The sequence below is a fragment of the Qipengyuania sp. HL-TH1 genome (genome assembly GCF_036365825.1).
In the GTDB taxonomy this organism is placed as follows: Bacteria; Pseudomonadota; Alphaproteobacteria; order Sphingomonadales; family Sphingomonadaceae; genus Qipengyuania; species Qipengyuania profunda.
The window spans coordinates 2,218,259-2,275,929 of sequence record NZ_CP142675.1 but is presented as its reverse complement, the minus strand read 5'-3'; the positions used below and the strand labels follow the sequence as shown (position 1 = coordinate 2,275,929).

The 57,671-nt window shown below is 61.1% G+C and carries 48 protein-coding genes and 1 pseudogene (2 of these 49 running past the window's edge); 31 read left to right on the top strand and 18 right to left on the bottom strand.

What is annotated here, in order from left to right:
• Positions 1 to 62, top strand: the end of a protein-coding gene (locus tag VWN43_RS11720; protein ID WP_253522059.1) for a hypothetical protein. It extends 289 nt beyond the left edge of the window; 62 of the gene's 351 nt are visible here — the last part of the coding sequence; its start codon lies beyond the left edge, outside the window; the stop codon is at positions 60 to 62.
• A 3-nt stretch (positions 63 to 65) separates the two neighbouring features.
• Here the strand turns inward: VWN43_RS11720 and VWN43_RS11715 are convergent.
• The 6 genes and pseudogenes from VWN43_RS11715 to VWN43_RS11690 form a co-directional block, all read right to left on the bottom strand.
• Positions 66 to 962 (bottom strand): annotated as a pseudogene (locus tag VWN43_RS11715) (YifB family Mg chelatase-like AAA ATPase); the annotation flags it as partial.
• 239 nt (positions 963 to 1,201) lie between these two features.
• Complete coding sequence (locus VWN43_RS11710; protein ID WP_330767391.1) at positions 1,202 to 1,852, bottom strand: peptidylprolyl isomerase; 651 nt, start codon at positions 1,850 to 1,852, stop codon at positions 1,202 to 1,204.
• A complete protein-coding gene (locus tag VWN43_RS11705) occupies positions 1,849 to 4,323 on the bottom strand; it encodes a S9 family peptidase (protein WP_219150312.1) in 2,475 nt (824 codons plus the stop codon). Before VWN43_RS11705 ends, VWN43_RS11710 begins: the two co-directional genes overlap by 4 nt.
• 44 nt (positions 4,324 to 4,367) lie before the next feature.
• Positions 4,368 to 6,794 (bottom strand): TonB-dependent receptor, encoded by a 2,427-nt coding sequence (locus VWN43_RS11700; protein WP_219150310.1) that lies wholly within the window; start codon positions 6,792 to 6,794, stop codon positions 4,368 to 4,370.
• 60 nt (positions 6,795 to 6,854) lie between these two features.
• Positions 6,855 to 7,919 (bottom strand): FecR family protein, encoded by a 1,065-nt coding sequence (locus VWN43_RS11695; RefSeq protein ID WP_103025098.1) that lies wholly within the window; start codon positions 7,917 to 7,919, stop codon positions 6,855 to 6,857.
• Positions 7,916 to 8,425 (bottom strand): RNA polymerase sigma factor, encoded by a 510-nt coding sequence (locus VWN43_RS11690; RefSeq protein ID WP_158246677.1) that lies wholly within the window; start codon positions 8,423 to 8,425, stop codon positions 7,916 to 7,918. Before VWN43_RS11690 ends, VWN43_RS11695 begins: the two co-directional genes overlap by 4 nt.
• Positions 8,426 to 9,202: 777 nt before the next feature.
• Between VWN43_RS11690 and VWN43_RS11685 the strand changes: the two genes are divergently transcribed.
• Positions 9,203 to 9,766, top strand: coding sequence for a DJ-1/PfpI family protein (locus tag VWN43_RS11685; protein ID WP_219150309.1), 564 nt, complete (start codon positions 9,203 to 9,205; stop codon positions 9,764 to 9,766).
• A gap of 269 nt (positions 9,767 to 10,035) precedes the next feature.
• Here the strand turns inward: VWN43_RS11685 and VWN43_RS11680 are convergent, their stop codons facing one another.
• Together VWN43_RS11680 and VWN43_RS11675 are read right to left on the bottom strand one after the other, a co-directional pair.
• Positions 10,036 to 10,452 (bottom strand): SRPBCC family protein, encoded by a 417-nt coding sequence (locus tag VWN43_RS11680; RefSeq protein WP_219150307.1) that lies wholly within the window; start codon positions 10,450 to 10,452, stop codon positions 10,036 to 10,038.
• A complete protein-coding gene (locus VWN43_RS11675; protein WP_225982191.1) occupies positions 10,439 to 10,825 on the bottom strand; it encodes an ArsR/SmtB family transcription factor in 387 nt (128 codons plus the stop codon). The genes VWN43_RS11680 and VWN43_RS11675 overlap by 14 nt, the downstream gene beginning before the upstream one ends.
• Between VWN43_RS11675 and VWN43_RS11670 the strand changes: the two genes are divergently transcribed.
• On the top strand, positions 10,769 to 11,215 hold the full coding sequence (locus VWN43_RS11670; protein WP_233457398.1) for a TetR-like C-terminal domain-containing protein: 447 nt from the start codon (positions 10,769 to 10,771) through the stop codon (positions 11,213 to 11,215). The two genes, VWN43_RS11675 and VWN43_RS11670, sit on opposite strands and share 57 nt — an antisense overlap.
• 283 nt (positions 11,216 to 11,498) lie before the next feature.
• Here the strand turns inward: VWN43_RS11670 and VWN43_RS11665 are convergent, their stop codons facing one another.
• On the bottom strand, positions 11,499 to 12,116 hold the full coding sequence (locus VWN43_RS11665; protein ID WP_054526861.1) for a TetR/AcrR family transcriptional regulator: 618 nt from the start codon (positions 12,114 to 12,116) through the stop codon (positions 11,499 to 11,501).
• A 137-nt stretch (positions 12,117 to 12,253) separates the two neighbouring features.
• Here VWN43_RS11665 and VWN43_RS11660 point away from each other — a divergent pair, with 137 nt between their 5' ends.
• The 7 genes from VWN43_RS11660 to VWN43_RS11630 all read left to right on the top strand — a co-directional run bounded on the left by VWN43_RS11660 (position 12,254) and on the right by VWN43_RS11630 (position 19,644).
• Positions 12,254 to 13,339: a catalase family protein gene (locus VWN43_RS11660; RefSeq protein WP_054526860.1), complete on the top strand. Its 1,086-nt coding sequence runs from the start codon at positions 12,254 to 12,256 to the stop codon at positions 13,337 to 13,339.
• A 25-nt stretch (positions 13,340 to 13,364) separates the two neighbouring features.
• Complete coding sequence (locus tag VWN43_RS11655; protein WP_050599578.1) at positions 13,365 to 14,060, top strand: hypothetical protein; 696 nt, start codon at positions 13,365 to 13,367, stop codon at positions 14,058 to 14,060.
• 1 nt (position 14,061) lies between these two features.
• Entirely contained in the window at positions 14,062 to 15,450 is a 1,389-nt protein-coding gene (locus VWN43_RS11650) for a Dyp-type peroxidase (protein ID WP_320181610.1), read from the top strand.
• The gene (locus VWN43_RS11645; RefSeq protein WP_054526858.1) at positions 15,447 to 15,866 is read left to right on the top strand and encodes an acyl-CoA thioesterase; all 420 of its coding nucleotides are present in this window, start codon (positions 15,447 to 15,449) and stop codon (positions 15,864 to 15,866) included. The genes VWN43_RS11650 and VWN43_RS11645 overlap by 4 nt, the downstream gene beginning before the upstream one ends.
• A 767-nt stretch (positions 15,867 to 16,633) precedes the next feature.
• A complete protein-coding gene (locus tag VWN43_RS11640) occupies positions 16,634 to 17,215 on the top strand; it encodes an ANTAR domain-containing response regulator (protein ID WP_067674905.1) in 582 nt (193 codons plus the stop codon).
• Positions 17,212 to 18,420 carry a CmpA/NrtA family ABC transporter substrate-binding protein gene (locus VWN43_RS11635; protein ID WP_067674908.1) on the top strand — a complete coding sequence of 403 codons (1,209 nt, stop codon included), beginning with the start codon at positions 17,212 to 17,214 and terminating at the stop codon, positions 18,418 to 18,420. The genes VWN43_RS11640 and VWN43_RS11635 overlap by 4 nt, the downstream gene beginning before the upstream one ends.
• A 39-nt stretch (positions 18,421 to 18,459) precedes the next feature.
• Positions 18,460 to 19,644: a molybdopterin molybdotransferase MoeA gene (locus tag VWN43_RS11630; RefSeq protein ID WP_067674911.1), complete on the top strand. Its 1,185-nt coding sequence runs from the start codon at positions 18,460 to 18,462 to the stop codon at positions 19,642 to 19,644.
• Here the strand turns inward: VWN43_RS11630 and mobA are convergent.
• The gene (mobA, locus tag VWN43_RS11625) at positions 19,631 to 20,215 is read right to left on the bottom strand and encodes a molybdenum cofactor guanylyltransferase (protein ID WP_067674914.1); all 585 of its coding nucleotides are present in this window, start codon (positions 20,213 to 20,215) and stop codon (positions 19,631 to 19,633) included. The genes VWN43_RS11630 and mobA overlap by 14 nt on opposite strands.
• A gap of 191 nt (positions 20,216 to 20,406) precedes the next feature.
• Between mobA and VWN43_RS11620 the strand changes: the two genes are divergently transcribed.
• Genes VWN43_RS11620 through VWN43_RS11610 form a run of 3 tightly spaced genes read left to right on the top strand, consistent with a single transcriptional unit; the run spans position 20,407 to position 25,060 of the window.
• Positions 20,407 to 21,756: an alginate export family protein gene (locus tag VWN43_RS11620; RefSeq protein WP_320181611.1), complete on the top strand. Its 1,350-nt coding sequence runs from the start codon at positions 20,407 to 20,409 to the stop codon at positions 21,754 to 21,756.
• A gap of 17 nt (positions 21,757 to 21,773) precedes the next feature.
• Positions 21,774 to 23,249: a NarK family nitrate/nitrite MFS transporter gene (locus VWN43_RS11615; RefSeq protein WP_219150303.1), complete on the top strand. Its 1,476-nt coding sequence runs from the start codon at positions 21,774 to 21,776 to the stop codon at positions 23,247 to 23,249.
• Positions 23,250 to 23,299: 50 nt separating this feature from the next.
• Complete coding sequence (locus VWN43_RS11610) at positions 23,300 to 25,060, top strand: bifunctional protein-serine/threonine kinase/phosphatase (RefSeq protein ID WP_156492857.1); 1,761 nt, start codon at positions 23,300 to 23,302, stop codon at positions 25,058 to 25,060.
• Here VWN43_RS11610 and VWN43_RS11605 read toward each other — a convergent pair.
• The 5 genes from VWN43_RS11605 to cobA are packed head-to-tail and all read right to left on the bottom strand — an operon-like array spanning position 25,040 to position 32,218.
• Complete coding sequence (locus VWN43_RS11605; protein WP_233457397.1) at positions 25,040 to 27,679, bottom strand: nitrate reductase; 2,640 nt, start codon at positions 27,677 to 27,679, stop codon at positions 25,040 to 25,042. The genes VWN43_RS11610 and VWN43_RS11605 overlap by 21 nt on opposite strands.
• A complete protein-coding gene (gene nirD, locus VWN43_RS11600) occupies positions 27,676 to 28,008 on the bottom strand; it encodes a nitrite reductase small subunit NirD (RefSeq protein WP_067674920.1) in 333 nt (110 codons plus the stop codon). Before nirD ends, VWN43_RS11605 begins: the two co-directional genes overlap by 4 nt.
• The gene (gene nirB, locus VWN43_RS11595) at positions 28,005 to 30,440 is read right to left on the bottom strand and encodes a nitrite reductase large subunit NirB (RefSeq protein WP_067674923.1); all 2,436 of its coding nucleotides are present in this window, start codon (positions 30,438 to 30,440) and stop codon (positions 28,005 to 28,007) included. The genes nirD and nirB overlap by 4 nt, the downstream gene beginning before the upstream one ends.
• 13 nt (positions 30,441 to 30,453) lie before the next feature.
• Positions 30,454 to 31,392 carry a GAF domain-containing protein gene (locus VWN43_RS11590; RefSeq protein ID WP_067674926.1) on the bottom strand — a complete coding sequence of 313 codons (939 nt, stop codon included), beginning with the start codon at positions 31,390 to 31,392 and terminating at the stop codon, positions 30,454 to 30,456.
• Positions 31,379 to 32,218 carry a uroporphyrinogen-III C-methyltransferase gene (cobA, locus tag VWN43_RS11585; RefSeq protein ID WP_082834741.1) on the bottom strand — a complete coding sequence of 280 codons (840 nt, stop codon included), beginning with the start codon at positions 32,216 to 32,218 and terminating at the stop codon, positions 31,379 to 31,381. Before cobA ends, VWN43_RS11590 begins: the two co-directional genes overlap by 14 nt.
• 551 nt (positions 32,219 to 32,769) lie before the next feature.
• Here cobA and VWN43_RS11580 point away from each other — a divergent pair.
• Positions 32,770 to 33,660 (top strand): hypothetical protein, encoded by an 891-nt coding sequence (locus VWN43_RS11580; protein WP_161940294.1) that lies wholly within the window; start codon positions 32,770 to 32,772, stop codon positions 33,658 to 33,660.
• A gap of 226 nt (positions 33,661 to 33,886) precedes the next feature.
• On the opposite strand, the gene VWN43_RS11575 is transcribed toward VWN43_RS11580, so the two are convergent.
• Positions 33,887 to 34,768 (bottom strand): WYL domain-containing protein, encoded by an 882-nt coding sequence (locus VWN43_RS11575; RefSeq protein WP_067468599.1) that lies wholly within the window; start codon positions 34,766 to 34,768, stop codon positions 33,887 to 33,889.
• Between the two features lie 142 nt (positions 34,769 to 34,910).
• On the opposite strand from VWN43_RS11575, the gene VWN43_RS11570 reads away from it, so the two are divergent.
• From VWN43_RS11570 to VWN43_RS11545, 6 genes are all read left to right on the top strand, one after another.
• Positions 34,911 to 37,565 carry a PD-(D/E)XK nuclease family protein gene (locus tag VWN43_RS11570; protein ID WP_320181612.1) on the top strand — a complete coding sequence of 885 codons (2,655 nt, stop codon included), beginning with the start codon at positions 34,911 to 34,913 and terminating at the stop codon, positions 37,563 to 37,565.
• The gene (locus VWN43_RS11565; protein WP_067468904.1) at positions 37,565 to 40,960 is read left to right on the top strand and encodes a UvrD-helicase domain-containing protein; all 3,396 of its coding nucleotides are present in this window, start codon (positions 37,565 to 37,567) and stop codon (positions 40,958 to 40,960) included. The genes VWN43_RS11570 and VWN43_RS11565 overlap by 1 nt, the downstream gene beginning before the upstream one ends.
• 351 nt (positions 40,961 to 41,311) lie before the next feature.
• The gene (locus tag VWN43_RS11560; RefSeq protein WP_067468604.1) at positions 41,312 to 41,830 is read left to right on the top strand and encodes a hypothetical protein; all 519 of its coding nucleotides are present in this window, start codon (positions 41,312 to 41,314) and stop codon (positions 41,828 to 41,830) included.
• Between the two features lie 774 nt (positions 41,831 to 42,604).
• Positions 42,605 to 43,216: a hypothetical protein gene (locus tag VWN43_RS11555; protein ID WP_067468607.1), complete on the top strand. Its 612-nt coding sequence runs from the start codon at positions 42,605 to 42,607 to the stop codon at positions 43,214 to 43,216.
• A 91-nt stretch (positions 43,217 to 43,307) separates the two neighbouring features.
• Positions 43,308 to 43,643 (top strand): hypothetical protein, encoded by a 336-nt coding sequence (locus tag VWN43_RS11550; protein ID WP_320181615.1) that lies wholly within the window; start codon positions 43,308 to 43,310, stop codon positions 43,641 to 43,643.
• A 44-nt stretch (positions 43,644 to 43,687) separates the two neighbouring features.
• The gene (locus tag VWN43_RS11545) at positions 43,688 to 44,548 is read left to right on the top strand and encodes a hypothetical protein (protein WP_320181616.1); all 861 of its coding nucleotides are present in this window, start codon (positions 43,688 to 43,690) and stop codon (positions 44,546 to 44,548) included.
• 83 nt (positions 44,549 to 44,631) lie between these two features.
• Here VWN43_RS11545 and VWN43_RS11540 read toward each other — a convergent pair whose 3' ends face one another.
• On the bottom strand, positions 44,632 to 45,705 hold the full coding sequence (locus tag VWN43_RS11540; RefSeq protein WP_320181617.1) for a hypothetical protein: 1,074 nt from the start codon (positions 45,703 to 45,705) through the stop codon (positions 44,632 to 44,634).
• Positions 45,706 to 46,057: 352 nt separating this feature from the next.
• Between VWN43_RS11540 and VWN43_RS11535 the strand changes: the two genes are divergently transcribed.
• From VWN43_RS11535 to VWN43_RS11520, 4 genes are all read left to right on the top strand, one after another.
• Complete coding sequence (locus VWN43_RS11535) at positions 46,058 to 47,431, top strand: hypothetical protein (protein ID WP_320181618.1); 1,374 nt, start codon at positions 46,058 to 46,060, stop codon at positions 47,429 to 47,431.
• 518 nt (positions 47,432 to 47,949) lie between these two features.
• Entirely contained in the window at positions 47,950 to 48,306 is a 357-nt protein-coding gene (locus VWN43_RS11530; RefSeq protein ID WP_320181619.1) for a thermonuclease family protein, read from the top strand.
• Between the two features lie 582 nt (positions 48,307 to 48,888).
• On the top strand, positions 48,889 to 49,413 hold the full coding sequence (locus VWN43_RS11525; protein ID WP_320181620.1) for a hypothetical protein: 525 nt from the start codon (positions 48,889 to 48,891) through the stop codon (positions 49,411 to 49,413).
• Positions 49,414 to 49,415: 2 nt separating this feature from the next.
• Positions 49,416 to 50,033, top strand: a complete 618-nt coding sequence (locus tag VWN43_RS11520; protein WP_320181621.1) for a hypothetical protein — start codon at positions 49,416 to 49,418, stop codon at positions 50,031 to 50,033.
• A 1,110-nt stretch (positions 50,034 to 51,143) separates the two neighbouring features.
• Here VWN43_RS11520 and VWN43_RS11515 read toward each other — a convergent pair.
• Positions 51,144 to 51,278: a hypothetical protein gene (locus VWN43_RS11515; RefSeq protein ID WP_320181622.1), complete on the bottom strand. Its 135-nt coding sequence runs from the start codon at positions 51,276 to 51,278 to the stop codon at positions 51,144 to 51,146.
• A 162-nt stretch (positions 51,279 to 51,440) separates the two neighbouring features.
• Here VWN43_RS11515 and VWN43_RS11510 point away from each other — a divergent pair, with 162 nt between their 5' ends.
• From VWN43_RS11510 to VWN43_RS11480, 7 genes are all read left to right on the top strand, one after another.
• The gene (locus VWN43_RS11510; RefSeq protein WP_330767352.1) at positions 51,441 to 51,566 is read left to right on the top strand and encodes a hypothetical protein; all 126 of its coding nucleotides are present in this window, start codon (positions 51,441 to 51,443) and stop codon (positions 51,564 to 51,566) included.
• 503 nt (positions 51,567 to 52,069) lie between these two features.
• A complete protein-coding gene (locus VWN43_RS11505) occupies positions 52,070 to 53,026 on the top strand; it encodes a DUF6895 family protein (protein ID WP_320181624.1) in 957 nt (318 codons plus the stop codon).
• A gap of 110 nt (positions 53,027 to 53,136) precedes the next feature.
• Positions 53,137 to 53,874 (top strand): hypothetical protein, encoded by a 738-nt coding sequence (locus VWN43_RS11500; RefSeq protein ID WP_330767350.1) that lies wholly within the window; start codon positions 53,137 to 53,139, stop codon positions 53,872 to 53,874.
• Positions 53,871 to 54,716 carry a hypothetical protein gene (locus tag VWN43_RS11495; protein ID WP_320181626.1) on the top strand — a complete coding sequence of 282 codons (846 nt, stop codon included), beginning with the start codon at positions 53,871 to 53,873 and terminating at the stop codon, positions 54,714 to 54,716. Before VWN43_RS11500 ends, VWN43_RS11495 begins: the two co-directional genes overlap by 4 nt.
• Positions 54,713 to 56,389 carry an ABC transporter ATP-binding protein gene (locus VWN43_RS11490; RefSeq protein WP_320181627.1) on the top strand — a complete coding sequence of 559 codons (1,677 nt, stop codon included), beginning with the start codon at positions 54,713 to 54,715 and terminating at the stop codon, positions 56,387 to 56,389. The genes VWN43_RS11495 and VWN43_RS11490 overlap by 4 nt, the downstream gene beginning before the upstream one ends.
• A complete protein-coding gene (locus VWN43_RS11485) occupies positions 56,386 to 57,051 on the top strand; it encodes an ABC transporter ATP-binding protein (protein ID WP_320181628.1) in 666 nt (221 codons plus the stop codon). The genes VWN43_RS11490 and VWN43_RS11485 overlap by 4 nt, the downstream gene beginning before the upstream one ends.
• Positions 57,017 to 57,671: the 5' portion of a hypothetical protein gene (locus tag VWN43_RS11480; protein WP_320181629.1), read on the top strand. Its footprint extends 875 nt past the window's final position; 655 of the gene's 1,530 nt are visible here — the first part of the coding sequence; its start codon is at positions 57,017 to 57,019; the stop codon falls past the right edge of the window. Before VWN43_RS11485 ends, VWN43_RS11480 begins: the two co-directional genes overlap by 35 nt.

The window sequence follows — 57,671 nt, the reverse complement described above, 5'->3', positions numbered from 1 at the left end:
TCGAAGGCGACCACGAGCACGAAACGGTCAAGCTCAACCTCGACATGAGCGAAGACGTCTGAGCTTCAGGCGCGCGGCGGCTGTCGCCGATAGCTGAGCGCTTCGGCGACATGGATGCGCCCGACCCGCTCGGTCCCCGCCAGATCCGCAATCGTCCGCGCAACGCGCAACATCCGCGTATAGCTGCGCGCCGATAGCCGCATTGCGGTCGCGGCCTGCAACAACAGCTGCCGTCCGGCCTCGTCGGGTTCGGCGAACTCCTCCAGTGCGCTGCCCTCGAGCTCGGCATTGGTCCGCGCCTGGCTTGCCTCTGCGCGCGCCGACTGGCGCTGGCGTGCGGCCGCGACTCGCGCGGCTACCTCTGTGCTGCCTTCCGCAGGTGGTGGCAGCGCAAGATCGGCGGCGCTGACCGGATCGACCTCGACATGCAGATCGATGCGGTCGAGCATGGGGCCCGAAACCTTACCCTGGTAATCGGCGGCGCAGCGCGGGGCGCGGCTGCAGGCCAGCGCAGGGTCGCCCAGATGGCCGCAGCGGCACGGGTTCATCGCCGCGATCAGCTGGACATTTGCGGGAAAGGTGACGTGCGCATTGGCGCGCGCGACATCGACCTTGCCCGTTTCGAGCGGCTGGCGCAGCGAATCGAGCACCGCGCGCTGGAACTCGGGCAGTTCGTCGAGGAACAGCACCCCCAGATGCGCGAGACTGACCTCGCCCGGCTTGACCCGCAGGCCGCCCCCGGTGAGCGCCGCCATGCTCGCCGAGTGATGCGGCGCACGGAACGGGCGCGCGCGGCTGATGCGCCCCTCGGCCAGCGTCCCGGCGACCGATTGCACCATCGACACTTCGAGCGCCTCGGCAGGCGCAAGCGGCGGCAGGATGCCCGGCAGGCAGCTCGCCAGTAGCGATTTCCCCGCGCCCGGCGGGCCGATCATCAGCAGGTTGTGTCCGGCTACACTCGCACGGATAAATGCTGTGGAAAGCGGTCGAGAATGGCGGGAAGTGGGCCGTTAGCGGTCTGTCCGGTTTGCGAATTGATCAGAGTAATTGCTGACATTCAGAGCACCTCTATTCAGCAGATATGCCGCTCCTCTCGACCACCGGCGGATGGCTACGCGATTAAGTGGCCAAGGCAAAAAACCTTTGATGGGAGCGCCGACAGGATATCAATCGGTTCGGAAAATAACGAACGACCAGCCGATTAAGCGCCTGAGCAGTTAGGCTGAACAACGCGGGCGCGTAAAATCCGCACCGGCTGCTCAAGGATTTGTTCTGCCATGGCAGCCAAGGGGCTGTCCGAGCTTACAGGCTGCTTGTGAATCTCGCGGACCACATCCATTCCGCAGATGACCTGCCCAAATACTGCAAAACCCTGTCCATCGGGATTGCGTTTACCGCCATGGTCGAGCGCGGGCTGAGGGCCGATCGATACGAAGAAAGACGTGGCGGTGGTGGTGCCGATATCCCCGCGCGGCAACGACACCGCGCCGTCGATATGCTTCAGTCCGGTCTGGTTCGTGCCCTCGTGAGGAATGGGATCCTGATCGAGCGGTGGAGCGTGCTCACCAACAGCCGCCTGGACAACCTCGATCGGATTTTCCGTCCTGTCGTTATCCGGGCGCACCGCGCGGAAGAAACTGCCGCCATCATACTGTTGCGCGTTCACTTGTCCCAAAAAGGCGTCGCTCGAAGCTGGCGCCTCCTTCGAATGGATCAGAATGGTAATGACCCCGGCGTCCGTCTGTAGTTCGACAGCGGGATCCCCGTGCTCGCAGTCACGGCTTTCGACGACCGAAGGCAGCAGCACCCCCCACGCAGTCATCAGGCCAAGGATCGCGGCCCGCCGTATCACTCTGGCTTGCTCTCGGGTTGGCCATCCTTCCCGGCCTTAGATGCGCCGCCCTTCCGGCGCTTCATCTCGGCAATGGTATAGTCATAGCCGTTGATCAGCTCGAACTCCTTGGGCGGCGTTTTGCCTGCCAGATGTTCGACGAAATAGTCCCACCCCCGGCGTTGCGCGTAGCCCGTGTAAGAGTGGCCAGCACGCGGAGCGATCACCAGGTCGAAGTCCTTGTTCTCGTCCTCCAGCTTCTGGACCAGATTGAACAATGTGCCAGGCTGGACGCCCGTATCCATGAGGCCCTGATAAAGCAGCAGTTTGCCCTCCAGGTTCTTGGCATAGGTGAGATTGGCCTGCGCTAGGTAATTGTCGCCATCCAATTCGCCCTGATAACGCTCCCCCCAGCTATGCCAGAAGTCCCGCTGATCGTGATTGCCTGCACCGGAAACCGCGACTTTGTAGAAATCGGGGTAACGCAGAATCGCGCTGGTGCTCATGTAACCGCCACCTGAAAAGCCGGTGATACCAACCCGGTCGAGGTCCATATAGGGGTAGCGCTGCGCGAGCTGCCGGATGGCTGCGATATGATCCTCGACCTCGCTCGCCTTTTCGACGGCACCGTAGGAATGCTCATGGAATTCCCGGTCGCGGCCGGTCGTCCCGCGTCCGTCGATGATGACGGTGACGAAGCCTAGCTCAGCCAGCGGCATCGCCATATTGGCAAGTCCGTCCAGCGCGACCGGCACGACCGCCGCCTGCGGACCGCCGTAGATCAGGTCGATGACCGGGTATATCTTGCTTGGATCGAAATCGCTCGGCCGAAAAATCGCACCTTGTAGTATGGTCTTGCCGTTTGCGGCCTTCACCAGCACCGGTTCGGGCCGGCGGAAGCCCTCGGGCACATGGTTCAGGCTTGCGGTTTCGAGCGTCGCAACCTCCCGCCTGGATCGCGTCCTGATCACGCTGACCGCCGGCCGGTCGATCCGCTGGCGCGTTTCCACCCAGTAATCGCCGCTTGGCGAAACGCCGCTGCCGCGCGGCGCGCCGCCCAGCAGAAGCGCGAAGGACACGCCGTTGCGCCCGTCCGGCGCAATAAATCGGTGATCGTCGCCCTGGCTGAGAATTTCGCCGTTCCCGGTATCGAGATCGATGCGAAGAATCTCCTCGTAGTAGGGGTTCTTGGTCGGATCCCGGCCGGAAATGGAGATGAGCACCTCGCCACGGCTTTCATCCGCGCTCACGATGCGACGGACACCATAGGCATCGTCGGTCAGTTTGCGCACGAGCTGGCCGGTGGCAAGATCGTACAGATAGAGCTGTGGCCTGCCGGTTCGCTCGGAATACCAGATCACCTGGTTTCGTTCGGGCAAAGGAACGATCGAAGCCGCTTCATAGACGTTGTCGGACAGCTCGACGTAGCCGTCCGGATTGGTTTCGCTAAACAGCTCGGTCGTATCGCCCGTGCTTGCATCGGCGGAGATCAGATGAGCGGCTTTCTCTCCGCGCTCGACATCGACGAAGAACACGCGTTTGCCATCGCCGCCCCACCACGCTCGGCCGCCGTTGAAGGGCGCGTCGAGCATGCGACCCGCTGGCAGGTCGCGGTATTTGATGGGCACCTGTTTGCCGTCTTCGACGTCGACCACCAGCATGCGATACATCGGGATGTGCAGATCGCCTGGGAAGGCATAGGGCATGCTGAATGCCACCGGCCTTACGCCATCTTCGGGCGCATATTGAATGAAGGGGACGTCTTTTACCTGCCGATCGTCGGTCTGCACGGTGAAGACGCGCTTCGAATCCGGGGCCCAGCGCAACTCGCTGCCCCAAGTGAACCCTCTCGATGCGCCCGGTTTGGTGGCATAGGCATAGCGTTCCTGGCCATCGGTCGTAATGGGCTTTTCTTCGCCGGATTCGAGGTCTCGAACCCAGATATTCCAGTCCTTCACATAGGCTTCCAGCTTCCCGTCGGGGGAAACCACCGGCGCGGAAAGCAACGCATCCCCTAACTCTTTCAACACTCCATTGCTGTCGTAGGAATACCGCTTCTGAAATGCGGAAAAGGTGATCGTTCCATCGCCATCGACATATAGGTCGGTGATGCCCAGGTCGTCGGGCGGGAAGATATTGCCGCTTTTCTTTGTAAGCTTGGCCGCGAGGTCGCTGTGATCGAACAATAGCCGTGAATTGCCGGTGCGCGCGTCGACCAGGGTATAGGTACAGCCCGCTTCGGTCTGCTTGCAATACCAGAAGCGGTCTTCGCCGCCGATCCAGGTCGGGATGACCTGATTGTTCAGCGAAACGGGGCTTCCCCCCCGTGCGAGCATAGCCGCCCGCTCGTAACGCGCTTCCATTTCAGCGGTGGCTGCCGGCTCTTCTACCGACGTGTGCTGCTGCTCCGCCGTCTGGGCAAGTGCAGGGGCGGACGTAAGCGCGATCGCACACATGCCTGCAAGCAGGCCGTAATGGCGTTTGGTATTCATGAGTTTCTCACCTGAATTGCTACGGGCGGCCTGAACTTGCTCTCTCAGAAGCTGGCCCTGACCTGGGCGCCAAACGAACGCGGTATCGGGCGGCCGGGATAGGGAAGCGAGCCAAAGGCGGGATAGGTAACGCCGTATTCGTTGAGGATGTTCTTCGCGAACAACTGAATGGAAAACCCCGAAATTTCGGTGCCGACGTTGAGGTTCAGAAGGTGCTGCGTTTCCGACAGCGCCGGAACCGCCTGGAAACTGCGGAACCAGACCTGAATTCCATCGGCAAACTGATAGTCGAGACGTGCAAATGACGGCGCATCGCCCAGATCGAACCGGTATTCTGCAGACGCCGATCCCGAGTAACGCGGTGCGTAATCGGCGCGGTCGCCGGCAAAATGCTCCACGGTCGTCGTCTTGTATTCCATGTTGTTCCAACCGCCCGTCAAAGACAGCGTCAGCGAAGGAACCGGGCGATAGGTCAGCTGGGCGTCGATGCCGTTGCCGGCCATCTTGGCACCATTCACGGTATAGGTGTTCAACCCGTTGGGCGCGGTCGCGACGGACTGGATGTCGCTCCAGACATTGCGGAACACTGCGACTTCGCCGGTGAGACGCCTGTCGAACGATTCGTATTTGGCACCCAACTCGTAAGTCCAGACGGAGTCGGGATCATAAGAGGGCGGTATGACGACCGTTCCCCCGCCGACCGAGGTCGTGTTGAAGCCGCCGCTCCGGAAGCCCTTGGATGCGGTCGCATAAAGGTTGAGCGAGTCGCTGACCAGGTAAGATATGTTCAACTTGGGCGTAAAGGCACTGAAGGTATCTGCGCCTTGATCGAGCGATGGAGTGCCAAAAATCCTGGTGGCCGAGTTGGTCGTCCGCTTGTCTTCGAAATAACGACCACCGAGGTTCAAATCCAGTCCGGAGAGCAGTTCATAGGTAAGGTCGCCGAAAACTGCCCACGATTCAGAGGTTCCTTCGGTGTCGCCGAAATAGTAGTCGGCCGGGACTGCGGTGACCGGGTCGCTTTCCCCGGATACGAGACTCGTGCTTCTCGAGTTGCGATAGAAAGCCCCGATGAGAGCGCGCAGTCCGGTCGAGCTATCATACTGAGCGCGAACCTCTTGCGAAAAGGCGCGAAAACTCGAAGCTCCGTTGAAGACATAGGAGTTCAATGTCCCCGGCTGAAGTCCCTGCAAAAGCTCGACGGTTGGTGCCAGGATATCGGTGATATCGGTGACGTTGCTCCCATTGCGCTCCTGCCAGCTTGTCGCGCTCACCAATGATACCGCGCCCAGGTCGTAGTCGAGAACGGCGCTGAAAAGATTGATCCGATTCTTGATCGGGGTCGGAACCGCATAATAGACCTGACGATCCTCGTCTGCGGTATTGTTGCCTCCCGTGTCGATCTCCTGGTGCGACGCGAGAAGGGTCGCGATGAGATCCTCGCCAAGCCTGGCCAACAGTTTTCCGCGCACGAAGTAAGAACTGCCACCATTCAGGTTCTCTTCGCCGGTGCGGGGATTGTCGATCCAGCCAGCGATACTGGTATAGCCGCCGGCTACCCGCAGCCCGAGCTGATCCTCCACCAGAGGCAGATTGAACACGCCTTCGCCACGCCAAGCCAGTTCGCCGCCTTCTACGACGCTGAGTTCGCCTAGCGCCGATCCGCTGACAGCCGAGAGCTCGGGATCATTGGTGATGTAGCGGATGGTGCCGCCCATCGCACCTTGGCCGTAGAGGGTCCCCTGCGGACCGCGCAACAGTTCCACTCGTGCAATATCGACGAGCCGAATATCGGGCCCTTGGTCGGGCGCTTCGGTGTTGAGCGGAATTTCATCGAGATACTGCCCGATCTGGGCAAGACCGCTGAACGAAGACACGCCACGGAACTGGATGCGCTGCTGGCCCGGTCCGAACTCCGAAATGGAAAGGCCAGGAACCGTGTACTGCAGATCGGTGATTGTCTCTGCATTTCGGTTGCGGATTTCCCGCTGGCTTTTGACGCTGATGGATATCGGCACGTCGAATGCGGTCTCGGTGACTTTCTGCGCAGTCACCACGATCTCGTTGCTATAGTCGTCGGCGGACTGGACCTGTGACCGCGCAGCCTGAGGGCCCTGCGCGCGCGGCACTTTCGGGCTGGATTTTACTACGTAAACGCCCTGCGCGGTCGGTTGGGCCACCAAGCCGGTGCCACGCAGTGCCAGATCCAGTGCATCCTCGGTCGAATAGCTACCTTTGACCGCACGGCTGCGCTTGCCGCGAACTTCGTCTCCATCGAATATCACCTGGGACTTCGTGATCGAGGCGATCGCGCGAAGCGCCGACCCGATATCCTGCGTGCGCAGTTCGAAATTGTAGGTTTGTTGCTCAGCCTGCGCGGGTGTGGCGCTAGCCGCAACCACGATTGTAGCCAGACCGCAAAATAGGCCAGTACGCATGGACATGATTTCCCCCCGGATTGTGGTCTTCATGGTACGATCGGTGGATCGCCCTCACACCATCTGACGCACGAGGTCGGGATTCACGCCCGATTATTTTTCGGGCAGTTTCAACTTTGCACTCGAAATCACAATCTTCTTCTCGTCCGCGCTGACCCTGACGGGGTACAGAGAGGCGACACCGCTGACGAAGGCGGCAGTATCGCCTGCATCGAACTCGCCATTGATGATCAGTCGTCCGGCAGCCGCATCACCCAGCACTATCGGAGTGTCCGAGGTCCGGTTCACCCGTTCGATCGCGAGCGATAGAGGTTCATCGATAAAGCTCAATCGACCGCCCTCCCAGCTAAGGGAACGCTCCACATCGCCGGGCGCAATCGTGGCCGTGCGAGCCTTTGTGGACAAGATCAGCTCCTGGCCGGGCATGAAGACCCGATCGCTCAAGGAGCCGTCTGCCAACAGCTTGGACGCATCCGCCAGATCGGTTGCCTCGGCCTCGTCGAGCACCGCGACATGCCCTTCGTAGAGAAATACTCTGATCTGTTGAGGCAGAAGTTCGACACTGAAGGCGGTGCCGATTGCGACAACGGTCTTGTCGCCCGCGGTTACAATGAACGGACGCAGCGGATCACTGGCGACGTCGAACTTGGCCCGTCCGCGTTCGATCGAAAGGGCGCGTCGCTCACGAGAATAAGTAACCTCGACACTGCTCGCAGCATCGAGCGAGAGCTTCGAGCCGTCTTCGAGACTGACGACCCTGCGCTCTCCGATACCGGTCGTATAGATTTCGGACTGGTTCCCAATGAACACCAGGCCGGTCAGCACGGCGAGAAGCATGACAGCGGCCGCAAAACCCGCGCCCATGTATACAAAACGCTTGGGCATTGGCTCATGCCAATCCGGCTGCCCCTCTTCCATCGCTGTTAACGCCTGCGCGCGCAGCGAGAGGAAGCCAGGCATTTCCGCTATCGCATCGGCCCCTTGCCAAACCAGAACCATTTTCTCGAACGCTTCTTCGTGGCGGGGGTCGGCACAGATCCAGGCGTCGAATTCCCTTTGTTCGGAGAGATCCAGTGCGTCTTCGGCAAGCAGGCAGCACCACTTCGCTGCCTGCTCTTCGAAGGGGGTCACACCCTCATCTTGGGTGGGAAAACTCATGGTCTTTTCTCTATCCGGCGTGCGAGCGCGACCATGGCGCGGGTAATGTGCTTCTCGACCGTGCGCACGTGGAGGGCGAAACTGTCGGCGATCGTCTGTTTGTCGATTCCCTCGACACGGTAGAGAACGAAAATCTGGCGAGTGGGCTCGGGCAGGGCCTGAATGCCTGACCACAGCGCTCCCAGTGTTTCGCGCGCTACAAGGGAGCGGTGCGGATCAAGCGGGTCGATACCCAGGCTTGTGTCCTGAAGAACCCGCGAACGATAGGCGTGACGCACACGTTGGCGGCGTGCGTGATCCCGCAAAATATTTGCGGCTATGCGAAAAATGAAGGGCTCGCTTACCTCCAGATTATCCTCGCCCTTGCGGGCGAGACGAATGAAAACCTCCTGCGTCATATCTTCGGCTTCGGCATGACTCGACACCCTGCGGCGAAAGTACGCGAGCAGTGCTGGTCGATACTGACGGCTAACCCTTTCAAGTTCGGCTGGGGCTCGCTCTGTCACGCACTCTCCTTGCCAACGTATTCATTGCCTTAAACGCGCGACCGCCCGTTATGCGCCCGCCAAACTTCTCGAACCCTAGATTGACGCCTCCATCTACACGGAATTCGTCATAGAGGGACTGCGTCGCCGCTCCATCGGTGAATCGTCGGCAGATGACCGATCGGATTTCTCTGTTCCGTTCATGGAGAGAAACATGTCCGTGCGCTCGGTTAAAGACCGACTGCTTTTTTACCGCAACTATGGAGATGCGATGCAGACCTTCGGGAGGAGATCGCAGAGGTTCTGCGTTCGCCGTGAAACATGCTCTGAAAAGCAAGCATGAGGAGCGTACCGCTAGCATACGGCATCAGGGAGCGTCGCTCGGATCGAAGGTGCGACCGCTATTGGGTTGAGAAATCCTATGCCCGAATGACCGATGTGAAGGCGCGAAGCTGCCGTTGCGCGTAATGCAATCGACGGCGACGCGGTCAAGAGCAGGTTCGATATACCTACACCCAGAGGTATGAATCCTGTGGATACGAAGATCAGAGCGGCGGGAATGACCGGAGTTGGGCCGTTAGCCGCCAGTCCGGTCTTGGGGCTGACATGCGGAAAGCCGCCCTCCCGCTAACGACCCCACCACAGTCTTTCATCGTCGGTCGCAGTAGCCTTCAAGCGGTCATAAGGACATGCCCTGCTCTTACTCGAACTTCCCCAAGGGGATGGAACCGGGCCGACCATTCACGGATTGGTGTTGGGTATTATCGTCAAAAACTCGGGAAGCCGAAGGGTTCATCAATGCGCCCCATCACAGTTGTCCTCACAGAAGGTTATTCGGACTGGGAAATTGCACCGTTGTGCGGTGCTGGCCGTGCCTTTTACGAGGCGGAATTTCGGTTCGTATCTCCAACGGGGGGCGCTCTTACGTCTGCTGCAGGCCTACCGATCGCCGAAACTGCGAGGTTCGAAGCACCGGACGATGGCGTCGTCGTGGTTTGCGGGGGTCCCGCTTTCGAGGCTGACGATGGCTTGAAAATTGGTCAAAAGTTGAGGCAAGCGCGTCAGTCAGGTTGCATCATCGCTGGCATTTGCGGTGGAACGATCGCCCTGGCCCGTGCCGGTATGCTCGATGATGTCAGCCACACATCTAACGGGCCTGATTATCTTAGGAAATACGTCGAAGCGTACTCGGGCACAGGTAGGTACGTCGATAAGCCGAAGGCCGTTCGCGATAAGGACATCATCACTGCTCCGGCCCCTGCCCCTGCGAGCTTCGCGAGCGAAGTCCTCGCGGCAGCGGGACTCGAACCTCGGAAGGCAGAAGAGTTGAAAAGCATGCTCGGCGCAGAGCATTCGAGTTAAAAGATTGGGTGAGCGCAAGGAAGGCAACACGCGAATGGAAGCCAACAACGGGTGGAAAACATGTAGGCGCGGCCACAAATATCGCGGTCCCGGCCCCTGCCCGAAGTGTTGGCCGGCTGGCGCTGCCCGTGTGCGATCGAAAGATAGTCGTTCGTGAGACTTCAACCCGCCAGGCAGCTCACTCGATGGTCCGCCAATGGGCCGCCAGCGGTCAGTCCGCTTTCTGGGTTTGGGATCGCAATTGCCGACATTCCGCAACGACCGTAATATCATTTGTCTGATAGGGTCGGGATGGTCACTAGCATGCGGTTAAGCTCTTCGACATCGTCGAACGGAGCTTGCGTAAGGGTTAGTTTCGTGCCGCTTCCGTCCGGTTCGAAGTTGATCCGCATCTCCGTCTCAGAGGCATCGGGCTCTTCCCAACGGAATGTGAACACGAGCAGGCGCGGAGGCTCGATGGTCAGATAACGGCCACCGTGCGGCAGTTCCTTCCCGTCCTCGCCGACCATGACCGCGCGCGATTCGCCGCCCTCGCGGACGTCGGCATCGAACGAGGTAGTCCTGAACTCTTTGGGTCCCCACCAGCGCACTATTTCCGTCGGATTGGTCCAGGCCGCGAAAACCTCCTGCGGCGGGGCGTCGAACCGATGCTCGAGTTCGAGAGAATGCTGCTTATCCTTGTCCATCGATGTCTTTGCCGTTGCTGCGAAGATGCGTGTCGAGACTGTCCAGACTTCCCGTCCAGAACTTGCGGTAGCGTGCGATCCAGGCCTCGGCTGCGGCTAGCGGCGCCACGACGAGGCGGCGCGGGCGACGCGCCCCCTCACGTCGCTGCTCAACAAGCCCGGCGCGCTCGAGGACAAGCAGGAGCTTGGAAACGGCGGCGAGGGTCTGATCGAATGGCGCCGAGAGATCGCTCACGGTCAACTCTCCTTCGCGCAGGTGCGTGAGCAGCGCCCGGCGGGTCGGGTCCGCCAGCGTTGCGAAGGTTCGACTGAGAACATGGCGGGCTTGCTGACGCAGGTGGCGCGGCGCAGTTACAAGGCACTGGGCAAGCAACTGGCAGGCGCGGCAGAGGGGCTGGAAGGCAACGCGGCGCTGCGCGCGCTGACCGCCGTCTATGTTAGGTTCGCGCGCGACAACACGGGCCGTTTCCGCCTGATGGGCCGCACCGACTTGATCGAATTGGAGGACGATGACCTGCGGGCTGCGGCCTATCGGGCGATGCGCCCGCTCGCCGCCGCCGCTGCCGGAACACGCGGCCTCGGCGTGCCGACCCCCGAGTTCGAGCGACTGGATCCGCGCCTGATCGCCGCCATCGCCCCCGCGCACGGACTGGCGCATCTGGCCACCGAAGGACGGCTGGCCGCGACAATGCGGTCGGGAGAGGTGGGCGCGCAGGCGCAAGACACGTTGGTGGACGAGGTTTTGCGCGCGCTGTGGCCTTGAAGCAAACCGCCCAAACCGATAGCCGCTACGCAATACTGATCACGCTGAACGCGAGCGAGCCATATGCTACGACTTCGGTTTCTTGCTGTGCCTCGATATCTGACGCTGGAGGCGCGCGCGTGTCCTACCCGCCTGCTCGGGCAAACAGGACAGCTCTCCAGCGCAGGAGGTTACCTGTACCACAATGGTGAGCACGTCTGCTGTTGAAAAACCGCCACTCGCGCGCCAAACATTCTCCCAAAATGCGTAAGATCTTACGCGGTATGGTGGCGGTCACGCAACGCTATCCGGCTGACGGTTCGCCGAACATGATCTGCCTGAAGACCTTCACGTAACTTTCTTCCGGCTGGGTGCCGTCGCCCGATCGCAAGACCGCGGTATGCCAGAGTATGAGCAAGGTTTCGGTGATGACATCGGCGGGCAAGCGGAGTGGCTGCCCAAACTGGGCGGCCAGGCCTTCGATCAGAACCCGGAACTGGGCCGTTACACGCGCCTCCGCAGCCTTGTACTGCGCGCGGAATTCCGGGTTGCGAAAGGCATAGAGCTGCAATTCCAGCGCCAGCGCCGCCCAGGCCTGGCGATCGGGGATGTGGGCTAGCCACGCAGCAAGCGTTTGCATGGCCTGGTCGATATCGGCTTCCGGGATCGAGGCGGCGAGGTCTTCCAGTCGGTCCCGCTGTTCGGCCAAGTGACCTTCCATGACTTCGAGCAGCAGCAACTCCTTGCTCTCGAAGTTCGAATAAAAGGCGCCTTGCGTAAATCCGGCGTCGGCGCAGAGCTGGCGCACGGAAAGTGCCGGGATAGAATGGGCGATCATCAGCCGCTCGGCCGATTCGATCAGCTTGGCGCGTGTTTCCGCCTGGCTTTGCCGACGCGATTTGCTGGTGGTTTCGCCGCTCATGGTGCTCGATCCGTCTCAAAAGTCCTGATTTTCGGAACCAAATTTTCAGATATCACTTGATATTTCAAATGCCCGACCAGAGGATCGGTTTCCCGTCGATCCTTTCCAGCAGGCGAAACAGGCAGGAGTTGTTGCCCATGCAGCCCATACGGTTCACCCCCGATGTCGAGCAAGTCGATCCCGACGAACAGCGGCTGACGCGCGAGATCGTCGAACAGATGAATGCGACGGCGCGCAACGCGTTCGAACGGCATCGGCACGCCCATCGCGATGCCCATGCGAAATCGCACGCGATCCTTAAGGGTAGCATGACCGTGCAGGACGGTCTGTCGGCTGAGCTTGCGCAGGGCATCTTCGCTTCTCCGAAGACCTACGAGGTCGTCGCGCGGCTTTCGTCCGCGCCGGGCGATATCCATTCGGACGAGGTTCCGGCCCCGCGCGGTTTCGCGATCAAGGTGATCGGCGTTCCGGGTGACCGGCTTTCGCCCGACATCGGCGGCGAGAACCAGGATTTCCTGATGGTGAATTTCCCGGTGCTCGCCTTCGGCACGATCCCGAAATACAAGCAGATGCTGGGTCTGCTCGAAAAGAACGCGCATGCGCCCGACTTCTTTCAGCGGCTCGTTGCCGGCGTGGCGCGCGGCGCGAAGGATGCGTTGGAAGCGGTGGGCAAGGTGCCGAGCGCGACGCTCGAGGGGTTGGCGCGCGACAACAATCATCCTCTCGGCGAAACCTATCATACGCAGGCCGCTGTCCGGTTCGGCGACCATGTAGCCAAACTGTCGCTCGCCCCGAAATCCCGATCCGTGCGCGATTTGACCGGTCGGGATCTCGGAGACGTTCAATATTCGACTATGCGCGACGTGATCGGCAATTTTTTCCGCGCGAACGGCGCCGAATATGAATTGCGCGCGCAGCTCTGCACCGATCTCGAAACGATGCCGGTGGAAGATGCGGCGGTGTTGTGGGAAGAGGAAAAGTCTCCTCATCGTGCCGTCGCCACGCTGCGCTTCGACAGCCAAGGCCCCTACAGCCCGCCACGCCAGGTGTTCGGCGACGATGTATTGTCGTTCAATCCATGGAACGGCGTCGAGGCGCATCGTCCGCTGGGCGGCATCATGCGCATTCGCCGCGCGGCCTACGAACGGTCCAGCGCCTATCGTCACACCCAGAACGATCGCCCGCGCATAGAGCCGCAGGCCCTGTCCGACATTCCCGATTGACCACCAAGCGCAAAAGGAGCGCGCCATGACCAAAAGCATCGATCCGCGTCTTGCCGATGAGAGCAAGCCCGAAGAAATCCGCCGCCGTGCGCGCGAGCTGGCAGAAGACTTGCCGCAGCTGGCGAAAATTGCGCTGGAAGCGATGATCCGTGACCACAATCCCGATTACAAGGGCACTGCCAACAAGGCGGGGCGCGCAGGCATGCAGTCGGGCAATGTGTCCGAACTGACTGCTATCGCCAAGGTGAAGCCGGGCGGGGCGGATCGCCTGCGCCGGATCTTCGATCTGACCAACGGCAATATGGACGGCGCGCAGCGCGTGTCGACCTTGCACGATATGCGCTTCGTTTTCTTCGACGACGATACGCGGATCCTGTTCGCCACCACCTATGATGGCGATTGGGACACTTACATCAACGATTTCGCCACCAAGATTCCCGGCTTGATGGACTTGCTCTTCGCCAACATCGAAGGATGGCCGGGCATCGACAGTCCCGAGGTGAAAGACTTCATCGCCGATCACCAGATCGATGCATCGGGCTGGTTCGTCGCAAATCCGCAGGTGACCGTTGTGGATACTCGCCGGTACCAGCGGATGGAGCACGCGCTGGAGGACTTCCTCGAAAAATCCCGGGCGAATGCAGATATGGATCCCGCCACCCGCCAGGCTCTCGACGAGCTGAGCACGGCTATCGCGCAACCCGAGGGCGTGGATTATTGACATGGGCATTCTCCAAGAACTTTCCGCCCGCTTCCGTCCCGACAAGGTCAAGCTCCAGCTCGACGATATCCAGGCGCTGATCCTGCGATCCCGGCCCGAACCCTATGTCGGCATCCATTCGATGATCCATGTCGACGAGGCCGCGGGTGGTCGGGATCTTTTACGACGCTTGGCCGCCCATATCCCTGCTGCATCGGGGTGGACGGATGAACTAGATTCGTGGACCGGCGTCGCCATCAGCTACGATGGCTTGAAGGCACTCGGGCTGCCGGAAACCTCGCTGGGGAGTTTTCCGCTGGCCTTCCAGCAGGGCATGGCCGCTCGTGCCGAGCAACTACGCGATTTAGGCGAAAACGCGCCCGAAACATGGGAGGATCCCTATCGCCCCGGCACCTGCCATATCGCATTGACCATTTATGCGCGCGACGACGATGCGCTCGACGGCGTGCTGGCAAAGGCCGAGGCCGAACTGGAAAAATCCACCGGCATCACGCTGATCGGTACGCACCGTTTCGGTGCCGACGAGGACGCAAAGAACCCCTTCGGCTTTCGCGACAGCATTTCGCAGCCGTTGGTCGACGGGAGCGGGGTCGACCCCTTGCCCGGTCAGGAGCGCGCTATCGCGCCTGGAGAATTCATCTTGGGCGAGGACAGTGAGACCGGCAGCCCGCTCGCCATGCCGCAACCCGAACCGCTTGGGCGCAACGGGTCATACATCGTGCTGCGCAAATACCAGAGCCGGGTCGGCGCCTTCAACGACTTCCTGCGCGGACAATCCGCCGACGAAGCCGAGCAGGATTATATCGCCGCGAAAATGTTCGGCCGGTGGCAGAGCGGTGCGCCATTGCCGCTTGCGCCGGAACGGGATGATCCGGAGCTCGGTGCCGATCCGCAGCGCAACAACGACTTCTCTTACGAAGACGATCATCGCGGCCTTGTCTGTCCGCACGCCGCGCACATGCGCCGCCTCAATCCGCGCGACAGCCAGCTTACGATCCTCAGCGACGTGAACATCCACCGCATTATCAGGCGCTCGTCTACCTATGGACCGAAATGGAGCCGCGACGTGACATCCGAAGTCGATGCGCAGGAAGATCGCGGGCTGTTCTTCATCTTCATCAGCGCCAGGGCCTTCGATACGATCGAATTTCTCCAGCAGGAATGGATCAACCGTGGCAACTTCGTCGATCTGGGCGAAGAACGGGATCCGGTCGTCGGCCTGCACCAGACGCCCGGGACCTTTACCATTCCCGAAACGCCGGTGCGCCGAAAAATCGATGGCGTGACCACCTTCAACCGGCTGCGCGGCGGGGAATACATGTTCATGCCCTCGCTAACGGCGCTGCGCTGGATTGGCGATGGCGCATGGGAAGAAGGCGCGAGCCCATGAACCCACAGAGGGGGCAGGGGGGCGGTTCGGCTTTCGTCTATCCCATCACGGTCGGCCCTGATGCGATCGACGAGCTCGATCACGTCAACAATGCGGTCTATCTGACCTGGGTGCAGCAGGCGATCACCGCCTATTGGGTCGCACATGCGCCGGCGGAGGAGGTCGCAAAGATCGCATGGATCGCCCTGCGCCACGACATCAAATATCGCAGCGAGGCGTTTCTCGACGACCAGCTCGAGGCGAAAGTCCTCCTCAGGGGCTTTCGTGGTTCCCGCTCGCAATTCGAAATACAGTTCAGCCGCGGCAGCGTGTCTGTCGCCGAAGTGGACACGACCCTGTGCTGCATCGACCGAGAAACACGGCAGCTGCACCGCATCACGAACGAGTTGGCGAGGCATTTCGCCATTGTAGCTTAATGCACACGGCTTTTTGCCCTTTTTCTCCGAGCCATTTGACAATCCCAACGCGAAGGCGCGAGAACTGTATAAGTTCTATTAATCGCAGCCCCACAACTATCCCCGTTCTAGCGAGGATACCGACCCGTTATCGTTGCATTTGTTATGCAATGCCTCGGCGCTGCCGACCAAGGCGGTCGCAATAGGTGCGCACATTTGCAGCGATCCCTTGTGCTGAACCGACGCCCACTCTCGGGGGGGACAGCACGCCGATCGCAAGGAGTGGTTGCTAAGGTGCGAAGCTGCCATCTGGGCTGATGCTCACGACAGGCAGCTTTCGGAAAAGATTCAAGCGAGCTCAAATGGCCGACATGAGGGCGCGAAGCTGCCGTTGCGCGTAATGCAATCGACGGCGACGCGGTCAAGAGCAGGTTGGATACAGCTACACCGGTCGTGTGGAAGCCTGTGAATAGGCCGATCAAATGGCAGAGATTGGGCCGTTAGCTGACAGTCGGGAATTGGTGAGAAAATCGGCTTTTCTGCCGCTACGGCATGATTTCCTCAGCCTTCGACATGAGCTGGATTCAAGGTGATCGAAAGCACGCAAGCTGGTCTCCGATCTCGGCTTTGCTCACGAATGGAGATGGCCAGGAGCACAGACGCGCTGCAGGTGCCAGAGTTCGCTGACACCGGAATGTGCGTCGGAAAAATACTGCCTCGGAGCTGCTCGAAGTCATTATTTCTACCTGCGGCTTGCGCATCTCAATGCTGCGCTGCACAATCAGCGGATGCGGATTGCGGTGATTGATGAGAGCCGGGCACGGGCCACCATAATAGAGGAAGGCCTGCGCGCCTTCGAAGGCTCGGAAATCTTCGTTCTCTCTGAGCGCAAGGGTCTGCTGTCCCGCATTGCCGAAATCGAGCCGGACATCGTGCTGATGGATCTCGGCAACCCCGCGCGCGACGTGCTGGAAGAATATTTCGCCGTCAGCCGAGCGCTGGCGCGGCCCATCGCGATATTCGTCGATGAAACCGATGACCAGGCGATCGCGGCCTCGATCGATGCAGGCGTATCGGCCTATGTCGTCGATGGGCTTTCCGCACCGCGTATCCGGCCCTTGCTGGATCTGGCCGTCAAGCGGTTCCATGCCTTCGCCCGTCTGGAAGAGGATCTGGCCAAGGCGCGCGGACGATTGCACGAGCGCGATCAGATCGATCAGGCCAAGCGGATTCTCATGGCCGAGCGACGCTGGACCGAACCCGAAGCCTATGCCGAATTGCGACGCAAGGCGATGGATTCGAACAAGCGGATCGCAGCGATCGCCGAGGCTGTGGTGACGGCGCACGAACTGATGAAAGGGGATCGATGAGCGAGAAACTGACCATTGGATTCCTGCCGCTGGTCGATGCCTGCCTGCCTATTCTGGCGCGGGAACTGGGATTTGCGGAAGAGGAGGGGCTGGACCTCGCACTGACGCGCGATGTCACCTGGGCGACCGTGCTCGATCGACTGCTCTATGGCCATACCGATGCCGCGCACATGCTCGCGCCTCTGGCCATCGCGACGACCATGGGCATCGGGCGACCGCCACAGAAGCTTGCTGCGCCATTCGTGCTCGGCCTCAATGGCAATGCGATCACCCTGCGAACCGAATTGGCGGATGCGGTTTGTCCCGAGCCGGTCCTCGGCGATCCGGCCGCTGTCGGCGCGGCGTTGGCGAAGCAGGCTGAGAAGGCGGCTGCGAATGGCCGCACGCTGCGGTTCGGCGTGGTACATCGCCATTCCTCGCATAATTACATGCTGCGATACTGGCTGTCCGCCTGCGGCATTCGCCCCGATGTCGATATCGAGATCGTCACCGTGGCCCCGCCGTTCAGCGCGGATGCACTGGAATCGGGCGAGATCGACGGGTCTTGCGTGGGCGAGCCGTGGAACTCGGTCGCCGTGGATCGCGGCGCGGGGCGGATCGTTCTGGCCACCGCGCAGATCTGGCGGCGGGGCGTGGAAAAGGTTCTGGCGGTCAAGGAAGCGCGCCTTGGGGAACGATCCGAGGCGGTCGAGGGGCTGATTCGCGCCATGCGACAGGCGGGCAAATGGTTCGTCGATCCGGCGAACAGGGAAAGCGCCGCCGCAATTCTCGCCCGACCGGAATATCTCGACGGCTCGGCAGAAATAATCGGTCGGGACATCGCCGATGAGATTGTGCTGGAGGCAGGCAGGGGCACAAGCTCCTATCCGGATTTCATGTTCCAGTACAACGAAGCGGCGAACTTCCCGTGGATCAGCCAGGCGAAGTGGCTCTATTCCCAGCTCATTCTCTGGGAAGGCAAGCCATTCGACACTGGCGATGCGGAGCGCGCCGGGCGCGTTTTTCGTCCGGATGTCTATCGGCAGGCCCTGCGCGGGACCGGAGACCTGCTGCCCGGGGCAAGTTCGAAGGTCGAAGGCAGCATTGACGGTTCGCTTGCCGTGGGTGCCGAGCAAGGCCGGATTACCTTGAGTTCGAATGGCTTTTTCGATGGTCGGATATTCGACCCCGACGAAGTCGAAGCCTATGTTGCGGGCCAGCGATGAAACTGCCGAAGATCACGGCTGATCGAAGAGGCACTCATCATGATCGCTTTTGACGAAGCCATGTCGCGGGCACTGTCGATGGTCCGCCCACTGGAAAGCGAGCGGGTCGCGGTATCCGATGCGCGCGGGCGGGTGCTGGCCGAGACTGTCCACGCCGAGATCGACGCACCCCGCGCCGATATTTCGGCGATGGATGGCTATGCGGTGCGGCTCGACGAGGCGCGATCGGGCCAAAGCCTGAAGGTAGTCGGCGAAGCTTTCGCAGGCACACCGTTCACGGCTCCGCTCGGTGAGGGACAGGCGGTGCGCATCTTTACAGGCGCGCACGTGCCTGCGGGCGCCGATTGCGTCGTGATGCAGGAATATGCGCAGCGTAGCGGGGATACGGTCACCTTCGGGCAAGGGTTCGGGCCGAGCAGGCACATCCGCAAACGTGGCGGCGATTTCGCCGCAGGTGCGCTTATGATCGAGCGGGGCACCCGTCTCTCGCCTGCCGCCATGATCGCACTGGCCGGGGCGGACAAGGCCGACGTCGCGGTCGCCCGGCAGCCGAGGGTCGCTATCATCGTGACCGGAGAAGAACTGGTCTCGCCCGGATCGGCTGCGGCCAGTGCCAACCGCCAACCGGATTCGGCAAGCTATGGGGTTGCTGCACTGGCAGAGCGTTATGGCGTGAAGATCGTGCAGATATTCCGCGCAGGAGACGATCTTGCCGCGCTCGAAGACATCGCCACCCATGCGCTTTCGCTGGCCGATTGCGTGATCGTCATCGGGGGCGCATCGGTGGGCGAGCGCGATTTCGCCAAGCCGATGTTCGCCGGTGCGGAGCTGGAATTTGCCTTTTCCAAGGTAGCGATCAAGCCCGGAAAGCCGGTGTGGTTCGGCACGGCTGGTGGGAGATATGTGCTCGGCCTTCCGGGCAATCCCGGTTCCGCATTGGTGACCGCGCGCCTGTTTGCGGCCCCCTTGCTGATCGCTTTGCAAGGTGGGGATGCTCCGGCCGAGATTCAGACCGTACCGCTACCGCTGGCGGCGGCTCTGGAACCAGGCGGGTCACGCGAAACCTTCCTTCGGGCGCGCCTCGATCAGGCTGGGCTGAAGCCCGTTGCCAATCAGGAAAGCGGCGCTCAAGCCCCCTTGGCCCAGAGCACTTGGCTGATCTGGCGCGAAGCGCATGCCCAAGCGCAGGCAGCAGGGGCGATGGTTCGTGCTATTCCCTTATGATCCGCGCTTGGGCGGCAATCAGATCGGCCTGCGTATCGATATCGGCGAAAGGATCGGCGCCTTGTTCATCCCACTCGACGCGCGCGATTCCCACTTGCTCGGCAAATCCCCATAACGAACGCCGACCCGACGCAAGATAGGCGTCGAGCGCTCGCCGGTCGCATCGCCAAAGACCCGCCATATTCTGGTCGTGCCCCGAACTTACAGGAAGCGCCACACCTGCGTCTCCGCGCGCGTCCGCCAGTCGCCGAGGCAGATCGTTGGGCAGGAACGGCTGATCGCTGGCGATCAGCAGCACGTGGGCGCAGCCGACCTCGCATGCGAAGCCGAAACCGCTGGCGAGCGCCCCGATCGGGCCCATATCGCCCCGCGGATCGACGAGCACCGGCAGATCCGTTTCGGGAGCCTGCGTCCGTTCGGTGACGGCGAGGGCAACCGGGCCGCCATAAACCGCGGCTCTTGCGATGGCTCTTTCCAGAAGCGTTTGTCCGCCAAGTGCCTGCTGTCGCTTGTCCGCGCCGAAACGTGTGGCCTTGCCGCCGCAAGCGATGATGGTCGCAAAGTCCGTCATGCTACTGCGCGAAGTTCGGATGGTGCATACGCCGATGTGAGCCAGCGGCTTTGCGAAAGTCAACGGCCCCGTGCATTTGCGGCTTGCAGTTACGGTCTATTGCATCGCACCAATGAATCACATATTAAAGTGTTGTTCCGGCGTGTGCCCAAGGGTGGGTTCACTGGAGTGTCGGAGCGAGAACTTCGAAAATGCGTGGCAATGTCGCCGCTTCGACCGATCGGGTCGCAGCGGCTTTTTTGTATGCGTGCGGGAAATCGATCCCCGACGAAGTGCGGGAGGGACTGTCCAAAGGCCGAGCAATCGGAGGCAGTTCGATGAAAAAGAGTCTGGTACTTTCGATAGGAGCGGTGATGGGATCGATCGCCAGTCCTGCATTCGCGCAAGAGAGCCCACTCCCGCCGATAGAGGTGGCAGATGGGGTTACGATCGATCCCATAGTGGCCGCGCGGCTGCGCTACGAAGCCGTGGATCAGGCCAGTGGGCTGGACGACGCCGGGGCGCTTACCGCCCGCTTGCGCGCCGGGGCGGAGATCAAGGCGGGGATCGTGTCACTGATCGCCGAAGCCGAAGGCACGCTCGCGCTGGCCGACGATTACAACGACACCTTGCCATTCAACGGCATCGAGCCGTTTCCGGTGGTTGCGGACCCAGAGAATTTCGAGCTCAATCGGCTTCAGCTTTCGGTAATGGACGAGGGCAACGGCGCGACGATTGGACGCCAGCGCATCATACTCGATAATGCCCGTTTTGTGGGCAATGTCGGGTGGCGGCAGAACGAACAGACCTTCGATGCCATCCGCGGCCAGGCGACCATCGGTCCAGCCACATTCGATGCGACCTACGCAGTCAGCCAGCGCACGATTTTCGGCGTCGATAGCCCGAATGAGCATTTCGACGGCGACTTCGTATTCCTGAATGGCGGGGTTGAAGTCGCGGGCGTGGATGCGAAAGCCTTCGCTTATCTCATCGATTACGACGATCGCATCGCATTCTCCAGCCAGACCTACGGTTTGCGCGCCAACGCCGATCTGGAACTGCCCGGCCTGTTCGCATTGAAAGCGGAGGCGAGCGTCGCGACCCAGTCGGACTATGGAGCCAATCCGGTAGATTATACCGCGCCCTATTACAGCGTGAAGCTGGGCGCGACCGTGGCTGGCTTCGGCCTCACGGCGGGGTACGAGGAACTGGGCAGTGATGGCGGCGTCGCAGCCTTCCAGACACCGATGGCTACGCTTCATGCCTTCAATGGCTGGGCAGATGTTTTCCTGAACACGCCGACCTTCGGCGTGCGCGACTATTACGTGACGGTCGGGCGCAGTTTCGGCGGCATCCGCCTGCTGCCCGGGTTCAACGCGAGCGTCACCTATCACCAGTTCGACAGCGACTTCGGCAGCCAAGACCTCGGCACCGAATGGGACGCTTCACTGGGTTTCAAGGCCGGTCCGGTCTCCCTGCTGGTGAAATACGCCGATTACGACGCGGACACTTTCGCCGTCGATACCGAAAAACTCTGGCTGCAAGCCGAAATCTCGTTCTGATACTGGAGGGCTGATCAATGTCGACTTCGTTCAATCTGTTCTCGTTCACCGGAAAGATGCGGACCCTGCATCTGACCTGGTTCGCGTTCTTCCTGACCTTCGTGGTCTGGTTCAACCTCGCGCCAATGCTGCAGGCCATTCAGGAGACGCTCGGCCTTACAAAGGATCAGGTCACCACGCTGCTGATCCTCAATGTCGCGCTGACCATTCCCGCGCGCATCGTGATCGGGATGCTGACCGACCTTTACGGGCCGCGGCGGGTCTATTCCGCGTTGCTGATCGGCGCTTCAATCCCCTGTTTCGTGTTCGCGCTTGCGGACAGCTTCCTCCAACTGGCGCTAGCGCGCTTCGCACTCGGCTTCATTGGGGCAGGCTTTGTCATTGGCATCCGCATGGTGTCGGAATGGTTTCCCGCGAACGAGCTGGGCACGGCAGAGGGCATCTATGGCGGCTGGGGCAATTTCGGCTCTGCCGCTGCGGCTTTTACCCTGCCGACGATCGCCTTGTGGTTTGGCGGCGACGACGGCTGGCGCTGGGCGATCGGGCTGACCGGGGCGATGTCGCTGGTCTATGGCTTCATCTATTACGCCAGCGTGCGCGACGTTCCCGAAGGCTCAAAATATTTCAAGCCGCGCAATGCCACTGCGATGGAGGTAACCTCCAAGGGCGATCTGTGGCTGCTGCTGGTGATGAAGGTGCCGCTTTACCTCGCGCTGGGCGCGCTTGCCTGGCGGCTGACGAATGTCGATATCTTCACCCAGGGCACCGCGTTGGCAGTCTATGTCGGACTGGCAATGCTCTATGCCTATGATGCCATGCTGGCCGTGCGCGCCAATCGCAATGTGCTGACCGGCGAAGTGCCGGAATTCCAGCGCTACAAGTTCAAGCAGGTGGCAATTCTCAATATCCTCTATTTCGCCACTTTCGGTTCGGAGCTGGCGGTGGTTTCGATGCTGCCGCTGTTCTTTGCCGACACTTTCGGTCTGTCGGCGGTCGTCGCGGGCATGGTTGCCTCGGCCTATGCCTTCATGAACCTGATGTCGCGTCCGGGCGGCGGGTTGCTGTCCGACCGCTTTGGCCGCAAGTCGACGCTGCTGATCCTGACCGGGGGCCTCGCGGTCGGCTATGCCCTGATGGGGATCGTCGATCCTACCTGGCCGGTATGGCTTGCGGTGGTCGCAGCGATGGTCTGCTCTTTCTTCGTGCAGGCGGGTGAAGGCGCTGTGTTCGCCGTGGTTCCGCTGATCAAGCGTTCGCTGACCGGGCAGATCGCCGGGATGACCGGAGCTTACGGCAACGTCGGCGCGGTGATTTACCTGATTGTCTATTCGGTGGTCGATGCCTCGACTTTCTTCATGGTAATTGCCGGGACGGCCGTAATCGGCTTCATCTCCCTGCTGCTGCTCGAAGAGCCGACGGGCGAGATCGCCGAGGTGGATGAAGACGGCAGCGTCACCATGATCCAGGTCGGGCGAACGCCGCAATCGGCCTGAACCGTCTAAGCGAGGGGAGTTGTCGTTTGCCGGATATCGACAGGAAAACCGTGCACGAACAGCTCCCCTCCAACGCGTTGAAGGCTGCCATGGGCGGCCACAGCGCCGCGGGGCAGAAGGCGCGTAACGACGATGCCATCGTCGGTAAGGTGCCGGACAATGAGTATCAGAGGCACCTGCGCGGCGTGGTCGCGTGCATCGCCGATGGGTTGTCGAGCGCGCGCAATGCCGATCGGGCGGCTCAGCTGGCGGTGCTGCAATTCACCCGCGATTTCTACGATGCGCCCGAAAGCTGGACGGTGCAGAACTGCGCGTCGCGTCTGCTCGGCTCGCTCAACAGCTGGTTTCATTCGCAAAATCGCAGCGGGATTGCCGATAACGAAGGCTTCGCCACCACGTTCACCGCGCTGATCCTGCGCTCCACCACCGCGCATATCGTCCATATCGGCGACACGCGTTGCTATCGCCTGCGAGACGGCAAGCTGACGCTGCTGACCGAAGATCACAGCGCGCCCTATCTAGGCCAGTCGGAAGTCCTCACCCGCGCGCTGGGCATCGATGCCGATATCAAGGTCGATTACCGGCTGGAGCCTGCGTGCGACGGGGATCTGTTCCTGCTGACCAGCGATGGCATCCACGGCTCGCTGGGCGTGGAAGAGATGGTCGCCATCCTTCGCGAGGCGGCTCTTGGCAACCGCGCCGACCTCGAAACGACATCGCGCGCGCTGTGCGATGCAGCGCTGGCGGCCGGAAGCACGGACAATGTGTCCTGCCTGATGGTGCTGGCTCAGGCGCTGCCGTCCGAGACTTTGTCGGAAGCGCACAGCCGCCTGACGCGGCGGACGATTCCGCCGGTCATGGAGGTCGGCAATCGCCTCGACGGGTGGCGCGTGGTGCAAGTGCTGCACGCGTCTACCCGCAGCCATGTCTACCTGGTCGAGCGGACCGAACGCGAGGGCCGATATGTGCTCAAGGCTCCTTCGACCAATTTCGCGGGTGATCTGCGCTATCTCGAGGGGTTCGTTCTGGAGCAATGGGTCGGGCGCCGCATCCGCGACCGGCAGGTCATGCAGATCCTGCCGGGCGAGGACAGCCGCTTCCTCTATTTCGTCGCCGAATTTGTCGAGGGGACTACGCTGCGGCAGTGGATGGCGGATCATCCCGAACCCTCGGTGGACGAGATATTGCCGCTGGTGCGCTCGATCGTTTCGGCGGCGCGCGTCTTTCATCGTATGAATATCGTCCATCGCGATCTGAAGCCTGAAAATATCATCATCGCGGCCGATGGCACGGCCAAGATCATCGATTTCGGTTCCGCCCAGGTGACCGGTTTCGCCGATCTGCGTAGTGAGCCGATTGCGGACTGGCCCGAAGGCTCGCTCAATTACATCGCGCCCGAATTGCTGACCGGCGGCGAGGCGAAGTCGTTGTCCGACCTGTTTTCCATCGCCGCGATCATCTGGGAGATGCTGACCGGGCAACTGCCCTTCGCCCGCGAGGGGGCTGCGCGTATCTCGACTAGCGAAGAGGATCGGCTCCGCGGAGTGTTCGACCGCCTTCGCCCCGACTTGCCTCCCGCGGTAGAGCAGGTTCTCCAGCGCGCCCTGTCGCACGATCCAGCCACGCGACCGCAGGCGATGTCGGAATTCGTCGGCGCGCTGGGCCGCGCGGGCGAGAGCACGGCGTTGATGCGGACCGAGTTCGTCCCGCTGATCGAACGCGGGTCGAAAGAGATGTGGCGAAATTGGGCACTGATCGCGACTCTTGCCGCATTGGTGCTGGCGGTTATCCTATTCGGCCGGCTCGGTTGAGACCATCGCGGCGAGGATCTGGCCAAGCTCCGCCTTGCACGACCCGCAATTTGTCCCCGCAGAGGTTGCCGCGCCGATCTGTTCGACACTGGTGAGCCCCTCGCTCTCGATCGCGCGGCGGATGGTGTTGCGACCGATGGAAAAGCACGAACACACCACCGGGCCGGGATCGGGCATGTCCCCGCGCGACTGCCCGGCAAGCGCCCATACCGCATCGCTACCCGGCAGGCCGACAAGGAAGTCGCGCATCAGCGACACGGGCTGTCGGCCAAGGTAAATCGCGGCGAGCAGAGTCTCGTCTTCGAAAAACGCCATGCGAAAGCTGCCGCGAGCTTCGTCCACCATCACCTGGGCAGGCGCATCGGGAAAGGCGAACAGCGCGCGCGCCCAGCTTTCCGGGTCGGTGGGCCGCTCCTTCCCAGCCAGCTCCGCCCGCCAGCCGGCACTGGTGCGCGCCATCGCCCAATATTCGCAGGTCGGAGAAAAGCGGTCCTGCGCTATGGCAAAGCCATACCAGCCGGCTGCAAACCGCTCCGCCCGGACCGATGCCGCCTTGCTCTCCGGCTGGCCGGACAGCGGATCGGTAACGGAAGGGACAAGCACGTCGATCCGCGATGCTGGGGCGTTCTCGCCAGTCCAGTGCATCGGCGCGAACAGCGTGCCGGGCTGCACTTCGGTGCTTTCGCGCAGCCGCAGGATTGCGCTGCCGCATGCATTGCTCAGCCGCACCATATCGGCGGGCTTCAAGTGCAGCCGCGCGGCATCTTCGGGACGCATATCGACGAAGGGTTCGGGCAGATGGGCGGAAAGGCGCGGCGAGAGCGCGGTGCGCGTCATCGTGTGCCATTGGTCGCGCAGCCGCCCGGTGTTGAGGCGGAAGGGCAGCTTGCGGCTCAGCGCGGCCTTAGGCGCGCGGTGTCTCACGGGCACTATCCGCGCGCGCTTGTCGGCGTGGAAGAACTGACCGTCTGCGAAGAAGCGACCACCTTTTTGATCAGGCGATTGCGGCCAGCGTAGCGGAGCCATCTGGTCGTAGGCCGCAGCGTCCTTGCCGCTCATGCTCGATATATCGAAGTCCAGCCCGAATTTCCCCGCAATGGCCGAAAGCTGCGCATATTCGTCGAAAATCTGCGCGGGCCCGTCCCATGCGAAGGCCTCTTTCCAGCCCATGCGCCGCCCTACCTCCGCCATGATCGCCCAGTCAGGTTTCACATCGCCGGGTGCGGCCAAGGCGGCGCGCTGACGACTGATCGTGCGGTCCGAATTGGTGACCGTGCCAGACTTCTCTGCCCATGCAGCGGCGGGCAAGAAGACATCGGCCAGCCGCGCCGTATCGGTGCGCAGCGTTATGTCGGAGACGACCACGAAAGGACAGTCGGCAATCGCGCGGCGTACACGGTCCGCATCGGGCATCGTCACGGCGGGGTTCGAGTGGACGATCCACAGCGCCTTGACGCGGCCATCGGCCACCGCATCGAACATCTCCACCGCCTTCATGCCGTTCTCGCGCGGCAGGGCCGTAGCGTTCCAGAATTGCTGCACCGCCTTGCGATGCCGTTCGTCCTTCAGCTCCATGTGGCAGGCAAGCATATTTGCTAGCCCGCCGACCTCGCGCCCGCCCATCGCATTGGGCTGACCGGTCACGGAAAACGGCCCCGTGCCAGGCCTGCCGATCCTCCCGGTTGCGAGATGGCAGTTGATGATCGCATTGACCTTGTCCGTCCCGGCGGAAGACTGATTCACCCCCTGGCTGTAGACGGTGACGGTCTTGTCCGTGCCGATCCACAGATCGTAAAACGCGGCGAGCTCATCCTCGTCGAGGCCGGTCGCATCCGGATCGTCTCCTCGGGCAGCCTTCAGAGCTTCTTTCAGCCCGCTGGTATGAGCCGCGACATAGTCCGTATCGACCGCGCCGCGCCGACTGATTTCGGCCAGCAAGCCGTTGAACAGCGCGACATCGCTACCGATCGCCAGCGGCAGGTGGAGGTCGGCCTCCGCGCAGGTCGCCGTGCGGCGCGGATCGATGACGACCAGCTTCAGCTGCGGTCGCGCGGCACGGGCAGCGGCGATACGCTGGTAGAGAACCGGGTGACACCATGCCAGATTGGATCCGACCAGCACTACAAGATCTGCCTCTTCCAGATCCTCGTAGACGCCCGGCACGGTGTCCGTCCCGAAAGCGCGTTTATGTCCCGCGACGGAGGACGCCATGCACAGCCGGGAATTGGTGTCGATATTGGCGCTGCCGATGAAGCCTTTCATCAACTTGTTGGCGACGTAGTAGTCCTCGGTGAGCAATTGGCCCGAGACGTAGAACGCCGTCGCATCGGGGCCGTATTCCTCGCGCACGCGCAGGAATTCGGCGGCGACGAGGTTCAGCGCCTCTTCCCAATCGGTATCCTGTCCCCCGATCTGCGGGGTAAGCTGGCGATCCGCGAGACCCACCGTCTCGCCCAGCGCCGATCCCTTGGAACACAGGCGCCCGCGATTGTTCGGGTGATCGGGATCGCCCCGCACCGCCAGACCGCCCGTGCCATCGGGCTTCAGCAGGACGCCGCAACCGACCCCGCAATAAGGGCAGGTCGATCGAACCTCGCCGGCTTCGACATGCTGCATCATGCCGCCGCTTTTTCTGCCAGCGCGCTCACATCCAGCAGCACGCGCCCCGCTTCGATCTTCACCGGATAGGTCGCAATCGTGCCTTCGTCCGCGCCCTGCGCCTCGCCGGTTTCGAGCGAATACGTCCAGCTGTGCAGCGGGCAGGTGACCTTGCGGCCATGCACGATGCCCTCGGCCAGCGGGCCCTGCTTGTGCGCGCAGGTGTTGGAGGTCGCGAAGACTTCTTCCTCGCCGGTGCGGAATAAGGCGATGCAGCCCTTCGCCGTTTTCACCCGGCGCGCACCGCGCAGGGGTATGTCGGCCACGGCTCCGATATCGGTCCAGGTCATTCGGCAGGCTCCATGGTCAGATCGGCAATGGGCTGGAACTTCTCCGCCTCGGGCTCGCTCGCATGCTCGGCCCAGGGGTCTTTGCGATAGACCGATTGCGAGATTTCGAAGCGTTCGTTCAGCGCGGCACGCTCGGCCGGATCGGAGAGCACGTCCTTCACCCAGTCGAGCCCGACCTTATCCACCCACTTGTATGGCCGGTCGAGATATTTGGCGTGCTCGCGGTAAAGCTGGACGAAGGCAGCGGTCCATTCGATCGCCTCTTCTTCCGTCGCCACATCGACCAGTCGCTGCGTTTCGCGCACGTCCATGCCCGCCGCGCCCGCAACGCCGATCTGATAACCGGAATCGACGCAGACGACGCCGACATCCTTGCAGGTCGCCTCGGCGCAATTGCGCGGACAGCCCGATACACCCAGCTTGACCTTGTGCGGGGTCCACGAACCCCACAGCTTCTTTTCGAGCTTAATGCCGAGGCCGGTGGAATCCTGCGTACCGAAGCGGCACCAGTCCGTCCCGACGCAGGTTTTAACCGTGCGCAGCCCCTTGGAATAGGCGTGGCCCGAAACCATCCCAGCGGCATTGAGATCGCCCCAGATTGACGGCAGGTCTTCCTTCTTCACACCCAGCAGATCGATCCGCTGGCCGCCGGTGACCTTGACCGCGGCGCCGTGTTTCTTCGCCGCCGCCGCGATGGCCAGCAGCTCGTCCGGCGTGGTCATTCCGCCCCACATGCGCGGCATCACAGAATAGGTGCCGTCCTTCTGGATGTTTGCATGGTTGCGCTCGTTGACGAAGCGCGATTGGGCATCGTCCTGATAATCGAGCGGCCATTCCGCCAGGAGGTAGAAATTGATCGCCGGGCGGCAGGTCGGGCAGCCATTGACCGTCTTCCACCCCAGTTCCTGCCACACGGCTGGCTGGCTGCGTAGCTCGCGCGCCTTGATCAGGCGACGCACATCCTCATGCGTCAGATCGGTACAGCCGCACACCGGCTTCGCGCCGCCCGCATCGAAACTGTCACCCAGAGTGACGGCGAGCAATTGTTCGACCAGCCCGGTGCAGGTGCCGCAGCTGGCCGAGGCCTTTGTCTGCGCGCGCAAAGCGTCGAGCGTGTCCGCTCCTGCCCCGATGGCCTCCACGATCTGCCCCTTGCATACGCCGTTGCAGCCACAGATCTCCGCTTCAAGCGGCAATGCTGCAACGGCTGCCAGAGGGTCCGCAGAGGCGCCTCCGCCACCCTGGAATGCCGGGCCGTAGATCAGCGTGTCGCGCATCTCCTCAATATCGGTTTGGTCCTTGATCAGGCCGAAGAACCAATTGCCATCCGCCGTGTCGCCATACATCACCGCGCCGACCAGCCGGTCGTTTTCGATCACCAGCCGTTTGTAGATGCCGCGGGCCGGATCGCGGAAGACGATATCCTCTCGCCCCTCGCCATCGGCGAAATCGCCCGCGCTGAACAGGTCGCAGCCGGTAACCTTCAGCTTGGTCGAAAGTTCGCGCATGGCAAAGGCATCGTCCTCGCCCAGCAGCGTCTTCGCCAGCACCCGCGCCTGATCGTAGAGCGGGGCAACCAGGCCGAACAGATTGCCGTCGAATTCCACGCATTCGCCCACGGCGAAGATATCGGGATCGCTGGTGCGCATCTGCGCATCTACCGTGATCGCCTTGCCGCATGTCAGCCCAGCCTCAGCACCGATCTGCCCCGCTGGCCGGATGCCCACCGCCATGCAGACGATGTCCGCATCTAGCACGGTGCCGTCCTCCAGAACTACCCGTTCGACCTTGCCATCACCCTCGATTGCCTTGGTCGAGGCCTTGAGCAGCACTTCGATGCCGCGCTTCTCCAGATCCTTTTTCAGCAGATAACCCGCCGCTTCGTCTAGCTGGCGTTCCATCAGATGGCCCATCAGGTGCAGCACGGTCACTTCCATGCCGCGCAGCCGCAGGCCCGCCGCCGCTTCCAGCCCCAGCAAGCCGCCGCCGATGACCACCGCCTTCGCGCCGGGCCGGGCCGATGCCGCGATCATGGCATTGGTGTCTTCCAGATCGCGATAGGCGACCACACCGGGCAGATCGTGTCCCGGCAGTGGAATTATGAAGGGGGCGGAGCCGGTCGCGATGATCAGCTTGTCGTAAGGCAGTTCGCCCTTTTCCCCGACCACTACCTTGCGGCTGCGATCAATGGCAACGACCTTTTCGCCGAAGCGGCAGGTGACGCCGTGTTCGGCATACCAGCCATCGTCATGCGTCACGATTTCTTCGAACGCCTTCTCGCCAGACAGGACGGGGGAGAGCATGATGCGGTTGTAATTGCCGCGCGGTTCGGCGTTGAACAGCGTGACCTCGAATGGCGCGCCCGCTTCGAACAGATGCTCCAGCACCCGTCCCGAGGCCATGCCTGCGCCGATGACGACCAGTCTTTCCATGCCTTGCGCTCCCTTACAGATACCAGGCGGTGATGAAGGCGAGGTCTTCGCCGTGATAAACCGGCAGGGCGACCATGCTGCGATAGCCGGCCGGAAGCCCTGTTCCGTTGCCGACGATGTGCGGAAGGCCGGAGCCGAGCACTTGCCCGACCGGCCCCTGCCATGCCGTGATGGTCACAATATCGACCGGCGGGTTCTGCTTGGCCCATAGCGGTCCCTCGCGCTCGCAAATGCCGTCGATCCGCACTGCCGCGCGGCGCGGGCCGACACGTTCGGGGCGGGCGTCCCAGATTTCGAACCGGCGGGCGAGGGGGGTGTCGGCCCCAGTCAGCAGCGTGACGATGCGCGTGCGACCGTCCGGCGCCTGCACCGGAATGCCGAGGCCGTGCGTCAGCCCCGCTGCCTTCGCACTCTCGCCGCGCACGAAGCCGTGGCGTGAACCGATCTGCCGCATCAGCACTGGCATTTGCGCAGACCAGACGCCGCCCGGCAGACCCTCGCCATGCGCGAACACGACATCCTGCGATGCTGTACCGAAATCTTCCGCTGCGCCGTAATAGCCGGCCTCCAGATGGAGGCGGTCGTCGCGGTCCTCCCACACCTCGATGGCTCCGATGTGCCCGGCGTCATCGCCGCACAGCACGACGAGAACGGCCTTAAGCGCGTCGTCCGCAAAAACGGGGATCGCGATTGCGCAGGTCAGCCCCGCCTCATGCGCAGCCACCGTCCGCTGGAAATAGGAACCATCGAACTGGTCGAGCACGATGGGACATCCTTCGGCCCATGCCTTGCCCGGAAGTCCTTCGCCATGCGCAAACTGCGATTGCGAGGAGACATCGGCGAAGGCAGCGAGCGGCCCGTAATCCCCGGCACCGAAGACGAGCGTCTCGCCTTCCGGCAGCCAGATTTCGGACGCCTTGATGAAGGACATCGCAGAGTCAGGCTGCGACATTCTGCGCCTCCTCTCCGGCAAGCTCGCGCCGGCTGTTTGCGCCGCGCAATGCCTCGCCGATCAGGATCACCGCCGGTCCGCCGCGCAGGGCGGACCTTGCGGCGAGAGGCAGCAGGTCGAGCCGGGTGAAGAACTCGCGCTTCTCCGGCAGGCTGGCATTCTCGACCAGCGCCACGGGCGTATCGGGTGCAAGTCCCGCAGCAATCAGCCCGCGCGAGACGTGGCCTGCAGCGGCCTTTCCCATATAGACGGCGAGCGTCGCCTGCGGGTCGGCGAGCGCGGCCCAGTCCACGTCGGGCGCAGCGCCGCTCTTCGTATGCGCCGTGACAAGGGTCAGCCGTCGCGCCAGTCCGCGCAAGGTCAGCGACAGGCCGAGGTCCGCCGCGCCCGCACTGGCTGCCGTGACGCCGGGGCAGACGAACACCGGAATGCCCGCCGCCCGGCACGCCTCAAGCTCTTCATTCGCCCGCCCGAAGATGGACGGATCGCCGCCCTTCAGCCGTACGACGCGCTTGCCTGTTCGCGCCGCTTCCACGATCAGCGCATCGATCGAGCGCTGATCCCTGGAATGCCGCCCCGACCGTTTGCCGACCGACACGCATTCGGCTTCCGGCCCGATCAACTCCAGAACACCGGGGCCGACCAGCGCATCATAGAAGACGATGTCCGCACGCCGAAGCAACCGCTCCGCTTTCAGCGTCAGGAGATCAGGGTCTCCGGGTCCGCCCCCGACAAGCCAGACTGTCCCTGGACGGAACTGGCTATCGTATTTGACCTTCACGACCCATCCCCACCAGAGGTCGGGCCATCCGACGCTTTCCCGCATATGAAACGCATTCCCAGTCTCCAGACGTGAACGCCAAACGCAAAAAAGCCGCTACGACGCATAATCCTGAAGGATCGGTCGAGCGGCTGCATTGCCAACAAATTTAAGGTCTGATCGGACGGTCAGGCACCCGACACTGGGTGAATCCGATGACGTCGAGAAATGCCCGATCTTCTGCTGCAACGCAATAGAAAAATGGGTTGGATTGCAGGAAGTGCTTGCCGCTTGCGACAACCCGACTGCCACTGTCGGAGATCAGAATAGGTGACCGCTTTCAGGTGCGCGCGCCGATTGCCGGAATGACTGGGAATGGGGCGCAAAGCGGACATCACGAACGCTGAGCTTGAAGATGCTTGGGCTGCTAGACGCGAGCATCCTATAACCGGTTGTAAGTTCTTGCCGGTAGAGGTGCTATTATGTCCAACTCACCAACATCGATGCAGTCGGACCGTGTCCAGAAGATCGTATTAACTAAAGATCAGATGAGGTGGCGCGCGTTTTGGGCAAACACTCAATGGCACGAGCATACTTTCCGCAAAGTCTTGCGTCGGATGGGTTTCGAACAGTCCTTCCCCATAGAACTGGCAGGCGGTCGCCGGTTCACAAATATAGCCGTAAGTGTGCTCGACTTCCAGCAGGCATCTGGATCGGGACCTCGGCTGCTCATTCCGATAGATCCCCAGTCCCATCCGGACGAGCGCGCGATTGAGGCATCGCTTGCCCGATCCATCGGACTGATGCTCGCGGACGCGGCGATGTACGATCAGATCTGGGTCGATACCTACAGCAAACTCCTGCCCCGGTTTGCAAAGAGGCCGAAAGCTTCCTTAGAACGGATGGATTTCGCGGAAGGGTCTCATGACGGCCTTATGCTGCATGCCGAGTTTCTTCGCCTCGATCACGATTTTTCGACAACCCGATCGAGGCGGATTGCTTCCGATATCGAAGAGCTGATCGAGGCGATTGACTTCGACCTTCGCGAACATGATCGCAATGTCGCTGCCCTGACAGTTGACGAATCGGGATCTCATCGAAGAAAGATTACAGGTCTTGCCGCCCATGTTCTCGAGCTCGCTGGCATGAGCCCGGACGACCTGCCGTTGCTCTTCAATGACGATGGTGATCAACCCTTCACATCGGTCGATGGCTCTCTCCCGTTTTCCGCGGGGCGGTTCTATTGGATAAGAGGAACGCTCGAGTGCTCGCTCGAATTGCGCAAAGGCCGGTGCTGGATCGATGGCAGAAGGGTCATACTTTCGCACCCTTCCAATCTACCTGCGACAACCCTTTCGTCCTGTGTCGGACGGCCACTATGTACCTTGCTACAGATTGAAGGGTTGCAATTCGACGCGACTATAAAAAAGGTCCACGCGGACAGAGGTTGCATCGTAATGGAAATCGATATGCTTACGAATGAGTTCAGAACAAATCGCTTAAGATAGAATGAACAAATCCCGTTCAGATTTTTGTTACACGCGGCCGTACGTCCATGAGCAGGTTGTGTCCGGCTACACCTAGCTAAATATTATGCTCTGGGTTGTGGTCGGTTTGGCAGGAACTGTCCCGAGAGCGGAACGGTAGCTGATGAGAAAGCCGAAGGCTCTTGGGGAACGAAGGATGCCGCTTGTCCCTTCCGCCGCGCAACACACTGCTGATCTGCTCTCGCAACTAAACCGGGAATTCAGCCTTCTCCAAGGCCACCTCGGTTTCCTCCCAATTGACGACGACGATATGCTGGCTGCGCGCGGGCTGCTTCGCCGCATCGCCCAGCAGGGCCAGGCGCTTCAATACATAAAACAGCATGGCGTAGCGCACGGTGAGGATGGCCGAGCCGCCCTCCATGCCGAAGTCCTTGGCGACGACCGCCTTCTGGCTTGCGGTCAGGTCAGGATGCGGGCCGATCTCGACCTCGAACCGCTCCTGCCACAGCGCGTCCTGCAGCGAGTGCCCGCCGCCGTCACCCATCTCGCCGACGCCAAGAATACGCGGCAGGAGGAAGTCTTTGAACTTGTCGGTGACGTGGCAGTAGGCGCGCACGTGCCAGCGGAAGCCGTCATAGCCGAAGGCATGAGGCGTGATCCGCCGCCAGATTGGATCGGGTCGGTCCTTGCTCATCGACTGATAGTGGACATCGATCGAACGGTTATCGCGCACCGCGCTCAGCACCGTTCTCAGCACGGCCGAATCGATATCCCTGCGCGGCGTCAGCGCGATGTCGGTGTCGGGAAATTCGGTGATCCACGAATCCGACAGATCGATTAGGCCTTCGGCCACCGAACGCAGGCGGGACAGATAGCCGTCGGGATCGGGCTTTAGAAAATGCGGCTCGAACTGCTCGCTGGCGACGTAGCGCTTGGCGCTCTTGTCGTAGAGCGCATTGTGCGGCGCACGCTCCTGATAGAGCGTCAAATCCTTCGACGCCTGCGGCACCGACACGTCGAACATGTCGGTGATGTCCGAGCGATTGACTCCGCCTTCCCAGAACAGGCGGAACTCGATGAACTCGAGTCGGCGCTCCACGCCCCACTTCAAGGTGGTCAGGCCGTCCATCCGAAATTGTCCTCCAGCGGATCCAGATAAAAACTATATGGACATATCTGCAATACGCGTTTACTTTCTATTCTCATCACGGTGTCGCGTCAAGCGGAACCGTGCCGAGGAACAGGGCGGAGAGACGAGGACGATGACCTGCATGACCGACCGGCGGACCATCGTCGCCCACGGGCGCATGGCGATGCGTGAGCTTCGCCTCGACGCCGCACGCCACCGCCGACACGGCCTGCAGATCATGTCGTTCGAGCAGCTGGCAGCCCGCCTCGCCGGCGGCTTTTCGAGGCCGATCGACGACGAAAGCCTGCGCACCGCGATCCAGGCCGTCCTGCCGGACACCTCGCTCGGCGAACTCGAAAGCATCAAGCTCCTGCCCGGCATGGTCGACGCCTCGGCCGACACCCTGCACAAGACCTGGCGCGCCAGCATCGACCTCGCTTCCCGCTCCCACGAGCATCCGCGTCTCGACTCAATTGCGCGACTCGAAGCGGCGGTGCTTGCGCAGCTGCCACCGGGCATGATGCGGCCCTGCGACCTGGTCGCGACCGCTTGTCAGCGTCTAGCTCACGCCAAGGCCGTTCTCGGACCGGTCGAGATCGTCGGCATCACCGAGCTGTCGCCGTGCTGGCGGCCGCTGCTTGCGGCGCTAACCGGCTGCACCCCTGTGACCTGGACGGCGGGCCCTCGGCCCACGCCGCCCTGGCTCGAGGCGACCGGCGTCACCATCGCGCGCGATGCGCCGCAGGCCCCGGAGGTTCGGGCGGAAAGCGCATCGACGGCGTATCATGAGGCCATCGAGGCGATCCGCTGGGCGCGTGCGCTACTGGCTTCGGGTGAGGCCCAGCCGGCGGAAATCGCCATCGCCGCCGCCTCGACGGCGGAATATGATGACCATTTCCTGTCGCTTCGCGCCGACGCGAACCTCGACCTGCACTTCATCCACGGGATCAAGGTCACCACCACTCGCGAGGGTCAGGCGGCCGCCGCGCTCGCCGACATCCTCGTTCGCGGCTTGTCGCAGACCCGGCTGCGCCGTCTCGCTGCGCTGTGCGGGTCCGAGGCCGGTCCGCTCCAGACGTTGCCGGCGGGCTGGTTGCGCATTTTGCCGACCGAAGCCCCGCTTGCGTCGGTCTCGGCCTGGACGCGTCTGCTCGGGCGCCTGACCGCTGCGGACTGGCCTGACGAGCAAGAGCACACCCCTACCTTGCGGGGCGTCGTTGAGCTTCTGGGCAAGGGCCACAGCGCCGCCGAGGAGATCGGCGCGGCGCTGCTCAGCGGCCGCGCCCTGGCAATCTGGCGCAAGGCGCTGCTGGCGGGGCCGACCGGATCGCTCGATACGACGCTGGAGAATCTCAAGCAGGACGACGGCCTCGAGGCCTGCGTCTCGGTCGCCTGGATGCCCGCCAGCGCCTTGGCGGCCTCGCCGCGCCGGTTCGTTCGCTTGATCGGGCTTAATTCGTCGCGCTGGCCGCGGAGCATCTCCGAAGACCGCCTGATCTCCGACCACGTCATTCCCACCGCCGATCTCGATCCCCTGCCGGTCGCGGCGGCCGATCGCCGGGACTTCGAGACGATCCTCGCCACGACCGAGCGCCAGGTGGTGCTGTCGCGTGCGCGCCGCGACGGTGAAGGGCGGCTCCTCGGCCGCAGCTCGCTGCTCGGCGCCTATGGCGAGGAGACCTACGTCCGCCGCAACGCGGTCCCAGCTCATGCCTTCAGCGAGACCGATCGGTTGATGGCGCGCCCGCCGGAGTTTGCCGACGCGCCCCAGGCGGTCGCCGCCACGGCCTGCTGGCGCAACTGGCACCGCAAGGAGATTACGCCGCACGATGGCCTGGTGCGCGCCGAACACCCGCTCTTGTTGGCCATCCTCGACCGCACCCAGTCGGCAAGCTCGCTTCGCCTCCTCCTGCGCAGCCCGCTCGGCTTCGTCTGGCGCTACGCGATGCGGCTGCGAATGCCCCAAAGCGGCGCTGATCCTCTGGTTCTCGACGCCCTGGGCATGGGCGACCTCGTCCACATGACGCTCGATCTGGCGCTCCAGAAGTTGGAGGCCGACGGCGGTCTGGCCAACGCCGACGAGGCGCAGATCGAAGCCACCGTGCAGGAGGCCGCACGCGAGATCGCCAGGGTCTGGGAGAGCGAACGCGCTGTGCCGCCGGAGGTGATCTGGCGCCGGACGCTCGACGACGCCCGCATTCTGACGAGCCGCGCGCTCACCTATGACGACGAGCGGCTGCCGGACGCCCGCTCCTATGGAGAAGTGGCCTTTGGCGGCTTAGAACCCAAGTCGGACGCCGACAGCCCCTGGGATTCCAACATCCCGGTCGAAATCCCCGACGCGGACTTCCGGATCAACGGCTACATCGACCGTCTCGACCTTTCGGGCGACGGCAAGCGCGCCCTGGTCCGGGACTACAAGACCGGGCGCCCGCCTAGGGAGGATATCAGCGTCGACGGCGGCCGCGAGTTGCAGCGCTGCCTCTACGCCTTTGCCGTCAAGGCGCTGCTCGGATCCGAGATCTCGATCAGCGCCTCTTTGCTCTTCCCGCGCGAGCAGGTCGATCTCCAGCTCTCCGATCCGGAAGCCACCCTGGTCGAGATCACCGGCTATCTGCAGGCGGCGCGCGCCAACCTGACCGCCGGGCACGCCCTCATCGGGCCCGACACCGGCGGAACATATGACCACCTCGCCTTCGCCCTGCCGGCGAACGCTGGCGCCACCTACTGCAAACGCAAGCTGCCCGCCGCTACCGATATGTTCGGCGACGCCGCGCAAGTCTGGGAGGCCCAGTGATGACCGCCGCAAGCAAAGCCCTGCGCGACGACAGTGCCCGCCGCGCTGCGATCAGCGTCCACGACCGGTCCATCTTGGTGGAGGCCGGCGCGGGTTCGGGCAAGACGGCCGTCATGGCCGGCCGCATCGCCGCGATGCTGGCCGAAGGGGTCGCGCCCAAATCGATCGCGGCCGTCACCTTCACCGAACTGGCGGCGAGCGAACTTTTGATCCGCGTCCGCGACTTCGTCGCCGACCTCGTAGTGGGCACGGTCCCGACCGAATTGCGGATCGCTTTTCCGGACGGTCTGTCGGAAATCCACAAGGCCAACCTCGCGGCGGCCTCGGCAGCGATCGACGAGATCACCTGCTCGACGATCCACGGCTTCTGCCAGCGCCTGATCAAGCCCTATTCGGTCGAAGCCGACATCGACCCGGGCGCCCACGTGATGGACAGCAACCAGGCCGACCTCGCTTTCATCGAGATCGTCGACATCTGGCTGCGCGAGCAGCTTTCCGGCGGCCAGGCCGGCATCATCGCCGAAATGGTGTTGCAAAGCCCCGGCGAAACCGTCGGGCTGATCCATAAGATCATCGCCAACCTGCGCAAGCGGCGCACCGTGTCGGCGCCGCCCGCGACGCCGCTCGCGCCGCATCTGCGCGCCTTCCATGATGCGACCGCGGCCTTCTCTGACTTCATCCAGACCGCGCCCGCGGTCGAGGACGAGACCGCGACGTTCGCCGAGCGGCTCGCCGGGATGGCCCAAGCGATGGAGGATGCGGCGACCGCCGAAACGCCGGCCGGACTCATCCGGCTGCTGGTGACGCCGCCGCACCCCGATCTTTGCACCAAGAGCGGCTCGTTTCTGGCCTTCAGAAAGAAGGGCAAATGGGTGGAGGCCGCCAAGCGCGAGGGCCTGGCCAAAGCCGATGGCGACCGCCTCAACGCGGCGGCCGAGGGCCACTACGCGGCGTGCTGTCAGGCGTGGCAGCTCCTACTCCAGAATGTCGCCAGCCACGTCCTGGCCGATCTGATCGCGCAGGCGCAGCCGGTGCTGGAGCGGTTCCGGGACTACAAACGTTCGGCCGCCTTGCTCGATTTCGACGACCTAATCTTCGCCGCGCGGGACCTGCTGCGCGATCATGACGAGGTCCGCCGCGCGCTGAGCGCGCGCTTCACACGGGTTCTCGTCGACGAATTCCAGGACACCGACCCGCTGCAGACCGAAATCTTCTGGCGGCTATGCGGGGAGCCGCCCGCCGGACGCGCGACCGCCGAGTGGAGCGAGTTCCAGATCCGCCCCGGCGCTCTGTTCCTGGTCGGCGACCCCAAGCAGGCGATCTATCGCTTCCGCGGCGCCGATGTCAGCGCCTATGTCCGGGCGCGCGACGCCTTCATCGCGCAGGATGCCGACAGCGTCCTGTCGATTTCCACCAACTTCCGCTCCTGCGCGCCAATCCTCACCTATGTGAACGAGCGCTTCGAAACGCTGCTATCGAGCGACGGCCAGCCGGGTTTCACCGCACTCGACCCGTTCCATTCCAACCGGGGCGAGGCTCCCTGCGTCGCGGCGCTGGATGTCACCGTCGCCGACGAGAACGGCAAGGCGAGCGCCGAGCAGCAACGCGATGCGGAAGCCGAAGCTGTCGCCGAGTTGTGCGCCCGCCTGATCGGCAGCGAGATTATCATCGATCGTCGCTCCGATGCCAGCCGGGTCTGCCGGCCGGGTGACATCGCCCTGCTCGCGCCGACCGGAAGCGACCTGTGGCGTTATGAAGAGGCCCTTGAGCGCCACGGCATTCCGGTCGCCACCCAGGCCGGCAAAGGCCTGTTCAGGCGACAGGAGATCCAAGATCTCATCGCGCTGACCCGCATCCTTGCGGATCGCCGCGATACGCTCGCGTTGGGCGCGCTCTTGCGCGGCCCTCTGGTCGGTTTGACCGAGGAAGAACTGCTCGACATCATCTGGGCGCTGCCCCGGTCCGAAGAATATCCCGAAGCCCTGCCGCGCCTCGACCTCGGCGTGGAGACCAGTGCGATCGCCCACCCGTTGGCGCGCTCGGTGATCGAAAAGCTGCAAGTCCTCAATCGCCGGACCAACAATACCACGCCGCACAACCTGCTGTCGCAAGCGGTCGACGTGATGCGGGTGCGGCCGATGCTGCTCGCCCGCCACCGGGGCCAGGCCGAGCGGGCGCTCGCCAATGTCGATCTTTATCTCAGCCTGACCTCCGCTTTCGCGGTTCGGGGACTGCGCGCCTTTGCCGAGACCATGACCGCTGCATGGACCGATGAAGCCCGCGCCGTCGAGGGGCGGCCCGACGCGCAGGAAGAAGCCGTTGCGCTCTACACCATGCACGCGGCCAAGGGCCTTGAGTGGCCGATCGTGGTGCCGGTGAACACGATGACAGGCATCATGCCGGCCGAGAACGCGGTGACTGATCGCGAAAGCGACGCCTTCTACTGCCCGGTTTTCGGCGTGAAACCGGCCGGCTATGACGAAGTGCGCGACGCGGAAAACGCCGAGCTCGATCGCGAGCGCGTCCGCCTCTGGTACGTCGCCGCCACTCGGGCGCGCGAGCTGCTGGTTCTGCCTCGCCTCGACGCCTCGCCGTCGAAGTCGGCCTGGATTTCGTTGCTCGACCTCTCGCTCGGCGACCTCCCGGCGCTCGATGTGGCTCATCTGCCGCTGGAGATGGGCGCCGTGGCGGCGGGCGAAGGCAACCAGCAGACCCGCGAAAGCTTTGCAGTGGAAGCCGCCGCTATCGCCGAGCGCCATCGCCGCTTGACCTGGCTGGCGCCCAGCCGTGACGAAAGCAGCGTCGGCCCAGTGCTTACCTCGGAAGCGGTGGAAATCTGGGCGGCGCGCGACGAGCGCAAGCCCGATGACGAGGCCAAACGCCCCAGCATACAGGGGGGACGCGAGCGCGGCCTGATCCTGCACAAGCTTCTCGAAGAGGTGTTGACCGGCGAGACCGCTCCAGACAGCGCCGCGCTGACCGATCGGGCGCGCTCGCTCATCGCGGCGCTCGGCTGGCCGGCGGTCGAAGACCCGTCACAGGGCCTTTCACCCGCTGAACTTGTCGGCTGCGTCTCCCGCACGCTTGCCTTGCCCGAAATCGCAGAGCTTCGTCCCGTCCTCAGCCCGGAGCTCCCGGTCTATGCGTCAACATTCCTCAATGAGGTTGAGCAGGCGTCCGCCGGCATCGTCGACGCCATCGGCTGGGCCCCCGATGGGACGCCGCAGGTGGTCATCGACTGGAAGAGCGACGTCCAGCCAACGCCTGAGACGGTCGATCACTACCGCGCTCAGGTGCGGGCCTATCTGGATATGACCGGCACCACGCGCGGCCTGATCGTGCTGGTGACGACCGGCGAAATCATCGCTGTAGCGCCGTCGCCGCTCGAGGCCTAGTCGCCTGCGGTAGGGGGAAACCGATGCTGACCCGCGCGAGCGCCGCAAAACCTGCTCGGAACTGAGACGACGCCCGACGACCTCGCCAAACTGCAATTCCGATTGCAGCCATAGCGCCTGGCGACCTATCCGCAGAACGGTCTAATCGTCGCACAGCGCACTCCTTTGCAATGAGGGCTAAAATCTAAAGAGTGGCAGTTTCCTAGATCAGCAAGTCTAACTCTAACCGGCAGAGATTAGGATGCAAAGCGGCCGTGGCCGACTGATGATCTTCTTAAGAACGAAAGGAGGTGGCTCTCTGGACGAGAGCGGAAAAAGGCATGCGATCCCCGCGGCCTATGGAGACTTGAAATGACTCAGATTGAACAGCAGAACCGCATCGCCAACTTCTTTGCCGCCCTTGCTCGCCTGCTGAGCGGCCAGTCCGGACGCTTCACTGAATTCCGAGACAAGGTGGACATAATGCTGAGCGGTACGGCTCCTCACGCTTTCGGCCTGATGCAGTTCGCTTCCCGGGTCCAGACAACTGGCCGCCCGCTCCTCTGGGTTCATCAGTCTGCAGAATGCCCTGTTCCGCAGATCGGCCTGATCGCGCAGATGGGAGGGGGGATGCACTACATCGAGAGCTGCATGCTCTGCCTGACTGGCGAAGACGACCGCGCGACCCTCGTACCAGACGGCTTCAATCTGGGCGCGTACAGATTCGACGATGCGCTCGATCTGCACCACATCACGGAAGCACCGGCCTCGACCTTCGAAGCGGCAAATGGTGACATGGTGAGGGCCTACAACCGACTTATGGCGATCCAAGCCGAGCAGTGGGAGCGGGGTGATACCTTCGACCTGCCTTACCTCGCCCAGGCGGCCTAGATTTCATAGTGCGCCGGATCGTCCATGGACGATCCGGCATCGCCACACAGGATCTATCTTCGTTGGTCGATTGCCCTGAGCATAACGGTTTTGGCGCGAATAACTTGACGCTTCTTAACCAGCGAAGGTTAACGGCAGTGATTGAACCGTTAGTATTCGGCCGATTGCGGGCTACGCGATAAGCGGTTGGTCGGATTGGAGCAGGTTGTGTCCGGCTACACCCGTACGGGTGAATGTTGTGGAGGGCCTCTAGAAATGGCGGGAAGTGGGCCGTGACCGGACTGCCCACTGTTGGAATGGTCATCTCGTGAAAGCAGACATCCCCTCATAATCATCGCAGCTGCTTGAGGCGGTAGCGATCATGCTGTTGGGGGGAGGGGGAGATGAGCTCGGGCGACCTCTAGAGCAGTGTTCGACACTGTTAAAAGCGACAGTGTCTCCTGCGCCGTCCTGGTTGTTGCCTCGTGCGCGGCTGCCGCATGCGAGATAGATCTGGCTTACGGCATCTTAACGCATACAGTCAGGAATCGGAACTGGAAGAGCATGCTGAAATGTTGCGCGCACTGGCGCCGCGCGCGCTCCCTCGATCTCGCATTCAAACGGGCGCTCGACGCGGTCGAAAAGTGGATCGGCGAAATGAAGGTCAGATAGGCAATAGAAGACAACCTAGCAGTCGCTGCGAGACAGGGGGACAAGCAGCCTTTCCGCCAATGCAACAAAATAAATCTGAAAAGCTGATCCGTTGTGTCCATATCTTTGTTGAAGGAGGCTGGAATGCGAAAAGTGCGCGAAAAGATTATGGCCCGGGCAATGATCAGCAGAAGCTGTGCGAACTTCCTTTCCGACGTCGATCTCAAGCCGGGGATCGCTCAGTCCGGAGGTGCCTTGAACAAGCACCAGCACCAGAAGATAAGGTTTCGGTCCAAGTACGATTGTTGGTCAGAAACGGACATCGTGCTCGAAAAACGGGGCTCGTTATTAGCTGGATCGATGGAGCATGCACGGTTCGCAAAACGAGCAACGCTTGACCTCGAGTACAGGTGGTTTCGCTTCCGTGAAAGCAAGAACGGCTTTTCCATGCTTGCAATCTGGGACAAGGAGCTTCCCGCGACGATCTGTGCTGCAGGCTCCTCGGGGAACTACCGTTTGCTCGACCTAGTAGATTTTTCCGATTTCAAACCCTTGTTCTTCGTGCGTTCGAACCCGGTAGTCCATTCCTTAAAAAATGTTACGAGAATGCGCCGTAGTCCCGAAATGCAAAGGTCTGGAGGGGAGCGACGGCGATGTAAAGCTCTTCTCATTACCATGAAGGATGAATGGTCGAAAAGTTTCTGGGGCTATTGGTCTCCTGAAGCAGGATATCTATCGACCATGGACGCTCCGTGAGCGAGAGCGCGACGCGAGAGCAATTAGCGCATGATGCCATGCGGGTGCCTGATAAAAAATCTGGCAGGCCGATTATTCAAGCAGTTCTTGATTGACCAAGGTAACGTCAGCATATGAGCTGTTCGTCTCCGCCAATTGCAATTTACGCAATGGGCGGTCGGTCGCATTGCAACAGGTTGGATATGCCTACACTCAGTCTGCTATCGGATGTGGAAAAGTGCCAGAATGGAAGGAAATGGGCCGTAAGGAGACTGACGGCTTTTGGCGCCCCGACCTGCCGAAGCAGACACTCAGCTCTAGGAGTGACGAGGTCGCAGGCTTGCAACGGGATACTCGGGTCAGACTGGTTGCAGGTTACGGTATCGCATTAGAAAGCCTTTTCGCCAATGTGATCATGCCCGAATCCGGAGCAACGTTGCCACGTTGAGACCTCAAATTGCAATTCTGGGCGTTCGGCATCACTACAACTGCATGATCACCATCGTTTTCGACAAAAACCTAATGCGCGCGCCAGCGATGGAAGAATTCCTAGCGATGGACCGGAATCATGCCATTGCGCTCTCCGATTGGACGATCATCGAGATGCAGAAGAAGAACGCGTTGACAACCTCGCGTGAGTCCTTGGCCATTGCCGCGAAGTTTCCGAACCAAGTCTTCACGCTGCGCCCTGTTGGCGACATTCTCGACGATGAAGTTCGGTCCAAAGGTGATGCGATAAAGCTGATCGACTACGCCGAAAGCGTGAGGCTAGGACAACTTGCGGCTGACCTAAGGCGCGTTCCTCCGCCGGACCATCTTGGGCCGATGATGCAGGAGGCAGAAGCATACGCGAGCACTATGATCGAACGCTTGCGTGAGGAGGTCGCCAATTGGGAGGAAACGTTGGTTGGTGCGGCTGGTGATTTCACTCGCGAGGAACGGCGCGCCATCGCAACTCAGCAGAAGATATCTGAGGCGACGCGACTGAAGGCGAATGACCTGCTGCTGGAGGCCACTCGTAACTTCATGATTCATAATCAGCAGAAGCAAGGCGCGGAACCTATGAAGGTCAAAGACGCGATGAGCATGTTCGCGTTCCGCTATTCGCTGTGTGTCCTGATCCATACACTTGCATGGATCAGAGAAGGCGCAGGTCGCGGGAAGAAGCTCGAGAAGCGCGTGAACGATGCAATTGACTTGCAGGTGGCTGCGGTCGGTACATTTTTTGAGGGGACGTTCAGTGGTGACAAGCAGGTTCGCGATGTTTCGTTCGTCGCCCGAACACTGCTGCGGCAGTGGGGCGCGTATGTAGGCGAGGACTGGCAGCACCCGAATTTGACTGTGCAGAGCTAGGCGAAAGCGAACCCCTCCTACATGCGCGCGGCGACTTAGGCCTCGCTGGGGCAGCGTCACCAGTATTTGAGGTAGAGATGGCTTCAATCGATACCGTAAATCAGGTTTGCCATTTCCCTGACTTCGTTTGTCGCCGCTGCCTCAATTTCAGCCAGATACGTAAGCAGATCATCTCGGTTCGATAGCGAGAAGATGCGCGCCTTGAAGTTGAGCTCGGCAGCTGGTCGACCTTGCGTCAAAATCGTTGCGCACTCTTTATCGACGAACATCGCATCCACGTAGGGGGCATAGGCCGAGATCGCATTCACGTCGTTCATAAAGCTCGCTGTCGCTGGACGCTTGCGGCCCGCTGCAACTTGACCCGCAAGTCCCGCGAACAAATAGGCCAGGATGCGCCCCGTCGGCATTTCGGAATTCCGTTCCCAAGCCCAAAATTGGTTTATCCGCTCGACCAGATTCTCCTCCTTTGCCCCTGCTTTGAGGAAAAGATGCCGCAGCAGAGAAAACTCCTGTACTATCGGGCTCATGCTAAGGTTGATGGTCGACATAATATCGCCTTCTTGCGCAGCACGTTCGGACCTCTGGAAGAAGTCTAGCAACGCTGACTGTCGGCTTTGGAGATACGCCTTTGACTCAATTTCCAAGACCTCATCGAAGCCATAACCTTTGGCGCGCCAGTGCTCCATTAGCCCTTCGATGCTCTTGTCAACATCGTCCCGTCCTTCGCGTATGCCGTCTGCAAATCGGCTATAGTCGGCATTCACCGTGATGCGCATATCATCGAGCCATTCGTTGCGTTGCCCGTTCAGGACTCGGTCAACCGCGAAGTCGAGGTTCGGCCCGCGCTCCTCGATGAAAGCTGACGCGAATTCGCCAATATCTTGTAACTGGATGGATGTAGTGTCGAGCAGGGCTAAGTCGCCGCCAATGCCTTCGTATGCTTCCCGCAACTCAGTCGGCCAAGGGGAGACAATGGTCTCGTTGCTGTGAATGTTGGAGTGCGGCAAGATCGCTTGTTGGAGCAGCACGACCCGACGAACCAACTGATGTAGTTCCTGCCAAAAGTCGGTCAGTTCGTCTTGGCGGCGAGTGCCAGCTTCGATTTTGAAAAGTTCGCTGAACGCGAACTGGTCGAAGTAGAGAACCTTCTTATCCACCTCCGGAAGTTGATCGTCGATGCGGTAGCGACATTTGGAGCAACGATGAGTAATCGTTCGCTTGCCCGCGCTAAAAAACCGAAGGTATCTTCGCCGCACTTAGCGCATTTGGTAAATGGGCCGCGTTCCCACGTGAAGTTTTTGGGTGGTGTCGACATTTGAGGAACTTAGCTGGTCTGGTCTAAGAATAAAGGTCGAGCATACCGTGCCACTAGAGCTACGACAGCTCACGCCTCGCCATGCATCCCTTCGCCCCGTCGAGGGCAGTATGTATGCGAAGTTTTTAAAGCGTTGAGTCAATGCGGTGGGGCCAAATGTTCACCGACCATGCAAGGAGATCCACATCGAGGCCATGTCCACAAAGAAACAGTTGATAAGCACAATCTTGAGAGAACTGCGTAAGGCGCAGACTGAGAAGTGGACGCCGCCCAAGCCTGGTCCGATCAAAGAACTGCGATTTCCGCCAACACTGGCCTTGGGTAACGGCGAACATCTCAAAGCGACAGAAGCTCTCCGAGTCGCCGTTTTCGATTATGCAAGGCTATGGTGGAGCAATGATCCGGCGATAAAACCCCGCTTCAAGATCGATGAATTCGCGAAATTGGTCGAATACGCTTTTGCGAATGTGCTTGCCAAAACGGACTCTGACCGACCCGACGAAGGCCTCGTGGACGAAGTCGAAGAAAAGATTCGCGAGCGGCTCAACGAGGATGTGCTTCGCCACAGGCAGCCAATCGAGTTGACCGTGGGGTGCCATCTCTTCGAGGGCGAGAGCGCCTATCCCTTGCGGGTCGGCCCTGTAGTATTTGAGACACGAGAACAATGGCGCCAACGACTTGTCGCGAGAAACAAGCTCTCGTGCACTAGCGCGCGCAGACTTGAAGCCATCTGGTCGGGCAAGCCAATGCGGGCACGCAAAGGCTCGGCTGATTCCCAAACCGAAAATGCAATCCTCAAGGCAATCGGAGAATGCCCCGTCGCCTGCACGATCGAGACCGATGCCCTCTCATCCAAGAACATCGAAGAAAAAGGTCTGCTAGCCGCACGGCTCGCCATGTCGGCTGTGTCGTTGATGTGGGAACGCCCTTCCCAAGGCGTGCAGTGGATGAAACTTCTTTACGATCGGAAGCTGCCCAACCGCCACACAGTAAGCTTCGGCAAAGGGAAATACCCTGGCAGTTCGTCCGCAAAGTCCGAACTGCCTGTTGGGCGCTGGACGGATAGCGAACTTGTCTCGAACCTGACCGAAAACCAATGGCTGCTGGATCAGGTTGGGGAAGCGTTACTCAACTATGTCCAGCCCGGACGCCCGGTTGATCGTCCCAAGGTCATGAATGCAATCTTCATGGGCCTGCTGTGGTTTCATGAAGCAACTCGCGAGCCTCTTGATCAAATCGCGACCACAAAATTCGCAGCCAGCATGGACGCGCTCGTGGGGGGCAAGGGCGAATATGCAATCGTGAAACTGCTTGGCGCTCGGCTAGGCTACAAGCCGGACGGTCCGCTCTTCAAGGACGGCCGCACCACAAAGAGTGTAATCAGCAAGATTTATGGCGATGGTCGAAGCCGCCTCATACATGGTTCTAGCCAAGATTTTGCCGATGACTGGACGCATATCCGCTCAAGCGCTGAAGTGACAGCGCGTCTCTGCCTCATATCTTCTTGCGACTGGCTTTATCGGAACAGGAATTCCGACAATCTTGAAGCACTACAGTCGGAAAGTTGATTAGTCCTTGAAAGGAGGACAAAGCCCGTGCCACCTCGAAACGGCAGCTTTTTGGGACTTTGCAATGTCTATCGAACGACCGATATTGGGGCGCAAAGCTGCCACTTATGAAAAGCTTTCTCATTGGCCGAACGCTGGTCCCAGTCTCGTATCGCGGCTCCCACACCGAGAGCACCGCAAGCGACCTTCAAGCGTAGACATTTGCTTTGACCAACCGCGCTGCTGACAGAGCAACACGATGCTGAGTGGATTGAGCACAGCGATCCTGCGGCAGTGGCGGCAGTCGACCCTCAGCGCGTAGCCGTGGCGCGAATAATCGGCGATCGTATCGAGACGCTTCGAACTCATGGTTTACGTCGAACCGACCATACGAGAGCAGCACAGGCGGTAATGACGCACGCTATAGCGGCGAGCATCGGCGGGCTTAGAACGATCATGGAACTCTCCGACTCAACGAGCACCATGTTCCATATTTGTTCTGAGTAGGAAAATGCCATTTTCCGGGTTAGGTTGCTCGCATGCTTCTTATTGCTGCTGCGCTCGCCGTCTGTGCTCCCGGTCCTCGCGACCACTGCGTCCACGATGGCGACACAGTTTGGCTTGAAGGCGAGAAGATCAGGATCGCCGATATCGATACGCCTGAGCTAAACGGCGCTTGCGAATACGAGAGGGCGCTGGCCCTGCGGGCTAGGAACAGGCTCATTCAGCTCCTAAATGCCGGCGCCTTTGAGATCGCCCGTACCGGCCAGGATCGCTACGGTCGTACGCTCGCTACCCTACATCGTTCAGGCCGCTCTATTGGTGCTCAATTAGTCGCAGAGGGTCTGGCTCGAACCTGGTCCGGCCGACGCGAGCCGTGGTGTCCCGGTGGCTAAGCGTAGCCGCAAAGGCTTCGGAACTACGCTGGAGTTCTTTGTGCTCCTGAGCCTTCACCTCGCTGCAATAGGCGTAGGGCTGGCTTGGTGGTTCACCTAGAGGCTTCTGCGCAGTTCGAACTTCCTGCTTGCACCGCGCCGTCGAGCGGGCTTCCTAATTAGACGCGGGCACAAGAATTCGTAAGCGCTCGCAGGGCTGTCGGCGTGGTGTTCGACATCGGGACACTGTGCAGAACACCTAGGTGGTGAAGCGTGATCACCGTGCTTACCTCATAGAGGAACGGCAGATCATCCAGTGTGAAATGCGACCCCGCGCTGTGAGGCTAGCCTCTTCGGTGATCTGTCGTTTCCCCCCCCCCCCCAGAACTGCGCATACGCGAGGCTCAGCGCCAGCAAGCGGTGCCTTAAGTCAGCGCCAGTAGTCTGTGCCACGAAAGAGAAGTGTAATTGATCCGGGCGCGCCGAGAGCCGGCGCGTCGAACTAACCAATGGAGGAAGTGATCGGCTGTAAGGCCGAGAAAATGGTGAAAATAGGAGAAGCCGCCCTCGGCCAGAACGGCTTCTTTCCAAGGAAGATAGAATATGAATCTGGTCACACTCAAACGCCCGGTGATGGGCGAACCCCTGCTCCCGCAAACAGCCCACAGAACGCGTAGTCGCCTAGGAGCACTCGTCGAAGCCTGCGGGATGTCGCTGCGAGGAGGCGAGCCTCTCGACGAGCAACTCAATCAGGGAGTGGTTACTTCTCCGTCAGCGAACTTGGCGCTTGCTGCAACCTCGTGCGATCGTCCGCTGCTTTACCCCGAATGCGAGCTCATGGCGCAGATCACGGGTATGGATCTTGTCCTGCTTCGCTACGATGCCCTGCACGGCGCCTCGTTCGATGTGTTGTTGAATGAGGCTGGCGAGTGGCTGCACCAATATGTCGCTTGGCGGCTCGACCTCAGCGGTCTGTGGCTTATCCCGTGCGCTGGCTCAGGCCCCTATTTTCGCCTGAGTTCCGATGGGCTCGAACCATGCGAACTGCCCCCGTTCCAGACAGGCTACCAGCGTTACGCCGGCATAATGCGAGCGGCCGAGAAACCCTCCTTCGAAGGGGGATACTGAGCATGGCTACTTCACCAGCAAAGAAACGCAGCGCAGCCAAGAAGTCACCTGCTCCGGGGAAGCTCAACTCGTTCCTGCATGACGTGCGCGAAGAGCATCCGGACTTCGCATTCACGCGGTACTGGTACCAGGAGACGAGAGACCGCGAAGGCGTCTCCAGTTGGATCGATCGCAAGGTGCGCTTGGGCGATGATCCGAAGTTTGGCCAAGCCACGAAAGTGGAAGTCCTGCTGCCTCCAACAGCGCCTGCTGATTACGTCGACCTCGCTTTCCTGACCCGACGGTTCGATGAAGCCCTGCCGACCTTCGAGAAGCATGCCATGATCCAGACCAAAATCTACCTCGATCCGAACGAGGCATGGCACCACGCCTATGAAAGGGTTCGCGCATTTTCGCGGTCGCACTTCGCTCACCGGTTCCCTGTGATCTTGATCGGCCATGTGCCGAGCTGCGCGGGGCTACACGGCAATGGGAGCCATGTGCATGTCGTTGTGCTTCCGCGAGGGCTTACACTCAATGGTCTCACCGAGGTCGATGCGCGGCTCTGCTCCGACAAGGGCTACGCCAGTGCGCTCAATGCATGGCGTGACCACAAGGCTGCATGGGGTAACGCAGCATGAGGACTTTACGCACAATTAAGGCGTCTCATGCAGCTGCAAGCCGTCTGGCTGGACGAGGAGCCAACGCAATCCAGCAAATGCAGGCTACCGTCGATCTGGTCAGGCAGATGTTGGCTTCGCGAGAGAGCGAACCTGTTCAAACTGACGCGGTGTGGCCTAATTTGGAAGAACCTGATGGCTCTGCGGCGGAAACGCTGCAGCCGCCGTGAAAGCCTAGAGTGTTCCTCGGAACAGTTAGTGAGTTGGTTCAAGGCCAGGGGCACACCCTTCATTTCGCGGCGGGCTTGTCCCGCCGCGAGAGCGACTTCCGCAGTCAGCTTCACCGTGCTGGCAAGGGGGGGCATATTCAGAGCGGGCTCAGTACGTTTCCGTTCGCCCATCTGATGATGCCAGACCCAGTTCGCAGTCTGCTCGAGCGATCGGAAAGCGGCACCGATACTCTGGCCTCGCTGCATTTTACCTGTCGCTTACACGGAAGCTTATGATCGGTCATAACGCGGGACGAAGAAACGTGCATTCAAGGAATTTATCTCGCATCTAGTACCGCTGTGCTAAGTCTGTTTCTCGGTCATTAGATCTTGCCAGCCGGTGACCCTAAAGCGGACATCCCTTTCGATCAACCTGAATAGCAGGGTCTGGGACTGACCGGTCATTTCCTTGCGCCGGGCTCAACGGCCGTTCTTTCGCCAAAACCCTACAATGAACTTTCGCCGGCACTGCCTCGCAACCTGGCGGCAACTGGGCCGAGCGCGGACTGGCAGGTTTCGAAGAACGATTCAGGATAGCTACTATTCGCACGCCCTTGACGCGAGGTGAGCTTCCGCTGACATGCCTCCGATCCCAAAGTTAAAAGCGCGCGAGAAATCCCGCAGAAGTCTTGAGCCACATCGTCGTCGTCGGCACATTGCACCCTTCTACTGCGCGAACGGTCTGCCGTCGTTCGCGACGGCGAAGGAAGCGTCAGACCGTAGTGAAGGTGGGGATAGCGTGATCGATTGGGAGGGTATGCCGAAGAGACGGTGATGGACGCCCGAAAGAATTGCTAAGGCAAACGAAGCGGGTGACACCGCCCGACGGACGTACGAAGCAACTCTGTCTCGACTCCGTGGCCTAATCACCGAACACGATGCGATAGAGGTGCTTGCCCGCGTCGCCTTTGCGATATTCTTCAGGATTGCCGGCCTGCAGAAGAAGCCTGAAAAGAAGGGCATTGAGGTCTGCGCCATCAGCTTGAACCGGACGCATCGATTGGGGTGCGGATGTCCATATGTATATTGGGTTATTCGGGCTTTTATACGCTTATTATATCTTGTTTGAAACGTTTTCATTGACCCGAATCGTTTTCTCGCGTTTGTTCTGTTTGTCATCGTTATCTGGCGATGGCGATGTAAACAGGGAGTAGTAGTGATGTTCAATTTTCTTGCGAATTCCGAGCAAGTGCAGGCTGACGCCGCGAACCTCGGCGTGAATCTGGCCACCCCCAGCGTGCGCGCTGTCGCCTGGGATTGGTACGCAGTGGTGGTCAAGGACTAAAGCGGTCGCGTCGACCCAATATGCGGGCTTTTCGTTGACTTTTCCAAAGCCCGATTGGGATCGGCGCGCCGTACTGTGCCTTTTTTGAATTGGAGGTGCTACGATGTTCAACCTTTTTGACGATACGACTGTAGAAAAGGTTTCGCGCTCATCGGGCTTTTTGAATGCTGTCACTCCAAATGCGATGATAGTGTACGATAGCCATACATGGGTATTGATAATGCCCTACTGATAGCGACATAGCAAAAAGGAATTTCTCTTATGTTCAATTTCCTCAATGATGGCGCGCTCACGGTAGAGATGGACAACATGTCCAACGCGTTGAACAGCAGTGAGCCCAGGTCGACTGTCGTCTATAGTTCGACCTTCTATGTCTTCGTCATAATTCACTGACGCACACATGGTCCTGGCCGTGGGGTGCTCCCGCGGCCAGTCCATCCGGAACTGTTTGCGCTTTTCTTGCCCTAAGGGGCGAAACCAAGACTGAGTGGGGGAGGGGAACCATGCGGTTGCTGGAGCGATACTCGACGGCTAGGCAGGCCGAGACGGCATCAGATCAACAGGGCAGATACGCGGCCGCGCTTGCATGGTTGGCGCTTCATCGTCGTCGTTTCAGCATGGCGGCGCAACACGAGGAACTGAAAGGCAAGCAGGTCGACCTGCCATGGCGCATAAAGCCTTTGGGTGAACTGGTGTTGCTGGTGCGTGTGCTCGAACGATATGGCATCGACCATCACGATCTGTCGCTGTTGTCAAAGGCGGCCATAGAATATTCACTGGAATTCGACTGGCATCTTCTGGGTGCATTCGATGCCTCTGCCGCTTCCCCGCTCGCTATGTTGCTCGAACTGTTCGAGGCGCACGGGATCGAGGGGACACTGGAGCGGGACTATGTCGAACAGCTTTGGCAATGCGAATATTTTGAGGGAATGGACCGAATCCCCTATCGTTCCATGGATGTCATGTACGCGTTGGGGGTGGTCGGCTTCGAAACGCCTGTAGACCAATTTCTCCATCAATTCACTCTGACATCGTTTGGCAAGTCGCAGCAGATCCCGCGGTTTTCCTTCGACGACATGTATTCGCTGACGCATGCGATATTCTATCTAACCGATTTCGGCTTCACCAATATTGACAACGTGCTGTCGGGCGAAGAAATTGCTCGGTTGCGAAGGACGCTGTTGTGCCTGGTGACGGTTCTGCTTCGTGCGGACAATCGAGACATTCTTGGCGAGGTTTTGCTGTGCTGGGGTTTTTGTGGCTTCGTGGCGACCAGCTATGAAATCCCGCTACTTCGTCGCGGTATGCGAAGGATAACCGCGATGTGCTGCCCCAGCGGCGCGGTCGCCCCGACGCAGGAGGCGTTCGACGACGAGGCCAGGGAACCGGGCCAATTCCGCAAATTGTACCACACCACTCTCGTGATGACGATGCTGTTCGCCTTTTGGGAGGAGATCTGATGGGCGATCGTGCCACCTTGGCCGCCAATACCAGGCGCGCCTTTGATGCTTGTCTCGATGGCATGGGAAATGCCGTAACCGGAAAGGATAGCCTGCTCGATACCGGGGCCTTGGCCGAATTCATCATCTGTTTCGAGGGCGAACCGCAGCTCGTCACCTACGTAACCGCGATCCGGAACCGGTCGCTGGACTGGCTGCGGTCGGGATTGCTGGAAAACATCCTCGTCAATTCGTCGGAATACGAATACGCAATCTCCCTGCTGCATTCGCTCGCCACAAGAGCCGATGGCTACGAGCAGCAGGACAGTGCGACGATTTCCCGCCTGATCGCCAGCGGCATCATCGGACGCACCGAGCTGCCCCTGACCTGGAATGCCGCGGTCAGGGCGCATTTCGCTTCGACAGGCGTGGAGGTCGTCTCCGGTAGACCGACGGCGCGCGAAATCGCGAACAATCTCGATAAGCGAACCCTCAGGCGCAAGACCGACAGCTACGATCTCAATGCCCTGATAACCGTCGCCCAACTCGCGCGGCTGGGATTGATGTCCGCCGCCGAAATGCCACGACGCTTCGCCCACATCCTGCTGCTCCACGCCGTTCACAAGGGTTATCTAAACTGGTTGCCAGTCGCGGCGCTGCTCGGCCTCGAATATTATGGCGTTCCGACCGCGACCATCCGGCATGCCCGGCAGCGCATCCGCGAACTGGTCGGCGACGATGTAGCGCTTTTGCCCGGCCCGCCGGATGCCCAGAAGATCGACGATCGCGCGCGCATCTCGGGTCAAGGTGTGATGATCCGCAGCACGCTGGCTCATCTATGTCTTCTTGAGAAGGAAGTAGCGGCGTGAACATCAAACCAAACGAATTGCTGACTCTCGCCCAAGCAACGCGGACCGCGAATGCGCTGGAAGCGATGTTCGATCCTGAAGCCGATCTGCAGGGGGCAATGCTCGCCGCGCTCGCAATGGCTTGCTTGCATAATATTCAGTCCGGCGCGATCGCTGCCGACACACTCGCCGATCAGGCGAGCCGAATTCGAGATGCCGTGCTTGGTGCCGCAAATCCCAACGCCATCGGGATGGACCCGCTGATCCTCGCCGGCCTGATCGAGCAGCTGCATATGGCGAGCATTCCGGCGCAGGTCCTAGGCGACATGGTCGACAACCTGCGCACCGAACTCTCCCGCCAACCCGCCGAGTTCCGGCAGACCGGGCGGATCAGGATGCTCGAGGCCATGCTCGAACGCGCGGACTGCGCCGTCAAGCCCGCAGGGCCGCCAGCCTCCTATGGTAATCACGGCGTTTCGGCCGATTGCTTGCTTGATGCCAATGACGAGCAATTGCTTGATATCGTCGATCACGGTTTTGCCGGCGGCATACGGTTCGAACCGGAGGCTGGCGTGGTGCTTGGCGCCCTGATGCTGGCACTGCTGCGCGATTACCGCATCGACATCGCGGGTAGAATGCTGCGCGCGATGCTGGTCCACGATCACGATGCGCAGAGCGCGCTGGAAGGTCTGCACTTCATTGTGGTGCAGCGCGGATCGGACGGGCTTTATGGCTATTCCGATCCCTTTTCCGACCGATATCCCGACGCTGCGACCCGCAATCGCGAATTACGCCTGCCGGTCACTTTGAACGCGCTGTGGATGTTCGCAACCGCGCTCGCGGTCGCAGGGCGCCGGAAGTGAACGCAATCACCTCCCTGCTCCGGCTGATGCGGTTCCGGGCGGGCGGCTATGCGCTTGCCATCGCGCTACTGATTGTCAGCACCGTGCTGTTCCTGTTTATGCCGCCGCTTCTTGGAGAGTTTGTCGAGCGGGTCTCAAGCGGGTCTCCGCGATCGGCAATCGCCGTCGCAGCGATAATCGCCGCGATCATGCTGGGGCAGAACTCCATGATGGCGCTCTACGGTTACATGCTCGCGCGCATTTCGGAGAGCCTCGGCAACCTGTTGCGGCAGAATTTCTTTGACAATATCGTGGCCGACGACATCGACCGGCTGGTTGCTAAGCGATCGGGCGCGCTGGCCTCGGAATTCGCATCCGACCTTGCGATCGTCCAGACGGGGTTATCGGACACGCTGATCACGCTGCTGCGCCATTCGCTTTTCACCGTCGGCGCTCTGGGGGCGATGCTGTGGGTGAATTGGCAGTTGGGCGCGGTCACGCTTGTCAGCGTAGGGCTGGTTGCCGTCCTGATTTACGGGTTCGTGCGCTTGATCGGCAAGGCGTCGCTGGCGGTGCAATCCGCCCGTGCCGAGGCGGTTGCCCATTTTGTCGAGGCAGTCGCCAACGCACTGGTGATCAGGGCCTATGGCAGGGAGGCCTGGTTCTCGCGCAAGTTCGGCGCGAGACTGGACGAAACCTGGCGTCAGATCGTACGCCAAAGCAAGATCATCGCGCTGGTCAACCCGGTCTCCATGGTGTGCTTCTCGCTCGCGGTGCTTGCCATTCTGTGGTTCGGCGCGATCCAGATCGAACAGGGGGCGCTCGAAATCGCCGGGCTGATCGCCTTCGTCACCTACGCGGTCATCCTGGTGTCGTCGATCAGTCAGGTCGGCGTGACCTTGGGGCGCCTACGCCAGGCAGCGATCATTTATGAAAAGCACGCCGATTATCTCAATCCCTACCAGCATCGCGAGGATACGGAGGCAAGCGCACCCACCTTTGGTGTTGGTCCGATAGGACTGTCGCTTCGGCGGGTGAGCTTCGCCTATCTGGGATCGTCCACCAACGCGCTCGAAGGCATCGACTGCAACATACCCAAGGGGGAGGTGACCGGCCTTGTCGGCCCAAGTGGATCGGGCAAATCGACACTCGTAAGTCTTGTCTGCGGCATATTTCGTCCTTCCAGCGGCACGATTGTCGGCGATGGCGGCGCCTGGCCTCCCCGGTGCGAAGACGTCGCCATCGTGCCCCAGAACCCGTTTCTGTTTGCCGGATCGGTCTATGACAATGTCGCCATGGGCAGGTCCGGCATTTCGCTCGAGCGGGTACAAGAGGCCTGTCGACAGGTTCACATCGAACGGACGATCATGGACTTCGGCGGATACGATTTCGTGCTTCACGAAGGCGCGCGCAATCTCTCTCGCGGTCAGCAGCAAAGGCTCGCTCTGGCCCGGGCTCTGGCAGGAAATCCGCGGCTGCTGGTGCTGGACGAGGCCACGGCCTCTCTCGACGTGGCGAACGAACTGGCGGTGAAGCAGGCGTTGAGCGGGCTGAGAGGCCGCGTAACCGTGTTAATCGTGGCGCATCAGGGCGACCTTTTGAAGGACCTCGATCGGCTCATCAGAATCGAAGACGGACGCATCGTATACGAGGGGGCTCCCCCCGAACTCGCGATAGAAGGCGTCGCGCGATGAGCGAGGTGGAGCACGCGGCGGCCAGGTTGGAAATCAGCCAATTCACGGTTCGTCGACCGGATGGCGTGGAACTGTTCACGGTCGACGAGGCAAATTTCGGACCGGGACTTGTAGCGTTGACGGGACCCAACGGATCAGGCAAATCAACTCTTCTCAAGGCGCTGGCGGGGCTGGATTCAAAATCCGGCGGCGCGGTCAGTCTCGGCAATTGGGACCGGCTGGGCGACCGGCGGCATTACGCCGCCAACCTCGCTTTTCAGCCGCAAAACTTCAGCGCCTATCCCGAAATGTCCGGCTTCGAATTCCTGACCTACATTCTGCGTCTGCGTGGCATGCCCAAGCTGCAGGCCAGGGATAGGGCCGCCTCCGGGCTGGCGCAGGTGGGGCTTGGCGAGGCCGCAGTCGCCTTGGGTGCATACAGCCAGGGTATGCTCCAGCGTCTAGGCCTTGCCTATGTCGGACAGAGCGGTGCGCTTCTCGGTCTGCTGGATGAACCGTTTGCGGGAATCGATCCGCCCGGGCGCGCCACCTTGCTGGACTGGCTCGCAACGCTGGTCGATGATCGCATCCTGATCGTTTGCACACATCACGTGGACGAAATGCTGGCACGTGGCGCGCGGCGGTTCGATGTCGGCGATCTTGCATCGGGCTCACGGCATTAAGCGGTCTTCCTTGCAACGCATAGCGATCATCGCCGGTGCCGAAATCCTTCTGCGCAAGCGCTCGCGCAGCACGGTCTATCACCTACTGGCACTCATTGCCCTTGCCGCGGCGTTTATCCCGCGTCCGGGCGCCGGCTACGCCATTATCTCGACGGACAGCGGCTGGCTCAAACTTGTTCCTGATACCGCGATGCTCGCGATCAGCGCGGTATTGTCGATCTTCTTGCTGTTGATTTTCCCGTTGTTTCTGAATTTCGGAATTGCGCGCGACCGCGCTAGTGGCGTTACGGGCCTGCTCCGCTCGCTAGGTCTTCCCGCCGGTTCCTTCGGGCTTGGACGCGGGCTTGGGCTCTATGGCTTTGCGGCGCTGTTTGCCGCCGCCTGCTGGACGCTGCTTTATGCAACTCTGTGGCTTCGGTTTGGCAGCGTTCCTGGCGCGCGGGCCATCGCGGCATCTGCTGCCCTGCTGTCACTGCCGGTCGCGGTTTCCGTTCCGGTCGCCGTCCTTCTCGAAAGCTTTGTCGGCTCGGCCATCCTGCGGGCCGTTTTGGCGTTCGCGTGGTGGACAGGATGCATCATTGTCTCGATCGGCGGCCCGCTCGACATATCAGGATTCCGTC

Coding starts and splice junctions, on each gene's coding strand:
- VWN43_RS11655 (WP_050599578.1), top strand. CDS start 13,365: ATGACCAAAAGCATCGATCCGCGTCTTGCCGATGAGAGCAAGCCCGAA.
- VWN43_RS11580 (WP_161940294.1), top strand. CDS start 32,770: ATGGGTTTCGAACAGTCCTTCCCCATAGAACTGGCAGGCGGTCGCCGG.
- VWN43_RS11520 (WP_320181621.1), top strand. CDS start 49,416: ATGGCTACTTCACCAGCAAAGAAACGCAGCGCAGCCAAGAAGTCACCT.
- VWN43_RS11680 (WP_219150307.1), bottom strand. CDS start 10,452: ATGGACAAGGATAAGCAGCATTCTCTCGAACTCGAGCATCGGTTCGAC.
- nirD (WP_067674920.1), bottom strand. CDS start 28,008: ATGACCTGGACCGATATCGGAGCCGTGGCCGACATACCCCTGCGCGGT.
- VWN43_RS11575 (WP_067468599.1), bottom strand. CDS start 34,768: ATGGACGGCCTGACCACCTTGAAGTGGGGCGTGGAGCGCCGACTCGAG.
- VWN43_RS11565 (WP_067468904.1), top strand. CDS start 37,565: ATGACCGCCGCAAGCAAAGCCCTGCGCGACGACAGTGCCCGCCGCGCT.
- VWN43_RS11530 (WP_320181619.1), top strand. CDS start 47,950: ATGCTTCTTATTGCTGCTGCGCTCGCCGTCTGTGCTCCCGGTCCTCGC.
- VWN43_RS11560 (WP_067468604.1), top strand. CDS start 41,312: ATGACTCAGATTGAACAGCAGAACCGCATCGCCAACTTCTTTGCCGCC.
- VWN43_RS11615 (WP_219150303.1), top strand. CDS start 21,774: ATGTCGACTTCGTTCAATCTGTTCTCGTTCACCGGAAAGATGCGGACC.
- cobA (WP_082834741.1), bottom strand. CDS start 32,218: ATGCGGGAAAGCGTCGGATGGCCCGACCTCTGGTGGGGATGGGTCGTG.
- VWN43_RS11525 (WP_320181620.1), top strand. CDS start 48,889: ATGAATCTGGTCACACTCAAACGCCCGGTGATGGGCGAACCCCTGCTC.
- VWN43_RS11505 (WP_320181624.1), top strand. CDS start 52,070: ATGCGGTTGCTGGAGCGATACTCGACGGCTAGGCAGGCCGAGACGGCA.
- VWN43_RS11605 (WP_233457397.1), bottom strand. CDS start 27,679: ATGATGCAGCATGTCGAAGCCGGCGAGGTTCGATCGACCTGCCCTTAT.
- VWN43_RS11670 (WP_233457398.1), top strand. CDS start 10,769: ATGGCGGGCTTGCTGACGCAGGTGGCGCGGCGCAGTTACAAGGCACTG.
- VWN43_RS11660 (WP_054526860.1), top strand. CDS start 12,254: ATGCAGCCCATACGGTTCACCCCCGATGTCGAGCAAGTCGATCCCGAC.
- VWN43_RS11650 (WP_320181610.1), top strand. CDS start 14,062: ATGGGCATTCTCCAAGAACTTTCCGCCCGCTTCCGTCCCGACAAGGTC.
- VWN43_RS11620 (WP_320181611.1), top strand. CDS start 20,407: ATGCGTGGCAATGTCGCCGCTTCGACCGATCGGGTCGCAGCGGCTTTT.
- VWN43_RS11485 (WP_320181628.1), top strand. CDS start 56,386: ATGAGCGAGGTGGAGCACGCGGCGGCCAGGTTGGAAATCAGCCAATTC.
- VWN43_RS11635 (WP_067674908.1), top strand. CDS start 17,212: ATGAGCGAGAAACTGACCATTGGATTCCTGCCGCTGGTCGATGCCTGC.
- VWN43_RS11700 (WP_219150310.1), bottom strand. CDS start 6,794: ATGAAGACCACAATCCGGGGGGAAATCATGTCCATGCGTACTGGCCTA.
- VWN43_RS11640 (WP_067674905.1), top strand. CDS start 16,634: ATGCGGATTGCGGTGATTGATGAGAGCCGGGCACGGGCCACCATAATA.
- VWN43_RS11665 (WP_054526861.1), bottom strand. CDS start 12,116: ATGAGCGGCGAAACCACCAGCAAATCGCGTCGGCAAAGCCAGGCGGAA.
- VWN43_RS11545 (WP_320181616.1), top strand. CDS start 43,688: ATGATCACCATCGTTTTCGACAAAAACCTAATGCGCGCGCCAGCGATG.
- VWN43_RS11555 (WP_067468607.1), top strand. CDS start 42,605: ATGCGAAAAGTGCGCGAAAAGATTATGGCCCGGGCAATGATCAGCAGA.
- VWN43_RS11705 (WP_219150312.1), bottom strand. CDS start 4,323: ATGAATACCAAACGCCATTACGGCCTGCTTGCAGGCATGTGTGCGATC.
- VWN43_RS11695 (WP_103025098.1), bottom strand. CDS start 7,919: ATGAGTTTTCCCACCCAAGATGAGGGTGTGACCCCCTTCGAAGAGCAG.
- VWN43_RS11590 (WP_067674926.1), bottom strand. CDS start 31,392: ATGTCGCAGCCTGACTCTGCGATGTCCTTCATCAAGGCGTCCGAAATC.
- VWN43_RS11510 (WP_330767352.1), top strand. CDS start 51,441: ATGTTCAATTTTCTTGCGAATTCCGAGCAAGTGCAGGCTGACGCCGCG.
- VWN43_RS11570 (WP_320181612.1), top strand. CDS start 34,911: ATGACCGACCGGCGGACCATCGTCGCCCACGGGCGCATGGCGATGCGT.
- nirB (WP_067674923.1), bottom strand. CDS start 30,440: ATGGAAAGACTGGTCGTCATCGGCGCAGGCATGGCCTCGGGACGGGTG.
- mobA (WP_067674914.1), bottom strand. CDS start 20,215: ATGACGGACTTTGCGACCATCATCGCTTGCGGCGGCAAGGCCACACGT.
- VWN43_RS11630 (WP_067674911.1), top strand. CDS start 18,460: ATGATCGCTTTTGACGAAGCCATGTCGCGGGCACTGTCGATGGTCCGC.
- VWN43_RS11535 (WP_320181618.1), top strand. CDS start 46,058: ATGTCCACAAAGAAACAGTTGATAAGCACAATCTTGAGAGAACTGCGT.
- VWN43_RS11685 (WP_219150309.1), top strand. CDS start 9,203: ATGCGCCCCATCACAGTTGTCCTCACAGAAGGTTATTCGGACTGGGAA.
- VWN43_RS11515 (WP_320181622.1), bottom strand. CDS start 51,278: ATGCGTCCGGTTCAAGCTGATGGCGCAGACCTCAATGCCCTTCTTTTC.
- VWN43_RS11645 (WP_054526858.1), top strand. CDS start 15,447: ATGAACCCACAGAGGGGGCAGGGGGGCGGTTCGGCTTTCGTCTATCCC.